The sequence below is a fragment of the Sphingobacterium sp. JUb20 genome (assembly GCF_004342035.1).
GTDB classification, from domain to species: Bacteria; Bacteroidota; Bacteroidia; order Sphingobacteriales; family Sphingobacteriaceae; genus Sphingobacterium; species Sphingobacterium anhuiense.
In genome coordinates, this window is sequence record NZ_SLYV01000007.1 from 1 (window position 1) to 57,671 (window position 57,671).

The following is a 57,671-nucleotide window of genomic DNA, read 5'->3' on the forward strand; positions in this document are numbered from 1 at the left end:
TTAGTTAGTTAGTTAGTTAGTTAGTTAGTTAGTTAGTTAGTTAGTTAGTTAGTTAGTTAGTTAGTTAGTTAGTTAGTTAGTTAGTTAGTTAGTTAAAGAAGGTTTTCATAAAGGTTTTTTTAAAACCTTTATGAAAACCTTTTTTGAATTTATAAATTTTGTTTTTGGATAGGCCAGTTGGATTGAAGGCCTAAATAAAAGGTGAAATTTTCTGCGGCGAGCTGATGTAATGAGGTTGGAATCATCCATTGTTCACCTAGTCGCTCAAAACGCTGACAGTCTTTTACAAATTTTTGGAGTCCAACTTGGTCTATATGACCAAAGACACCGCCAGTATGAATGGGATAGCCAATCCCTAAGGTAGCGCCGATATCGCCATCGATCGGCCTGTCGAGTATCCCTTCTATTAAGCATCGGTAACTATCCAATGCCATAACATGTAATAATCGATCCTGAATGTTGATGGTTTCGGGCAATGTAGTTAAGGTCGGTAAATTCGAATCTTGCCAAATTGTTTTTTTTCCAGATGCAATTTCATAGTCATAAAAACCTCGATTGGATTTTCGTCCATTTCGTCCACTATCCACAAGTTTTTTTAAGTAATCATAACATCGCCTCTGGCTTGGATGTAGATGGGGTAGCTGGTCGTATACATGCAGCATAAGCGATAGCGAAATTTCATCAAGAACTGCCAAAGGACCAACAGCAAACCCAGCATTTATTGCCTGTTCATCAATGAGAGATGCAGGAATACCTTCCAACAGCATCGTCACTGCTTCCAGTAGGTAGTTGAAAAAAATACGGGAAGTAAAGAATGCAGGGCCATCATGAACAACAATTGGAATCTTTCCCAGTTGACGGACTACTTTTAGAGCTTTAGACAGGGTTTGTTCACTTGTCTGTTTCCCGCGTATGATTTCTACTAAAGCCATTCGATCTACAGGTGAAAAAAAATGCATTCCAATAAAGTTTTCTGGTTTCGGACTTACTAAAGCCAATTCACTGATGGGTAATGATGTGGTATTGGAAGCAAAAAAACCATTATTATTTAGGAAAGGAAGTGTTTCATTACTGACAGCCGCCTTAAGATTTTTGTCTTCAAACACAGCTTCGATAATGAGATCAACTTCTCCAAAATCTTTTGTCTGATCTGTAGGGGAGATTCGGGAGAGGAGAGCCTGTCTTTTTTCTTCATTCATTTTTCCCAGTTCCACCCATTTTGCTGATACTTTTTCTGCATATTTTTTTCCTTGCTCTGCTTGTTGTAAAGTCACATCTTTCAAGATAACATCAATTCCTGAGCGAGCAGCTTCGAATGCAATTCCAGACCCCATCATACCAGCTCCTAATATTGCCATCCTTTTTAATTCATATGAGCTATTGGCTAATGGACCTGTAGCTTTTGTAGCTTCATTTATACCGAAGTACTGAGTCCGGATGATACTGCAGGTAATAGGATCGCGCAGGGTCTGGATAAAATACGCTATTTCAATACGGAGTGCTTCTTGTTTTGGAAGATTGTGTTTTTGATAAATAACTGCCATACAGTTGTCTATGTTTGGCTTAATTCCTAGGTTACGTTTTTTGATGGGTACGGTAAGATTATCCCATTGTGCTCCATCCCATGGTGGAGTTGGTTTCCGAGCCTGTTCATGCACATGTTCTAAGATCCATGTTTTGGCTTGAAAGATTGCATGATCTATATTTGAAGAAATGAGATCGATTAAACCTATTTCTTTAGCTTTTTGTGCTGTGATTATTTTAGCCTGTAGCACCAATGGAAGAGCATCTTGTGCATCAAGTATCTCTGTTATTTGTATGGTGGCACCAAACCCTGGAAATAATCCATAGTTGACTTCTGGAAATCCTATTTTTATCTGCTCAAGGGCAATCCGGCAGTGTGCCCATAGTTGTGTCGAAAGCTGTAAACTCAGACAATCACTGTCCATTAGACCGACAATGGGTTTCTTTTGTTGGTTAAGCTCATTAAAATTTGAAAGGAGTGATTTCAAACGTAGCTTAAATGAATTTTCATCTGATGCTTGTTGAAGTAAAATATCATAGTTAATAGCTTGGCCTATAAGTGGATTTTTGAATATTATTCCTTTTACTTCAGTGAGATCAATCTGATCACGGATGATGGTCACAAATTCTTCTAATCGCTCTAAGTCATTTCCATGGATAGTTTCTGTAGAAATTAAGGGGCTAATCAATACGACTCCCTGTTCATCTCTTTCACTTAAGAAATAAGTAAAATATGTAGGATTAATTTTCTGCATTTTTTTAGGTGTTATATTCCCTTATGGGGAGTTGCAGTATAGAGTTTAATTAATTTGAAGAAATTGTTTTATCGGATTTGGATTGATAATTGACTTTATCAATTGTCATTTTAGCAATAATTTCCAACATGATTTCAGATGTTCCCCCGATAATGGTACCGACTCTTATATCACGGTAGATACGGGCTATTTTGAAATCTTCTGTAAAGGCATAACCACCAAAAAGTTGAAAACATTGGCTTACAATACGGACCGCAAGCTCACTCGCCTGTAATTTCGCAATCGAACATTCTTTAACTGCATATTTTCCAAGTTGTTGCAAATCGCAACAAGCATATATAAATGCTTTTGTTGTAGCGATATCTGCAACCATTTGTGCGACTCGATGTCTCACTACTTGGAAATCTTGCAGTTTATGCTTAAATACTTCACGTTTGTTAATATATTCTAGGGTATACTGTAAGGCAGAATCTGCTGTAGCAATGCTTTGGATTGCTGCGGTCAGGCGTTCCAGTTGTAGTCCGTCCATCAGGTAACTAAAACCCGCACCTTCTTCACCTATTAAATGTGAAATGGGGACTTTTACCTGATCAAAACCTAATTCTGCTGTATCAGAAGCATGCCAGCCCATTTTATTGATTTTGGTTGCTGTTACTCCTAAAGCATGACGGTCGATCAAGAGCAAACTGATACCTTTGCTACCTTTGGTCGGATCGGTTTTAACAGCAGTAATAAAAAAATCGCCATAGTAACCATTGGTGATAAAAGTTTTCGAACCGTTAACAATATAATGATCACCTTCCCGGATAGCAGTTGTTTGGATTTTTTGTACATCAGATCCGGCACCTGGTTCCGTAATAGCTACTGCACTGACCAAATCTCCAGCAATAACACCTTTTAAATATTTTTCTTTTAATTCTTCAGAGGCATACTTGAGTAAGTATGGCGCTGACATATATTGAATGACTAATGCTGTTATCGTAAATCCTCCCGAAAAGCACTGAGAGAGCTCTTCGCACAGAATCATGGAATAATAAAAATCAAGGTCGAGCCCACCATAAACTTCTGGATAATTAAGACCTATAAAGCCCATGTCGCCCATTTTTTTCCAAATGGCACGATCTATTTTACCTTCTTCTTCCCACTGATCAATATGAGGCAGGATCTCTTTACGGATAAATGCTTTTAAACTTTCGCGAAATACGTGGTGCTCAACTGTCAATTGTGTTGCTTGCATATGCTATCAAGTTTTATTGGTTATATTTTCTCTTTTGGATTTGGTGATCCAAATAAGTTGAAGCTAATTTAAATTAAAAAGCTGACGTTTCCATTTATTTGAAAGTTAATTTTTATGATAACTTATTTTTATGGGAGAGTGTTCGCTTGATTTAAGTGTTTTAGGCTCATTTATAAGCTTATTAAAGATTTCTGTTTAACCGATTCATTTACTGTTTACTATTTTTTTGTACCTTTAAATATAACTTTATGATAACGCTCTACTGTTTGTTTTCTTTGTATGTCAATTGGGATTCGTAGTTCGGGGGAAACCGGATCTGACGTTTTGATTAAGCAAGGTAGTAGCATAGATAACCAAAATAATAAACGATGACTAAGAAAGTATTTATTGTCGCGGCGCAACGTACCGCAATAGGAAGCTTTGGAGGAGGATTATCCACTTTTAGCGCGACAGAATTAGGTGCTCAGGCTGTTAATGCAGTTTTGAAACAAGTTGCTATTGATGGAAGCGAAGTGGATGAATTATTGATGGGATGTGTTCTGCAAGCCGATTTGGGACAAGCTCCCGCTCGCCAAGTTTTAAAATATGCAAGTTTACCTGATGATATTCCTGCGACCACTATTAATAAGGTTTGTGCAAGTGGAATGAAAGCGGTAGCACTAGGTGCACAGGCTATTTTACTAGGTGATGCTCATGTCGTACTTGTTGGCGGTATGGAAAGTATGAGCCGTGTGCCTTATTATGCACCTACAGTACGTTGGGGAGCGAAGTATGGTCATCAAAGTTTAGTAGATGGAGTACAGAAAGATGGACTGAGTGACGCTTATTCGCAAGACGCAATGGGTGTTTTTGGAGAATTATGTGCGATTAAATATGACATTAACCGGGAGGAGCAGGATGCTTATGCGGTATCGTCCTATACCAGAAGCCGTGATGCTTGGCAACAGGGGAAATTTGATAAGGAAGTGGCTCCGATAGCAGTTTCTACCCGAAAAGGAGAAGTTGTTGTCAAGCAAGATGAAGAATTTACGCAGGTCAATTTTGAGAAAATTTATACTTTGAAACCAGCTTTTCAAAAAGACGGAACGATTACTGCAGCAAATGCTTCTACTTTAAGTGATGGAGCTGCGGCATTATTACTGATGTCCGGTGAGAAAATGGAAGCATTGGGTTTAGAACCTTTAGCTGAAATCATAGCATATGCTGATGCGGAACAGGAACCGGAATGGTTTACAACGACGCCTAGTCTCGCCGTGAAAAAAGTATTAGCAAAAGCAGATCTAGAATTGTCTGATATTGACTTTTTTGAATTTAATGAAGCTTTTTCTGTTGTAGCATTAGTAAATGCCCGTTTGTTGGATATTTCATTGGAAAGGATGAATGTTTATGGGGGGGCAGTATCTTTAGGTCACCCTCTGGGGTGTTCGGGTGCCAGAATTTTAGTAACCTTAACAAGTGTGCTGGAGCAGGAGAGAGGACAGTATGGGTTAGCAGCAATTTGCAATGGTGGCGGTGGTGCTTCTGCAATGATTATTAAAAGATGTAATGTATAGTAGCGATCAGGTTAGATATATTATCATACATACATATGGGCAGAAGGTTATACAACTGAGTTTAGAGAATATTGTTAAGTGACAGTACTCATTTACATGAAAGGTTTCTGTCTTTAACACAAACTTCTCCATCGAAGGTAAAAGACCGTTTTTCTTATATAGAGAAACGGTCTTTTGTTTGCACCTAATTTGTTCGGCATAATTACTTCTTATAACGATCGCTAATCTTTTCAATATAATGTTAGAAATCAAAAGGGTAGGCTTCTTATTTCTGATATTATATTTAAAATTGTTTGCGTTTTCTTTTATTTCTTTAATAAAAAGTACAAAATAATTTGCATTCTTATTTTTCCTTTCTATATTAGTGTATTAATTAAATAATACAGTAGTATGATAACTATTAAAAACCTAAATTTCAGCTACAGCAAATCGCGACCATTATTTAAAAATATGGATCTTCATTTACAGGAAGGGCATATTTATGGTCTTTTGGGGAAAAATGGTGCCGGCAAGTCGACGTTACTGAAGAATATGGCCGGTTTGGTCTATCCTGTAAGTGGTACGATTGAAGTGTTACAGCATGATCCTTGTAAACGCGAACCTGCTCTGCTTCAGGAAATCAGTTTTATTCCTGAGGAATTTCACTTACCAGCAGTGAAATCCGCAACTTTTGTAAAAGCGAATGCCGTTTTTTATCCAAAGTTTGATCATGCATATTTTCAAGAACTGATCAGAGAGTTTGAAATTCCGATCGAACAGAAGCTTGCAGATATGAGTTATGGGCAAAAGAAGAAATATATCATATCATTTGGTTTGGCTTCCAATACCAAAATCATGATTATGGATGAACCTACTAATGGTCTAGATATTCCTTCTAAAGTGCAGTTTCGTAAAATTATGGCCTCTGCTATTGCCGACGACCGCTGTGTTATTATCTCGACACATCAAGTACGTGATCTCGACAACCTGATCGATGCGGTTATTCTATTGGATGAACATCGGGTGGTATTAAATGCTAATGTTAATCGTATTACGGATCATATCAGCTTTAAAAAAGTACGTGAGTTGAACGATGATGTGCTATATTCAGAACCTGCGTTAGGAGGTTTTAATACCATACAGTTGAATACGATGGGCGAAGACTCTAAATTAGATCTGGAACTGTTGTTTAATGCTGTTTTACAGAAAAAAGAATTGATTACAAACCTTTTAAATGTTACTGAAGATGTCGAACGTATTTAATGTTAATCGCTTGTGTGCATTGATTCGCCGGCAGTGGATTTCTGTCGGACGCATTTATTTGATGTCACTAATTATTATTGCTGGAGTTTTTATAGCTTTTTATGGGGTTGCAATCTTTAAAAATTTTGAAGATATAAAGACAAGCTCTAATATAGGCCAAGATGTTCTTAATTTTAGAATACCGTTATTTTTTATTTTGGGATTATTTTTTATCACAGTTGTATCAAGCAGTTATTTTTCTGATTTAGGTCAAAAAACAAAGGCGATTTTTGAGTTGATGACTCCAGCTTCTTCCTTAGAGAAATTTTTAACTTCTATTTTTTATACTATTATTGTAAGCTTGTGTGCCTATTTCTTATTATTCCTTTTAGTTGATCTTGCTTTCGTATCCTATTTAAGAAGTATAGGATCTTCTATTACAACTTTTGAAACCGAACAAGGAGGAAAAGTAGTGATTGATAATTGGATGTATTTCTTCAAGCTGGAAAAATCTGAATTCTTGCCCTATTTCTATTTTTTACCCTTCATATTGAATGCCCTATTTTTATTAGGTTCTATCGCCTATAAGAATTATCAATATATTAAAACAGCTATAACCATGATTATATATGTAGCCATATGGATAATCACATTTATCTATGTCATGAAATTACGAACAGATAATACAATTGGCCTTGATAATGGTAATTATTTCGATGATAAGGTTCATGGACTTCAACTTGCTCTAGCAATTGGTATATTTTTAACATTAATTTTTTGGGGATTAGCATTCTTGAGATTAAAAGAAAAGGAGGTTTAGTATGGATTTTAATGCTAACAAAGCCATTTATCTTCAGATAGCAGCATACGTATGCGATCATATTCTATTGGGGACTTGGAAAGTGGAGGATAAGCTACCTTCGGTCCGTGAACTTGCTGTACAATTGGAAGTGAATCCAAATACCGTGATGCGTACCTATGATTTGTTGCAACAAAAAGAAATTGTTGTCAATAAACGAGGAGTTGGATTTTTTGTGACTGATACGTCAGTAGGAAATGTAAAGGAATATCGCAAAGCTGTCTTTTTGGAAGAGGATCTTAATCCTTTTTTTAGAAATATCTATCTTTTGGAAATTAGTTTAGATGAACTAAAGCAACGGTATCAATCTTTTATCGAACAAAATTTTAAAAATAACGAATTATGAAACTGAGTAGTAAAATATTGATAGGCTTGGGGATAGCATTATTTATTATTCCTATAGTCACCACTTCTTATATTGTAGGAAATAATCGGGTTGATACAAAAGTGTATGAGGAGATGCTTCGTAAGGAAGGTAGTGAACCAGATAGTAAGGATACTTATTTGAAAACATATAAAACTAAAAGTTTTACAAATTTGAATATTATCGGAAATGATAAAGGATCCATAGGACTTTTTATTGTGAAAAGTGATAAATATGCTGTGAAAGTGGATAAAAATAGTGAAGGTGAAATTTCAATTGATGTTGATGGAAACGGTCAATTGAATATTGAGCTGAAGGATAATGCAAAATCCTACTATAAACGGATATATATATTTACTCCCGATATCAAGCAGATTGAATTTTCAGCAATTCATGTGAATAGTTTTTCAGGTCAATATGATCAACTGGAGATCGTAGGAGATAAGGTTGAAGATTTTACGTTCAATTCAGATGTGGTTGTTAATGATTTGTCATTACGATTAAAAAGCTCCCATATTAGTGGCGATCGTCAGGAGTCTTTTAAACTTAATCAGCTGACATTGGATTTGGATAGCAGTGATGTGAATTTTGCAAAACAAGATTATGAACATGTTTTTATTCAAGCGAAGGATTCTAAAGTAAATTTTAAAGGAGATAACCCTGATTTGAAATTGAAGCTTCTGAATCTAAAAACAGTTGGACACACATCAATTGATTTAAATGATTTTCAAGTAGAAAATGCCCAAGGAGAGTTGTCTGAAGAAACCAAAACAGATTTTCCAGTTTCTTTATTAAGGAAGATTTTAAAATAAAATTTAAGATTTTAGATCCTTAACAAAAAACGCTCTTCAAATTTAATTGAAGAGCGTTTTATTAATTTTTATATTGCGTTTAACTATTTCGTTTTTTTTAGAGGAACCTCAGCGGCTTGGTAAGTTTCAGGCTCAGCTTTGTAAATTTTGAATTTTACTTCATAGCCCTCTGGTGCGTAAATAACGATTGGCATTCTTCCATTGTAATCGGTTATAACAGATTTCGCCTGTACAAAGCTGTTCTTTTTTTCACCCTGGCAAAGCATTTGAGTCGAAGCTACATTTCCATTTGTTTTGAAAACATAGTAATTATATCCCCATCCCTGCAGATCTTTTTTCTCAAAATCACCGGATAAGAAGTAACTGTTACACGCGTCGGTCTCCATATATTTGCCAGCAAAAAACTCAATCTTTTTATTATTATCACCATCGATTCCTGCGTGAGGGACTTCAATTACATATTTTACCATTCCTTTTTCTGGTGCTGGAAATACATTTACGTCTTGTTTAAGTAATGTCTGTGCCATAGCGGATATCGAAATTAATAAAGTAGCAACGATCATACCTGTTTTTAACATTAACTTTTTCATATATATTATTTTTACATGTGTATTATTATCAGGTTAGAGTGATCTGTAGACGATAAGTTTAATCTGTTGACGATTTTTTTTATCATGAAAAGTTTTGGAAGTCGTTCTAAATTATGCTATTTTCTTGATAGACAATTTATTGTGTCGTGTTTTTCTTGTGAATTTTTCTCTTGATTTTAAGACTAAAAGGCTTTAAAAATATCATTTTATACTTTATAATGGTAAATAGCTCGCTTTTACAGTAATGTTTGCAGTCTTTTTTCGAGATGTTGTATTGAATGCACCACCATAAGAAAATTCTTCGTTATCATTTTGACCAGTTATCTGAAAAACGCCCAAATCAGCTTTTACCAATTGACCTAAAGTGGAGGAAGATTCGGTAGCAATATTCTGTGCACGTTGGTGTGCATTTTTAGAAGCCTGAGAAATGAGTTCTAATTTTAAATCTTCCAATTTAGAATAATAGTAATTCGGTGTGCTCGAACTTAATTCAAGCCCTTGAGATATTAACGTTGATATTTCGCGAGATGCATTATCGACTTTGTTAAGATCTTTTGATTCCACTCCAACAGTTTGCGATAAGGTATATCCAGAAAAAGTATTATAGCTACTGCCTTTACCATCTGTGTGGTATTCAAATTCTTTATTAATATTAACAGCTTCAAATCTTATCTCTTCAGCTTTTAGACCCTGTGCGATCAAGAAATTGCGAACCAGCTCACGATCCTCAGCTAATTGATCTGATGCGCCTTTTAAATCGAAATTTTTACGACTGTAACTGGCATTCCATTTTACTAAATCAGATTCAAAATCTTTTTTAGCATTTCCATTAACGGTAATCGTTTGTGAAGATTTGAATTTGTAACGGTATGCATTGCTAAAAAGGCATGCACTTGCAATAATAACAATACCTGCAATAAGTGCAATTATAATTGGATTGTATTTCATAATCATTATTCTAATCAGGTTATTTAACGTTTTATCGACTTACTATGTAGCAATCATGATACCAAAAAAAACTGTTATTTTTGAATTTAAATAGATAATTTGCAGTTTTTGAATCAATTTGTTGATATAAGTAATAAATAATGAATAAAAAAATCATTCTTATAGGGTTGTTAGCAATGCATGGAGCCGTTTTATTCGCTCAAAAGCAACCGCTTAACCATACGGTTTATGATGGATGGCAAAGTTTGAATGCTAGTGAAATAAGTGGTAGTGGAAAATACATCACATTTCAAGTACTGCCACAGGAGGGAGATGGAGCCTTATATGTCAAGGATAATTTAAACAAATCCATACTTGAATTACCAAGGGGATATAATGCCCGTTTGACCAATAATGAAACGCATGTCATTTCATTGATAAAGCCTAAGTTTGCCGATACACGCCAAGCGAAAATTAAGAAAAAGAAACCGGAAGAAATGCCGAAAGACTCCCTTGCTATTTTTACGGTAGCAACTGGAAAGCTTTTAAAGTATGCAGAAGTTAAATCCTATAAATTGGCTGAGGAAGCTAATGGTTACTTTGGATTCTTAACGGATGATAAAGGGATAGCTCCTACAGACACCGCGACGTCAAAGACTAAAAAAGCAACTAAAATCAGCACATTGCATGTATATGATCTAGCTACAGGTGATACGGTTAATTTTCAGCAGGTAGATCAATATGACTTTAATAAAGCGGGAAACAAGCTGGTTTTTACCAAAAAAACTGAAGCGAAAGATTCTACATCAAATATTGCCGGTGTTTATTTATATGATTTAACCAATAAAACATTAAAAAAGATTACAAATGGCCGCGGAACGTATAAAAACTTCACTTTTGACGATCTTGGCAATCAATTGGTCTATTTAGGAGATAAAACTGCTGAAAAATCTTTATTAAAAGAGTTTAATCTTTATTATTATACTGCACAGCTTGATTCAGCACGCATTGCTGTTCAAAAAAATACTTCAGGAGTACCTGCAAATTGGGCTGTAAGTGGAGATGGAGAGTTAAAATTCAGTAAAAATGGACAGAAATTATTTTTAGGATTGGCACCTATACCTAGAGTTAAGGATACGACATTAGTGGATTTTGAGCATGCGAAAGTAGACGTTTGGCATTGGCAGGATGATTACTTACAGCCACAGCAATTAGTCAATCTTAAAAAAGATCTTGCTCAAAGCTATCTGAGTATATTTTATCCGCAACAGAATAATCGTGTGATTCCTCTAGTTGATGAGAAATTTAATCCAGTACGTACAACTATTGAAGCCGACCAAGAATATGTTTTGGCAACCACTGATTATGGGCGTAGAGTATCTACGCAGTGGGATTATCGGAGCAAACAGGATGTATATGTCATCTCTACCGTTTCTGGTACTCGTCAGTTGGTAGTTGAAAATTTATCAGGACAAGCTGTTTTGTCTCCAGATGGTCAGTATGTGCTGTATTTTAATCAGGACAATGGCAATTGGTATTCGTATCAAATTGCCTCTAAAAAAGTGTCGATATTAAATGATGGTCTTCCTGTATCCTTTGTCGATGAGGATAATGATATGCCGGCAAAACCAGAAGGCTACGGTATGGCCGCTTGGGGAGCCGACAATAAAGGAGTATATGTTTATGATAAATATGATATCTGGTATTTCGCTTTAGATGGATCGGATAAATATTTAGCCACAAATGGATATGGAAGAGTATCCAGTACCGTATTGCGTTATAAGAACTTAACACATCCGCGAAATAGCAAGTGGAAATCTAATACACTTGATGAGCGTCAACGTATTTTGCTAACTGCTTTTAATGAAAAGACCAAAGAGAATGGTTTTTATGAATTGAGAGGTAAGCGCAAAGATCCGAAAGAGATATTGATGGCACCAAAGGTTTTTAGAAATTTACAAGCTTCCGAAGATCAGAAATATCTGATTTATTCAAAAGAAGATTATGTCAATAGTCCTGATTTATATGTAAACATCAATACGTTTAAAAAGGAAGAAAAATTGAGTGAGTTGAATCTGCAGCAAGCGAATTACAATTGGGGAACCGCGGAATTGGTACAGTGGACTACACCTGCTGGTCATGCTGCAGAAGGTATTCTGTACAAACCGGAAGATTTTGATCCGAATAAGAAATATCCAATTATTGCTTATTTCTATGAAAAATTATCAGATGGACTATATAGTTACCAAGCACCGGCGCCCACACCGTCTCGTTTGAACATACCTTATTTTGTGAGCAATGGTTATTTGGTTTTTGCACCGGATATTTCGTATGTCACAGGTGAGCCTGGTAAATCTGCGGAAGAATATATTAATTCAGGAATGAAGCATCTGGCGCAGAATAATTGGGTAGATTCATCTAAAATGGGTATCCAGGGACAAAGCTGGGGAGGCTACCAAGTAGCGCATTTAATAACAGCTACCAATATGTATGCGGCTGCGTGGGCAGGGGCACCGGTTGTAAATATGACTTCAGCTTATGGAGGTATTCGTTGGCAGACAGGTATGTCAAGACAGTTTCAGTATGAAAATACACAAAGTAGAATCGGTAAGACTCTATGGGAGGGACAGGATGCTTATTTAGCTAATTCACCTTTGTTCCATCTGAATAAAGTAACAACTCCGGTAGTGATCATGGCTAACGATAATGATGGAGCGGTGCCATGGTATCAAGGTATCGAAATGTTTACGGCATTAAGACGTTTGCAAAAACCTGTCTGGATGCTTAATTACAATGGTGACGAACATAATTTGTTGCTCAGACAGAATAGAAAAGATATTCAAATACGAGAGCAGCAGTTTTTTGATCATTATTTAAAAGGAGCACCAGCACCTAAATGGTTAAAATCTGGAGTTTCAGCAAAAGAAAAAGGAATCGACTGGGGTTTTTCGGTGGAATAGTTTTTAAAAAGAGCTTATTTGTTACAAATAAGCTCTTTTTTTTACACCTAATTATAATTGTTTTGGCTTTTTTATAAAAAAAATAAAAAAAATTTCAATTTTTATTGAAAACAACATACTTTTACAAAGTAATTTGATGGAAAGATCAAAAACAGGGTATAAAAAACTTAAAATCTCAATCACATAATGTCTAACTTAAGATTTAAATCTGTCGAAGCAGCTGTATCTCGCAAAAATGCTTCTTTAAAAGTAGAAACTAAAAAAGCTACCGATATTTACGGTAAGAATGTTTTTTCAATTGCGAAGATGAAAGATTATCTTCCTAAAAACTCTTACAAGGAGTTAGCACAGGCAATCGAAGATGGGAGTGCTATTTCTCGTGATTTAGCGGAACATATTTCACAGGCGATGAAGAGTTGGTCACTATCTAATGGTGCTACGCATTATACGCACTGGTTCCAACCCTTGACAGGATCTACTGCTGAAAAGCATGATGCTTTCTTCGAGCCGGATGATAACGGCGAAGCTATTGAGAAGTTTACAGCTGATGCCTTGGTACAGCAAGAGCCTGATGCATCAAGTTTTCCGAATGGGGGTATCCGTAATACATTCGAAGCACGTGGTTACACAGCTTGGGATACTTCATCACCAGCTTTCCTTTATGAAACAGGTTCAGGTAAAACATTGTGTATCCCAACAGTTTTTGTTTCGTATACAGGAGAGGCATTAGATTATAAAGCACCTCTGTTAAAAGCTGTTAGTGCTATTGACAAAGCTTCTACTGAGGTGGCACAATACTTTGATAAACAAATTACTAAAGTAAATGCTTCTTTGGGTATTGAGCAAGAGTATTTTTTAGTTGATCTTTCTTTATATAATGCACGTCCAGATTTACAATTAACAGGACGTACTTTATTCGGTCATATGTCCGCAAAAGGGCAACAATTGGATGATCATTATTTCGGAGCGATTCCAGAACGTGTTTTAGCGTACATGGTCGACTTGGAAAATGAAGCTTTGAAATTAGGTATTCCATTAAAAACTCGTCACAACGAGGTTGCTCCTTCTCAATTTGAGTGTGCGCCTATGTACGAGGAAATAAACTTAGCAATTGATCATAACCAATTGTTACAGAATTTAATGGACCAAGTGGCAATGCGTCACCATTTCAAAGTATTATTACATGAGAAACCTTACAGCGGTGTCAACGGTTCTGGTAAACATAATAACTGGTCATTAATTACCAATACAGGTGTCAACTTATTGTCTCCTGGTAAGACTCCTAAAAATAACCTCATGTTCTTGACATTTTTTGTTAATACCATTAAGGCTGTTTATGAGCATGCGGATTTATTACGCGCATCGATTGCCAGTGCAAGTAACGATCACCGTTTAGGTGCAAATGAGGCTCCTCCTGCTATTATTTCAATTTTCTTAGGTTCTCAGTTAGATGATCTTTTAGAGGAAGTTGAATCGGCACGTGTTGCTAAAAAGGTGAAATCTGAAGCGAACTTATGGCACGGTATTCCGAAAGTTCCTGAATTGAGATTGGATAATACTGATCGTAACCGTACTTCTCCATTTGCTTTTACAGGTAATAAGTTTGAATTTAGAGCTGTAGGTTCTTCTGCAAACTCTGCTTTACCAATGACTGTGTTAAATGTAATTGTTGCTAATCAGTTGATTGAATTTAAGATCGAAGTTGATAAACAAATTAAAAAAGGCATCAAGAAAGATTTAGCTCTATTGAATGTTGTTCGTAAATATATCAAAGATTCTAAATCAATCCGTTTTGAAGGTAATGGCTACAGCGATGAGTGGGAGAAAGAAGCAGAAGCTAGAGGCTTGTCTAATATCAAATCTACGCCTAAAGCTTTAGATGTTTATGTAAAAGAGGAGTCTATCGAATTATTTGAGAGATTAGGCATCTATACAAAACGTGAAAGTGAAGCCCGTCATGAAATTTTGTTGGAGAACTTCTACAAAAAACTTCAAATTGAGGCACGTGTTATTGAAGATATCGTAAATAATCAGATTGCTCCTGCATGTTTGATCTATCAAAACGAATTGATCAAGAATGTCCAAGGCTTGAAAGATCTTGGATTTGGAAAAGAAGCATATAGTTCTCAGTTTAACTTCTTAGAGCGTATTTCATCACATGTTAATACTGTTCTTGAGAAAACAGAAGCTATGCGTAAAGAGCGTAAAAAAGCAAATCAAATTGAAGATATGCGCGAAAAATCAATCGCTTATGATGAGGTTGTTAAACCTTATTTTGATGAGATTCGTTACCATGTCAACAAATTGGAGAAAATTGTTGATGATCAAAAATGGCCATTACCAAAACTTCGCGAACTGTTATTCATTAGCTAAGAATAGGTAAAATAGGTATCCCTTCAAGTTGGTACATCATGAAAGCGCTCGATATTTTATCGAGCGCTTTCTTTTTACATCTAATCGGGCTAGAGAAGAAAGCTTAAATTGTAACAATCTACTGTATTGTCATATTAATTTCATTTTATCATAGGTTATTCGTTGTTCTTTTTTTACATTTAGTTATTAAAAGAAGAAGAAGAAAAATGAAGAAGTTTAATTTTAAATACAGGAAAATATCCTTAGTTACTGCAGTGATTGCAACTGCGATGACTTTAAGTGCTTTTATTCCGAGTCAGGAAAAACCAAAGGAAGAAAAGTTTAGCAATCTTAAAGTACTCCCTAAAAATACAACTCCGGAGCAATTGAAAGAGGTAATGCATGATTTCAATGCTTCTTTGGGTGTGAAATGCGGGTTTTGTCATGCTCCTTCGAAAGATGATCCTAAAAAAATGGATTTTGCAAGCGATGAGAATAACCATAAAAATATAGCGCGTGATATGATGAAAATGACTGCCAAGATCAATAAAAAATATTTCCATAAAGGAAGTAAAGAAGGGGAGATCAAAGCTATTTCATGTAAAACCTGTCATAATGGACAGAAGCATCCAGAGATGAAAATTGCGAGTTTATAAAATTGAAAAAGGAAGTGTACACTTCCTTTTTCAATTTTATAACTTTTGTAGCTCTTCCGTTTATCACAAGGGCTTAAAAAATAAAAAGGGTCTGAAGAATTAACTTCAGACCCTTTTTCGGTACCCGGAGCCGGGATCGAACCGGCACGGTTTCCCACTAGTGTTTGAGACTAGCGCGTCTACCAATTCCGCCATCCGGGCGGTCCGTTCAAACAAGTATTTCGTTGTTTGGAGTGATGCAAAGGTAGATATTCTTTTGATATATGCAAAATAAAAATACATTCAATATAGGAAATGTCTGATTATGAATGAATTTATTTTTGTGCAATAAAAACATAAGATCAAAAACCCAATCCTCGTATTAATAAAGGCTCAGGAATTTATTAATTATTTAGATTGAGTTTCAAATTTCTACGTTTGCCATCAATTGTCAATACCAGATCAAGCTCACCCTCTGCATAGTTATTTCCTTTATTTTCTTTAAGTGTAATTTTGGGCGCTTTTCCTCCAGTAAACGGATACATCACACTTACAAAAGAAGCATCTTTCTTATTATCCTTATTTTTTTCAAATACTAGCGCAGGTCGTGTTGTTTCTGTGCCGTATTGGTACGAAACTTTTCCCTCTTCCTTTTTTAATTCAGTTTTTATAGGAGACAGACACTGAACAAGTAAATTGTTTCCATCAGAATAGCTTGTCCAAACCCTATTTTTAGTCTTATCAAATTGAGGTTTGCTATCTTCTTTTAACTGATAATGAACGCCTAATATTCCTGTTTTAGCGCCTATAGCCTGGTCTATAATAATAAAGTATGTTTTATCAACAAAAAGGACTGTTCTTCGGTGATTTAAGTCTAGATAGCTGGGATTAGTATACGTCAGCACGTCTAAATCGGTACTTGTTGTCCATTTGTTCTGCTGTGCTTTCGTAATGACCATGTCTTGATTGTTTAAAGTCATTGTACTGTGTACACGGGTTTGGCGAAACCAGTTTCTTTTTTTCATGATCTCAGCATCGCCACTGTATACAAAACAGCCAGCATCTGGTGTGAAATTCCTACCGTTTACCCAAAGTTCGAAAGTACCATTGTCAGGTTGTGCATGAAACTCTCCCGGAGGACTCGCCTTGAGTATCAAAATGGTAGATGCTCTGTCCCAACCGTTACGAAATGTATATAAACCAGCATTGTTTAAAGCATTGGAAAGCCAATTAGGCTTTTGACCTTTTTTTCCATCGCTCGCAAAGTAGGAGATAAATGGATTTTCAGGGAAGAGTTCTGACCAGGCTGTAAATTGTCTTATTCTTAGCTCTTTTTTTGTCCACCAAGAATCACCAAACATAGGCTGATTATAATTTGGAAAGGTAATGTTAATGAAGGCCATAGCCATTTTTTCTACCGTCAATTTATAACTTGCTGGAAATTCATCTTCTACACCTGCTTTTTGTGCCCCTTTATATGCCTTTGCAAAGATGTCGATAGCGGCCGCATGATAAACTGGAGATAGCTCATATTGAACACCATCGGCATAAACTTGTTTTATTATTTCAGAATTAAGGACATCAATTCCACTTTTTCGCCAATTTACAGCATCGGAGAACTCTGGAAAGGAAGCACCTGCAAATAATGTACGTTGTGCTTCAAAGAGGCGATGGTTTCCCTCCTTAGCATAATGGTTACGAAGGTATTCCGTTTGTTGGTGATAGCTGTTTAGAACAGTGATCAGAAATTGGGAAGTAAAATGTGGCGAATTAATAAAAATACTTATCGTAGGCACTAAACTCTGTATACGGTCAGAAACCTCTAATGCACGCCAGGCAAAACGGTCATTATCTGCAGATAATCCTAAAGGATTTTTTTTTACCCAGTCATCAAACTGGAGAACCCACTCTTGAGCGTATTTTTCATCTTTCGTACTGCGGTATGCTAAAGCCATCGGGAGCCACCATTTTAACCGGTGCAGCTGCCAACGAACTTCATTATCTTTAACAGGCCACAATTGCCAATTGATGTCTTTTCCAAAATCAAAAAAGCCATAACTTTCCTGTGTTTTAAATTGATGTTGTAAAGCCTTTTCGGCTGTTTCAAAGGTTTTATTATCAAGGGATCCAGTAGTATCAACAGGAATTTCTAAGTTACTGAAGTCGGGTTTTCTAGAGCCGAGTTTGATTCTGTAGTATTTTAGCAGGGCTGAAGCGGCATCATTATATTTGCCTGACTCCACTGCATTTTTTACATTTTCAAGCCCCTGAAAGTTTAGATTTATATGTTTAAAACTCTCTTTCGTGATCGGGCTCTGTGCTTTTGTACTGCCTATCTGTATAAATAGTGTACATATAATAAATATAGATCTTAAATTCATCGCTTTTAATTGCTGTGCGGTAAATACTATTTTGAATATAATTGTTCTTTAATCCTTTTCGTTTTTCCATCTATTGTGAGAGTGATATCCAATTTTCCGCTTGCATACTCGTTATCAGGATTTTCAATTAGACTAATGGCAGGAACTTTGTCATTACTGTATGGATATAGGATGCTGATAAAAGTTTGCTGTTTGCCGTCCGGTTTTTCCTTTTCAAAACCGAGAGCTGGTCTTTCTAATTCTTTACGATATTGGTATGAAACCTTACTCTTTTCCTCCAGTAGATTTATTTTATCTAAGTTAAGGGACTGTATCAACAAATTATTACCATCGGTATAACTCGTGTATACCGTGTTTTTTGATCTGTTGTAATGAGGATTACTATCTTCTTTAAGATGAAAACGGATCGCCAATTTACCATTTGCAATGCCGATCGCTCTGTCAATAATCAAAAAATAGTGTTGATCAATAAATAAAATACTACGTTGATGACTCATATCACTATAGCTAGGATTGGAGTAGGTCAAGATATCGAGATCCGTGTTGCTTTCCCATTTTTCCAATTTAGCTTTAGTAATCACCATACTTTTATCATTAAGAGTGAGTGTATTATGCACTTTCGTTTGGCGGTATTCTTCACGTAGCTTATTAATCTCTGCGTCACCACTATAGACGAAACAACCTGCATCAGGCATAAAATTTCTGCCTTTTATCCATAATTCAAAAGTGCCGTTGTCTGGCTGTGCATGAAATTCTCCCGGAGGACTTGCCTTTAATACCATAACTGTTGATTTTCTATCCCATCCATTTCTAAAGGTATAGAATCCAGCATCTGTCAACCCTGTGGATAGATATGAGGGAAGTGTGCCTTTTTTACCGTCGCTGGAAAAATATCGGATCACTTGATTATCTGGAAATGCTATTGCCCAATCCTTGTATTGTTTCAACATGGCACTTTTATCGGTGAGCCAAGCATCACCAAACATGGGGAATGTATAGTCAGGAAAGGAAAAATTAATGGTTGCGAGTACCATCTTTTCGATAGTACTCTTATAAGATGCTGGAAATTCTTTTTCCAAGCCTGCTTGCTGTGCCGCACGTAGACCAGCTAAAAAAGTACTGATCATTGCATTGTGGTAACCCGGAGCTAGCTCCCACTGCATACCATCATCAAAAACCTGTTTTTTAATTTCAGTATTAAGAATCTCCACACCACTTTTTCGCCATGCTGCAGCAGCTTTTAGTTCAGGGAAAAATGCACCTGCAGCCAATTCGCGTTGCGCTTCAAAAAGCCTGTGATTTCCTTCTTCGGCATATCGAGTAGGCAAAACTTCTGCTTGTTGATTGTAAGATTGTAGAAAATCCATTAAAAAAGTAGGGGTAAAGTTGGGGGAGGAGAGAAAAAGACCAAAAGTATTTGGTAAGCTTTTTAGGCGCTCTGAAATTTCCAACGCTCGCCAAGCGTATCGATCATTATCTGCAGATAATCCGAGTGGATTTTTTTTTACCCAATCTCTAAATTGAAATACCCATTCTCTAGCATACTCCTCATTACTGCTTTTGCGATAAGCAAGACCCATAGACTCCCACCATGTTACACGGTGCAGCTGCCAGCGTACTTCATTATCTTTTACAGGCCACAATTGCCAGTTGATGTCTTTCCCATAATCGAAAAAACCATAACCTTTGTGTGGTTGGAATTTATGTAAAAGGCTATTATCTGCCTTTTGCTGATTGGCAGCACTAATGGACTTCGTCGAATTCACAAAATTGTTATCCTTTAAGTCGGTACGGGCGCGATAATAATCAAGTAAAGCTTTGGCTGCAACATCATATTTTTTTGCGTTAAAGTTTATTTTTGCTGTTTCAAGACCTGGATAGTCCAAATTTACAATACTAAAGCTTGCAGCGTTAATAGGCGCTTCTTGGGCCTTGATGAGCAAAGTAAATGTGAGATACATACAAAGTAGAATGAGTTTTTTCATAACCTATTGTGTTAAGTCTTTTTTTAATGTCGTTTTTAAGCCATTTATTACTAAGCTAATATCTAAAAACCCTTTATCTAGATCGTGATCTTTGTTTTCAATTAAATCAATTTTGGGTGCTTGTTTGGCAAATGGGTAAATGATCGTGATAAAAGATTTTGTTCTATTATCCGGTTTTAGTTGTTCAAAAGCAAATGCTGTTCTAGCTGTTTCTTTTTGATATTCATAGGACACAAAGCTTTTCTCTAACTTTAATGAAACTGAAGTATTTAAGGATTGTATCAACAAGTTATTGTCATCTGTATAGGTTGTATAAACCCGATTTTTTGCACTATCAACAACAGGCTGGTTGTCTTCTTTTAAATTAAAATGGATATCAAGCTCACCTGTACCTTCACCAATAGCTCTGTCAATAATAATAAAATAGTTTTTGTCGACGAATAAAAAGGTGCGTTGATGTTCAAGATCGTTATAGCTTGAATTGATATAATTCAGCATATCGATCTTATCGCTGGTTTCCCAGTTGATTAATCTGGCATTATTCTCCATGTTTTTATTGTTCAACGTTAATGTTTGATGTGCTTTGGTACTGCGGTACCAATCTCGTTTTTCATTTTCATGATGACCAATATTAGCATAAATAAAGCTACCGGCGTCAGGGGTAAAGTTGCGTCCTTTTATCCAGAGAACAAAGTTTCCATTGTCAGGATGAGAGTGAAATGACGCAGGTGGACCTGCCTTGATCTGCATGACAGTTGCATTCATGTCCCATCCGTCACGAAAGGCATAAAATCCGGCATTGGGTAAAGCACTTGATAGATAGTTTGGTTTCTGACCCGAAGCACCATCACTAGCGTAATATTCGATTGTCTTATTATCCGGAAATACAGTCGTCCATTCTTTATAGTTCTTTAGCATTTGCGCCTTACTAGTCATAAATGAGTTGCCAAATAGCGGGTATTCATAATTTGGAAATGAATATTTGCCGACAGCTAATACCATTTTTTCTACCTTCCTACTGTATGTTTCGGGAAACTCACTCGCAATATCGGCCAATTGGGCAATGCGTAAGGCATCTAAGAATATTTTAATCGTACCGATATGATATCCTGGGGAAAGCTCAAATTGTATACCATCCGGAAGTACCTGTTTTTCAATTTCCGCATTTAATACCTCAATTCCACTTCCGCGCCATGATTTTGCATTTTTTAATTCAGGAAAAGTGCTTCCCGCATACATGAGGTGTAATGCTTCATACAAACGATGGTTGCCAATATCAGTATAGTTTGCCATCACATAATCTGCTTGTTCATTGTACGAATTGAGAAATTCCATTAAAAAAGCGGGTGTAAAATTGGGCGAACGAAGAAAGAGATTAAAAAGACCGCTCCAATGATTTAGTCTAAACGATACTACAAATGCTTTCCAACCATAATCTTTTTCATCTGAATAGGTGCCTTGCTTGTTTTTTTTTATATAGTCACTTACCTGAAAAAACCACTCAAGAGCATATCGCTCATCACTTGTATTACTGTAAACAACACCCAGATTTTCCCAAAATGCTGTTCTATGTAAGAAAGTACTTAATAACTGATCCTTTACAGGACGGTATTGCCAGTTGATCTCTTTTCCATAATCATAGGTTGGATAGCCTTTATGGGGTTTAAATTTATGGAGTAATATATCCTCTGCGAGTTGTTTTGTTGTCTCATCAATTTTTTTACGTTTGAGCTGGATATAGTCATCACTGTTAAAATTAAGATGGCGTACAGATGTACGATCACGATAATAGTGTAACAGTTCAGCTGCAGCAAGGTCATATGATGCCGCAGCTACTGATTTTTTAACTTTTTCCAATCCCGGTTGATCTAAATTGATGTTTTTAAAACTTTCTTTAGTCATCAATGGTTCTTGTGCTACTGCAATGGCTGTTAGCATTGCAAAGGCGATGCTCATGAAAAGTTCTTTAAACGACATCATAATGTGGTGAAATTAGAATTAATTCTATTTATTTATATTTTTATTACCTGTAATAGCAACATATCGTTTTAGAGCTTCTAGATAATAATAGTCAGCGTAATCCAATGGAGTATCTATTTCTGAGTTATATAGAAAAGCGCCAACACTGTGTTTCAAAATAAAGAAATTATTTTCACCTGCTTTCGCAAGGTATTCATCCGAAGATAGAGACTCTAAAATATCTTCAGCATAATCGAAATACTTTTGACCATCTTTTACTTGCGTACTCAAATTTAGGAGTGCCGATGCAATTACTGCTGCTGCAGAAGCATCTCGTGGTGCTTTTTCTTCTATATCCTGAGCATTATGAACATCAAAATCCCATACAGGTACTTTGTCTTTAGGCATTGTGGGGTGATTCATGATAAACTTTGCAATATTTTCCGCTTGAGCTAAAAACTTTTCATTTTTAGCGTTTTCATTGCACATGGCATAACCATAAAGAGCCCATGCCTGTCCACGTGCCCACGCAGATTCATCTGTAACTCCTTGATGGGTCCTTTTCGCAATAACTTTACCTGTTTTAGGATCATAGTCGATTACATGATAGGAACTGTAATCTTTTCTGAAATGATTTTTTAGCGTTGTTGATGCATGAGTACTTGCTGCACCTGCATATTCTGGTTTTTTAAATTGTTCAGATGCCCAATACAAATATTCCAGATTCATCATGTTGTCAATGATAACAGGAAATTTCCACCACGAGAAATCCCAAGAGCGGATAGCGCCAACTTTAGAATCGAAACGGTTATACAAGTTTTGTGCACCATCGGCTAGTGCCGGTAAATAAGATTTGTCGCCCGTAATGCGATAGGCATTTCCATAGGAGCTGTATAACATAAAACCAACATCATGGGTATTTGTGATGTATCTTGCAGAATCTAAGGCAAGTGTAAATCGTTTCGCTTGATTGGCTAGTTCCTGATCTCCCGTAAGCTCATAGCCATACCAAAGTGAGCCTGGAAAGAAACCAGTCGTCCAATCTTTATAGTCTGCCAATCTTACCGATCCGTCTGGATTTGTAGAACGAGGATTGTGTCCAGGTCTATAGGTAGCGCCTGCTTGCTTCAATTGATAGTCGATCACAGCAGTTGCTTTCTTTAGCCAAGGCTCCGCTGTTTTATTATTTTGTGCATATCCATTAAAAGCAATAGCCGCAGTAAATAGTAGAGTACTTAAGGTCTTCTTCATCAAAGGTAATTAAATCGGTTAATAATGTTTTAGTTTGTTAACGAGATGTGAAATTAAGAGTTATGCCGACCATAGGCTTTTGATTTTTGCTAGAATGATTTTGAATTTGTTGAATTCCTGTAAAGCCACATCTTTGTGACAATGGGGACTTAATGCAAAAAAAACTAAAAGAAGAAGATCTGATTAGAAGGAATATTTTGTTTTGTTTATCATTTGGATTTCAGTCCGATGTTGTATTTGTTTTTTTTAAGAAAACCAATCGAATCAAATAAGACAATGACGAGCAAACATTCTTATTGTTTTGATGTCAATAAAACACGTTATATTTTTTTCAGTTCGCTATTATAAATTAGTCGTTATAAAAACCGCAAATAGATCCTAAATAGGCTTATTTAACTTTTTGAAGATAGCATTGGTTAATTTTGATAGTATTTTAGACAAATTTAAAACATCAAAAGCAATGATGTTGCTATTTTCGCTTCTACCAAATATAGCCGAGTACTGTTCAACCAATTTGCACAGATGATAAAGGAAGATCCTTTGCATTTGTGCTATAAATGATTTAGAATTATGAAACTCGCTCAGGCTATTACTTGGTATTATAGCAACTAATTAAACAAACTACCTAACATGAAACAAATCTTATTATTCTTTTCACTCCTCTTCTGTATTTTGCAGACGTCTGGACAAGATCTGTCTTTAATAAAAGGAGTGGTCAGAGATCAGGACAATCAACCGGTTGCTGGGGCTACCATAACTGAAAAAGGCACTTCTAATGTAGCGCTTTCAGGAAAGAATGGCAATTATCAGCTTAAAGTGAAATCCGGAGCAACACTATTATTTACTTACTTAGGTTATAAAACACAGCAGCAGCAAGTAAATGGCAAAACAACTCTAGATGTGCAGTTGCAGGCTGAGCAAAATAACCTCAACGAAGTAGTTGTCGTTGGTTATGGTCAAACTGTACAGCGGAAGGACCTGACTGGTGCTATATCTTCCGTATCGGGCACTGAATTGGCTAAAGTTCCCGTTCAGAATGTTGCGCAGGCATTGCAAGGTCGTATCGCTGGAGCACAGGTAACGATGTCCGATGGGACACCGGGTTCAGAGCCTAAGATCACTTTACGTGGAGGGATGTCCATCACGCAGAGCAATGAACCCTTATATGTCGTTGACGGAGTACCGCAAACTGATGGATTGGCATTTTTAGATCCTATGGATATCGAATCTGTTGATGTGATGAAAGATGCATCTTCAACTTCTATTTATGGAGCCCGAGGTGCAAACGGGGTCATCCTTATCACGACCAAAAAAAGCAAGTCAGGAAAGGTTCGAATTAATTACGATGGTTATTTCGGAGCAAAAAAAATCAATAAAGAGCTTCCTTTATTATCCGGATACGAGTATGTTTTAGCCCAATATGAATATGCCGCAAACTCTTCACCTGCTATAGCACAAAAATTTCTTGGTGCTTACGGCTCTTTCGAAGATTTGAAGAAGAATTACGAACATAGGCCAGGAAATAATTATCAAGAAGTACTTTTTGGTAATACTGCGAGTAGTCAGTACCATAAATTTAGTGTTAATGGTGGCGGAAAAGAAACTCAGTTTAATGCATTCTATTCTCATAACCAGGATGATGGTATCATGATTTCGAGCGGTTCTGTTAAAGATATCGCTAAACTGACCATAAACCATAGTCCAAGTAAGAAGTTTTCTGTTAATGCTATCGTTAATTACGCTAACCAACAGATTACAGGTATAGGTACAAGTGAAGGCGGTAATACACGCTTGAGTTTCTTGCAAAATATTTTACAATATAGGCCGATTATTGGTCTTACGGGTACCGATGAAGATTTATTGACACAGGATTTAGATCCTTTAGATCCCTCACCTTCATTACCAACATTCCAGAACCCACAAACTGCAGCCGAATCTAATCAACGGGACAACCGCATAAAATCATTAAACTTAAGTGCAACGTTACAGTACAATATTTTCAAGGATCTGACCTACCGTGGTCTTGTAAGTTATTCTGACATCAATACTAAAAACAAAGCATTTACAGACGCTAAATCCACTATTGCCATTCGAAGTGGAGGTCCTTTTGGCAGTATCGCTCAAAATGAATCTTCGCGTTTCAATTATAGCAATATCTTAACCTATGCCAATACATTTAATGACAAACATAAGTTTGATGTTTCACTTGGTCAGGAGTATATCTATAATTATAATGAAGGGTTTTCCACTTCGGCATCTGCATTTCCAGCAGAAAATTTAGGATGGGACAATTTGGGCTTCGGAACTCTTACCGTTGTTCCAAATTCATTTGCACAGGATGAGAAAATGCTATCATTTTTCGGTAGATCCAATTATGGCTATAAAGGAAAATACCTATTAACAGCTAGTTTACGTGTTGATGGATCATCCAAATTCGGAGAAGACCATCGCTGGGGAATTTTTCCTGCAGCAGCCGTAGCATGGAAGATTAATCAGGAGGATTTTATGAAATCCTTACCCTCCGTGTCAGATTTGAAGTTACGGTTTAGTTACGGTACTTCAGGAAACAATAGAATTAATAATTATTTAGCATTCGGTACTTTTGGAAATATCAGTTATCCACTAAATAACCAGCCTGTTACTGGGACAGTGTTGAATACCCTACCAAATCCAAAATTGAAATGGGAGGCTTTGCAAAGTGCTAATATTGGTTTGGATCTTGGTTTATTTAATCAAAGAATCACCTTGACAACAGAGGTATATAGTAATCGTTCTAAAGATTTACTTTTCAGTTCGCGTATACCAGCGAGTTCAGGATTTGCTACGCAGCTGAGAAATATAGGAACAACCTCCAGTAAAGGAGTTGAAGTAACCTTAAACACCGTAAATGTGCGTAAAGCAGATTTTACTTGGAACAGTACATTGAATTTTGCTTTCAATAAAACCAAAGTGTTGAGTTTAACTCAAAATGAGACATCTATGGTTGTACCTAGTTATACCACTACCAACGATTATATTTTGCAAGTTGGACAACCTGTCGGTGCGATGTATGGCTATATTCAAGATGGTCTCTATGAAGTAAACGATTTTGATTACAACGCGACGACCAATATCTATACCCTAAAAAGCGGTGTCACAACTGATGCAATTAGTGTAAGACCTGGTTATATCAAATTTAAAGATATCAATGGTGATAATAAGATTGATGAGAAAGATCGTACAGTCCTGGGTAATGGAAATCCTAAGTTTACCGGGGGTTTTAATAATACATTTAGCTATAAGGGCGTCGATCTTAGCGTATTTATCAACTGGGTGATCGGGAATAAAATCTACAATGCGAATAAATTAAATATGCAGCTTTTAGATGAGTACAGCAATGACTTTGCTTATATGGCTGATCGTTGGACTACGATCAATGCTAACGGTCAAATTGCTACACCAGAAGAACTGACTGCGTTAAACCAAGGTAAAACCATTCCTAACACCATCGGTGCACAAGACAGACGATTGTATGATAAAATGATTGAAGACGGTTCTTTTCTCCGGATCAATAATATTAGTCTGGGCTACACTTTACCAAAGAAATGGTTAAATGCGGTGAAAATTGCAAATGCACGTATTTATGTAACTGCTTATAACCTGCACGTATTCTCGAAATATTCAGGTTATGATCCAGAAGTAAGTGTTATCAAAAACCCATTAACTCCAGGAGTTGACTTTAGTGCTTATCCAAGAGCAAAATCTGTAGTAGCGGGTGTTAATCTATCCTTTTAATTATAAATCGAGATGAACATGAAATTCATGAATAATAGACTCATAGTAAGCGCGATTTGTTTGTCACTAACGGCTACATCTTGTAAGAAAACATTAGAAGTAGAACCATATTCTTCTTTTACCAGTGCCAATTTTTTCGAAAATGAAAATCAGGCTTTTATGGCAACTTTAGGCGTATATCAGTCACTTGGCCAACAGGCAACTTATGGCTGGTACATTAATTTAATTTACGATAATGATACCGATGTTTCACAAATTGATGGAAATGTAGATGCTAATCAATGGCGTGCCATACCTCATTATGCGGCGACTAAGGAAAGCTCTTTTCTCGATCAGACTTGGATTGCTCTTTTCCAAGGAGTAGGTCGAGCGAATGTTGTTTTAGCTCAAATCCCCAAAATGGATGCTTATACTAATGGATCGGACACTCAAAAGGCACTGCTCAACAGATTGATCGGGGAAGCTAAATTTTTGCGTAGCTATTTTTACTTTGACCTGGTACGGCTTTTTGGTGATGTACCTTTAAAACTTACCCCATCGCAAACAGGTGAAAAGTTTGATGTTCCGTCCACTGACCGTTATGTTATATACGATCAGATTATCAAAGATATGAAAGAGGCTGCAGATTTATTACCTGAAACTCTTCCTACAGATGAGCGGATTAATAAATGGGGGGCTAAGGCTGTTTTAGCTAAGGTGGCCTTATATGCAGGTGGATATTCTCTTCGCAACAATGGTGGCATAGGAAGTGTGGAAAGACCAGCAAACTATAAGGAATATTATACTTTGGCCAAGCAACAGATTGATGAAGTGATTGGTAGCAAGCTCTACAGTCTCAATGACGATTATACTAAAGTATTTAAAAACCAGAGTCAGCATATTCTGGAACCTAAAGAGAGTTTATTTGAAGTGGCCTTTTTTAATCAGGCTAATTCTACTATCGGCGGTAATTCAATTGGTCAATTCAATGCACCAACTACCGTGAACGGTGTTTATAGACAGGCTAATTCAAGAGTTTTGGTTCTCAAACCATTTTTTGATTCGTTTGATACGAAAGATGTACGTCGAGATTTTGCTGTTGCCGCATTTTCCATTGATGCAAAAGGACGCCGAGTTCCTTACTTAGCAGCTAGAGGTGATGAGAACTGGAAGGTCGGAAAATGGAGCAGAGAGTATCAAACAGGAACTTTGCAAGAACTACAAAGCACCAATATCAACACCGTTATTATGCGTTATTCAGACGTACTGTTGATGCGTGCTGAGGTAGAAAACGAATTAAACAATGGACCTAACACATTAGCTTACGATGCTATTAACGAGGTAAGACGGAGAGGTTATGGGGTCAATACAGCGGGTAGAAGTATTTCAATCGATGTCTTAACACCAGGAAGCGGTTATTCAGCTGTTCCTACTTTTACGATTGTTGATGGTGGAGGGACAGGAGCTATAGGAGGGGCCAATCTCATCGCTACTTCTGGCACATTAGGCCCAATGACCATCGTGACCACCGGTTATCCCAACACTGTTAATGCAGGTTACGGATACACCTCTGTTCCTACGGTTACTGTTTCAAATCCTTGGCCTGATAACGTGTCAAATTGGGTATCTTCCAAATCCTATTCTGTTGGAACTTATGTAAAGCAGGGTAGTAATTATTATCGGGTAGCAACCGCAGGAACTTCCACTAGTACAGCTCCATCACACACTTCTGGAAACTCTTCAGCAGTCAGTACTGGGGTGGAGTTCACTTATGCAAGCCCCGCTGTTGTAAAAGCGACACTATTAGTCAAGCCAACAGCTAATGATGCCGATTTGATGTCGGGTAAATCTAAGGAACAATTTTTCGATGTGATCGTTAGTGAAAGAGCACGTGAATTATGTTTTGAAGGTGGACGTAGAGGAGATTTGATTCGTTGGAACTTACTAGGAGCGAAAATTGCATTGACAAAATCATTAATTCGTCCAAATTATACGTACTTGTCATTTGCTAATTTCAGAGCCAATCAACATGAACTTTATCCAATCCCATTGAGTGAAACAGATGTAAATACATCAATTAATCAAAATCCTGGGTATTAGTTTAATGTAACCATTATTAAAAAAGGTATGAAAAAATCGATAGCAGTAGTTTTATTATTGTTCTTACCATCAATAATATTTGGAAAGGAAAAGCAGGATTCTTTAACAATGCAGTCTAGGCCTAATATTTTAATTATTATGACCGATCAGCAAACTGCCGCAGCGATGAGCAATGCTGGAAATAATTATTTGCATACGCCAGCCATGGACCGGCTGGCGGCAAATGGAGTCAAATTTACGAAAGCCTATTGTGCACAACCCCTCTGTACGCCATCACGTACGGCTATTTTTAGCGGAAAAATGCCTTTTGAGACTGCAGTTGTGGGCAATGTACCAGAGAAAGATGGAAATTGGACAGATAGTATTCTGGTTATGGGTAAAATCTTGCAGGATGGAGGTTATAAAACTGGTTATGTTGGTAAGTGGCATTTGCCTTTACCCACCGCAAAGATTAGTCAGCATGGATTTGAATACATAAAAAACACAGATTTTTTAGATTACAATGATGCGGCAACTCCGTCCTATTGTGCCCGTTTTTTAAAAGAAAATCAAGAAAATCGCTTTTTATTGGTAGCGTCATTTCTGAATCCGCATGATATCTGCGAGTGGGCGCGGGGAGATGCTCTTAAGATGGATATTTTAGAAGATGCACCTGCGCCACATTTATGCCCTCCATTGCCCGTTAACGCAGGTATTCAGCCCAATGAACCTATGATTGTTAGAGAGCAACAGAAAGTCAATCCTGGAACTTATCCTACTGTTGAATGGACGGATGATCAATGGCGTCAATATCGATGGGCATACAATCGTCTAGTAGAAAAGGTAGACACTTATATTGGTATGGTTTTAGGGTCTTTAAAAAAGTATAACTTGGAGAAAAATACGATCGTAATCTTTACATCAGACCATGGTGATGGTTATGCGGCGCATCGTTGGAATCAAAAGCAGATTCTTTATGAAGAGTCTGTCAGAGTTCCTTTTATCATTTCCAAAATAGGCGTATGGAGGCCGACTACTGACGATATGTTGGTTTGTAATGGAATTGATATTATTCCAACAATTGGTGGTTTTACAGGTGTAAAACTTCCCTCTTATCTAAAGGGAGTTGATCTTAGTAAAAGAATTGTAAATCCCAGTTACCAATTGCGTGATACGTTGGTTATTGAGACCGATTTTGCAGACAATGAAAGATTGCTTGGTATCAATGGAAGAGCAGTTATAACGAAGGATTATAAGTATATTGTATATAACGAAGGTGAAATTAAAGAACAATTATTTGATCTCAAAAAAGATCCAGGAGAGATGAGAAACTTATCTGTTGACAAGGTTTTTGGAAAAAAGCTGATCACTATGCGTAATTATCTCAAAAAGTGGTGTAAAGAAAACGGAGATTCTTTTGAGTATCAACTTTAAGTTTAATATCAAAGATTCTTTCTGCTGGTTTTAAACTTTTAATGATTGCAATTTTTATTTCCGCTATAAAATAATTCTTGATGCTAGAGGAGATATCGATAAATTTATTTTATATATGCTGTTATTATGTGTAAAATAAATTTATCTTAGTTTGATATAAATTAATGATGAGAGTTTGGTATTTGTGTTTTAGCCTGATCTTTGTTCAATGGATAACAAATTGTGTTTTTGGTCAGCAAGACGAGAGGCATTTTCGCAATATTTCAGTAGAAAAGGGCCTATCTCAAAGTACTGTTTTCTCAATTACACAAGATACCGTTGGCTTCATGTGGATCGGGACCAAAGATGGATTAAACCGGTACGATGGGAAGCGTTTTACCATTTATAGATCCTCAAATACAAATTCAAAAAGTATTGTTTCCAGTTATATCAGTTACTTGTATGTTGATAAAAGTGGTCAGCTTTGGGTAGGTGGCGATCGGGGTATCAGTAAATATAATTATGATACGGATGATTTTGAAAATTATCCATTAGCACGCACTGCAGGCGAATGGAGTGTCTCTAGTATTGTTGAAGATGAAAATAAAAATCTATGGGCTAGTTCAACTGGCGGAGACATCTTTATCTTTTCTAAAACTCAAAAAAAGTTTAATTCCCTTACTATTGATGTCAGTGCTTATGGTATTAAACGTATTTCTTTTATCAGTTCCTGGCAAAAAACAATTGTAGTAGGAACAGAAGTCGGGCTTTTTAAAATTGATGCTCATAAACAAAAACTTGACAAAATAGATATTGGTATCAGCAAACCTGTGATTAACTGTGCTTATATAGATGGCGATCTTTTGCTTATCGGAACAGAAGGATCGGGCCTAGTCACTTTGCATAAGAGCAAAGGAGTTACTCAAATTGAGCGTCATCGACCTAATAAAAATTCCATCGCAGACAATAATGTTCGTACTATTTATAAAGATCAGTTGGGTAATATCTGGTTAGGAACATTTCGGGGGCTTTCTATTTATAATCCTAATACCAAGATATTCCAAAATTATTTCCATGAAGTCTCTCAGCCTTTCGCGCTGAGCCAAAATTCAGTTCGTTGTATTTTTCAAGATCGACAAAAGGGCATGTGGTTAGGAACTTATTATGGGGGTGTCAACTATTACCATCAAAAACATATCAAGTTTAACCTATTAAGCAGAAAAACTGGAAATCTTTCTCTCAATGATGAAGTCGTTAGTATCATCAAGGAAGATTCTGATGGGAATGTATGGATTGGGACTAATGATCGGGGCTTAAATTTTTGGAATCGAAAGAAAAACCAAATCAGTTATTATTCTGCTTCAGAAGGGAATGCAATGGGATTAAATAGCAATAACATAAAATCTCTTGTGTTTAGTTCCAATAACGATGTTCTTATTGGGACACATAATGGAGGACTCAACGTCTTAAATAAAGCTACGGGGATGGTAAAACACTATGTTCATAACGATCTCGATCAGCAGAGTATAGCTGGAGATCTTGTGTATAGCTTGCTTAAAGATGATAAAGGACGTATTTGGGTAGGGACATATTCAGGACTCGATCAGTTTGATCCACAGAAAGGAACCTTCAAGCATATTCTTTTGGACAATGCCAGAAGACGATTGCGTTCGGACGAGATTACTTATCTGTTTCAAGACAGCAAGAAAAGAATCTGGATCGGCACAACAAGCGGTGTCACACAATTTTATCCAGATAACCTTTTGTTTGCATTTTTGCCCAATTCAAAATTGGCAGACGATGTGATTAACTGCATCACTGAAGATAAAAAGGGACGTATATGGATCGGTACACGTCGAGGAATCAGTTTATACGATGAATCGAGTCGCGCATTTGTCACCCATGATACGAGAAAAGATTTTTTTAAGGGAAACATTTATGGTATCGTACCCGATGAGGAGGGCAATCTTTGGATATCGACCAACCAAGGGTTGATACAATTTAATCCAGACAAGGGTACTTCACATAGTTACGATGAAAAAGATGGACTGCAAAGCAATCAATTTAACGAATATGCATTTTGCCGTACATCTGATGGGATGTTACTGTTCGGTGGTATTAAAGGCATTTCATATTTCTATCCTTCGTGGGTAAAACAGGAGCCTATAAAACTACAACTTCGGTTTACAGGTTTGGAAGTTTTTGGTAAAAATATAGTAGCACACGATCAAACTAATATATTAGATCTACCCATAGATCAGACTGTTGAAATTACCTTAGGGCCGGAAAATAAGCAGTTTAGCATTTATTTTAATAGCTTCAATTATCTTTCAGCTAATCGTACTGCCTATCTTTACAAGTTAGATGGCTTCGATACCCAATGGCAGCAAAGTGAGGATCCAAAGGTAAGTTATAACAATGTTCCCGCTGGAAATTATACGTTGCTAGTTAAGGCTAAAGGACCTAATGGAGAAGAAAGTAGTGTCAAAAAGCTTGAGATTAGAATTCAACCTTTGTGGTATAAATCTACTTGGTTTTATCTCTTGTTGCTGTGCTTAGTTGGTGGTTTAGCTTATTTGGCTTATCGTATCGTTTCCGAGCGCATAAGAACTTTGCAACAATTGAAAATGGAGCGGCTTGATAAGGAAAAGGTACGTTATATTAACCAGGTTAAAATGGATTTTTTCACCAATGTTTCCCATGAATTAAGAACTCCATTGACTTTATTGCTCGGACCTCTGGAAGAGATGGTGAGCAGAGCTGGGGCAGATAAGTGGCTTAAAAAACAACATGAACTTATGTTGGTAAATGCAAGACGCTTATACCATTTGGTGGATCAGCTGTTTGAATTTAAAAAAACAGAGCGCGGTACTCGGAAATTGCGTGTTCATAAAAGTGATCTGGTTAGCTTTTTAAAAGAAATTTACGAATCCTTCAGCTCTTTAGCTGAGAAAAATGGTGTTCAGTACGTGTTTAAGTCTGAAATTACTACCTTATCATTCTTTTTTGATAAGGATGCAGTAGAGAGGATACTTTTTAATTTACTTTCAAATGCATTCAAATATACTTCAAGTCATCATCGTATTGCCGTTTCGTTTTCTGTTCAGGACGATTTTGCCAGAATAGAAGTGAGTGATACAGGGACAGGTATAGCGCATGATCAACTGGATAAAGTATTTGATCGTTTCTATCAGATTGAAGGAGAGGAAGCTAATTTGGGATCTGGTGTAGGTCTTGCATTTACCAAACGTTTAGTTGAGTTGCATCACGGCCGTATATATGTAGAAAGTGAACTAGGTAAAGGAAGTCGATTTTTCATCGAACTCCCGATCTCTGATCAGTACTACGTTGATGCAGAGCAGAAAAATGATGAACATGAACTTGTATCAATTCCTGAAAATAATGAATTGAATGTAGCAGATTCTGATGGGAATGCGGATATTATCGAGTCAAAAGAGAAGCAATTGTTTAAACACACCAAAATTTTGGTTGTAGATGACAATGAAGAAATACTCAACTATCTTAAAAGATTTTTGGAAGATAGTTTTGACATCTCTACAGCAGCGGACGGACAAATGGCTTTAAAATATTTAGAAACTGAACAGTTTGACCTCGTATTAAGTGATGTCATGATGCCCGAGCTTGACGGATTACACTTATGTAAACGTATAAAACAAAACATCAATACATCCCATATTCCGGTTATTTTACTGACAGCAAAATCTGAAACCTCACAGCAATTAAAGGGATTGGAAATGGGAGCGGATGATTATATTACTAAACCCTTTTCGCCTGCATTGCTCAAAGCAAAACTATTCAATCTGTTGAAATCTCGTAAAAGGCTTAAAGAATACTATGCAGAAAATAAGGAGATTGTTCCTGAGAATATTGCATTCAATACACTCGATGAAGAGTTTCTGAAAGAGGCCGTTGCAATTATCGAAAAACATTTATCAAATTCAGATTTCTCGGTCGAGAAATTTAGCCGGGAGATCGGTATGAGCAGATCTAATTTGTATCTTAAATTTAAAGCTATAACAGGTGAATCTGCAACAGATTTTATTAAAAGAATTCGTTTTACAAAGGCCGTCGAGCTCATGCAGTCGCAACGTTATACCATAGCACAAATTGCTTACATGTGCGGTTTCAACTCACCATCTTATTTTTCAACGGCATTTAAACAGTATTATGGCTATATGCCATCGGAATATGCTAGTAGAAGAGATGCTTAAAAATTAATATATTTACCTGTATATTAGTCTCTTTTGTATTAATTTTCACTATATTTAGTGCTACATAAAGTAAACCTAAATACTAATAAATGAAAAAATACTTGCTAGCCAGTATCCTTTTTTTGTTCACAGCGACATCCTATGCAAAAATTCGGCTTCCTAATATTTTAGGGAGTAATATGGTGTTGCAGCAAAAATCAACCACCAAGTTATGGGGATGGGCAGAGCCGGGTGAAAAGATTAAAATCACTACTTCGTGGGATAATAAACTTATTGAAAGTGTAACGGACGGTAATGCAAGATGGCAGATCGATATCCAGACGCCACAGGCTGGCGGACCTTACAACATTACACTTCAAGGTGGCAACAAAATAGTCCTTGACAATATATTGATCGGAGAAGTGTGGGTATGTAGCGGTCAATCTAATATGGAATGGTCGTATAACCAAGGTATCACAAGTATAAAAGATGAGTTTTCAGAACTTAATAAACGCAACATTAGACTCTTTAATATCCCAAAAACAACTTCAAATACACCACAGGACAATAATGAAGGAAATTGGTCTATATGTGATAGCAACACCATTAAGAATTTTAGTGCGGTTGGATATTATTTTGGTAAACATCTCAACGAAGATTTAGATGTTCCAATTGGATTGATCGGTAGTAATTGGGGCGGTACACCTGCTGAAGTGTGGACTCCCGAAGAGTTGGTGGATAATAATACGGTTCTGAAAGAAGCGGCAACTAACAATAAACCTACAGCATGGTGGCCTGTATTGCCAGGATATGCTTACAATGCCATGATTGCTCCACTTGTCAATTATAAAATAGCAGGTACCATCTGGTATCAGGGTGAAAGTAATAAAGAGACAGCATCTACGTATACGGAATTGATCAATACGATGGTTGGATCATGGCGTAAGGCATGGAATAAAGAATTTCCATTTTATTATGTACAGATTGCACCATTTCGTTATGAAAGACATGGTGTCGGAGCTTTATTGAGAGAAGCGCAGGCTAAAAACCTTACTACAAAAAATACAGGAATGGTGGTAATTTCAGATTTAGTCACAGATACGTTGAATATTCACCCTACAAATAAAAAAGATGTAGGTCTAAGATTGGCAAACCTCGCTTTAGTAGAAACCTATGGTCTTAAGAAAGATGCGCACAAAAGCCCGATGTTTAAATCATTAACAATAAAAGATAAAGAAGCTATCCTCGACTTTGATTATGCTACATCAGGATTAGTTTTAAAAGGAGATCAACCAAAGGAGCTTTTTATTGCTGGAGCGGATAAAGTATTCTATCCTGCAACAGTTAAAATAAAAGGAAATCAACTCCTTGTCTCCAATAAACAAGTGAAGGCTCCTGTAGCGGTACGCTATCAGTTTAGTAACACTGGAATCGGAAATATTTTTACTAAAAATAATCTTCCAATGGCGCCATTTAGAACAGATAATTGGGAAATTGATACAAGCCCCTTGAAATAATGAAATAGATTTCTGATGGTTGCTTGTTAGCATCAGAAATCTATTTGCACCGCTACTTCTTTAGATTAGAATTTCATTAGATATTCATATTTCTGTTTAATTTCCTCTAACCTTTCTTTAAATTTGTGAATTAAAGTAAATTACTATGCAGATATTAGTTGTGGAGGATGATAAACGGATCAGTGATTTTCTAATTAAAGGATTAGAAGAAAACGGCTATTTGGTTACGTTATGTCGGTCTGCAGAAGAAGTCATTGCTAATTACCTCAATATAGCATGGGATCTCTTGATTATTGATATTATGCTTCCGGGAATGGATGGTAGACAACTGGTCAGTACTTTGCGCTATAAAGATTGCCGTGCACCTGTCTTAATGTTGAGTGCATTAAACACGGTACAAGATAAGGTCGATTCTTTAGATATTGGGGCTGATGATTACCTGACCAAACCATTTCACTTTGATGAATTATTATCTCGGATTAAAGCACTGACCCGTCGGAGTCAGATTGGCTTTGACGTTAAAAAAAGCCAATGTATACAGATCGGATCACTCATGATCGACAAAGATCAATATAAGGTGTTTGATGGGGGACAGGAGGTGGAATTATCACCTCGAGAATTTAAACTCTTGATGTACTTGGTGGAAAATCAGAATAAAGCGGTTAGCCGAATTCAGATCCTCAATGCAGTATGGGGAATTAACTTTGACAATCAGACCAATGTTGTTGATGTATATATTTCCTATGTCCGCAATAAGGTAGAAAAAAATCAAAAATATATTTTTACTGTAAAAGGAGTAGGGTATCTATTTAAGTTAGAACAATGAATTTAAAGAACCGACTTTCTATATATGCAGCTATCATCTTTGGAGTGATTATTTTGATTGCCTCGACGATCATCTATGTGTCTTTTTATACTAAGATGGAAAGCCAGGAATTTCGGAATCTGGAGAGTAAGACCCTCTTATCTGCTCTATTTTATCTGGAGAAAGACGAGGTATCATTTATCGAACATGAATCGATTAAAAATCAACTTCAGAAGAATATTTCTAAACGCAATATACTGGTTGTGGACTCCCTTAATAGACGCTATGATGGACTGATGGAGGACGATGCTCCAGTTTCTTCAGATTTTTTCGATTTGGTACGTAAACAGGATGAAGCACAACTTAAAACAGATGCTTTTTTTTATAATGGACTTTTTTATCATGATAATGAAGGTGATTTTGTTATTGTAACTCGGGCATCAACAGTCGAATTTCAAGATCAGATGAAACTATTGCTACATATCTTGCTGGCTGTTTCATTAATCGGATTGATTTTGATCCTGATTTTCTCGCAGTTTCTTGGAAATATTGCTTATGATCCAATCCTCAAGATGATCAGTCAGATTAAGAAAAAAGACAATCAAAATTTCAATGAACCCATTGTATTAAATAAATCCTATCAAGAGGTACAGGAATTGGTTGATACCTACAATCACTTTGTTGAAAAGCTAAGCCAAACCTTTTCCATTCAAAAAAATTTTATCGATTATGTTTCTCATGAATTGCGAACACCCCTTGCCGCGATTTTAGGGACATTGGAAGTGAGTAAACAAAAGCCTAGAACTGTCGAAGAGCATGAGCTCGTCAATTTACAGCTGAAACGTTATACCGAAGATCTCCGTGATACGATCGATCATATGATGATTCTATCGGGCGCAAAGACTAATTTTGAGACTAAGATCATACGTATTGATGAAGTACTTTGGGAAATTATTGAGCAACTTACCTTAGTACATGGTGCCCAGATCAGTGTTGATATCCAGGTTGCAGATACCGATATATTAAAAATCGATGCGAATGATAAGCTGTTACAGCTTGCTGTTCAAAATATAATTTTAAATGCTGTCAAGTATTCCAATAATCAACCTATCGTTGTTCATCTCAAATCCCATAGTGGTAAATTGCTTGTTGAAATCATCGACCAAGGAATAGGTATTCTGCCAGAGGAACTTATTCGCGTGACCGAAAATTTTTATAGAGGTGAAAATGCACATGGTTATACGGGTAAAGGGATTGGTCTATCGTTAGCGAATGTTATTTTTAAACTCCATCACATTCGTATGGATATCAGTTCTAGTACAAAAGGGACAATCGTCTCGTTGTATTTCTAATCAAATTCTAATCTACTTCGAAATTCCTGTTAATCTTCTAAGCCTAGCTTTGCTAAAAATAATAAATAGTGAAGATATATTGGTTTATAGGTGTTTTTCTATTGACAGTTGGTCAATCGCGGGCACAGACGTATTCGTTACAGGCATTGAAGGATATGCTTCTGCAGAACAATGGACAACTTATTGCTCAAAAGTATCAGATAGCTGCTTCAGATGCATTGGTCGTACAGGAAAAATTATGGTCTAATCCTACTCTAAGTATTAGTGAAGTCAATCTTTGGAAAAATGGTACCTCAGAGACTTTACCTTATCTGTTTGGAAAATACGGGCAACAACAGCAAGTCGCGGTAGAATTAGAACAGCTGATTGAAACTGCCGGAAAACGTAAAAAAAGAATCAGTCTTAAATCCTTAGAAAGGAAAGATGCTTTACTTGATTATGAAGAATTACTTCGTGAATTACAATTTGAGTTAGATGAAGCATATTGGAGCTATATGGCTGTCTCCCGAAAAGAGTCGCTCGTGGATTCCATTGTAAATCTCTATCAGAATTTGGAAAATCAATATAAACGTCAATCCGACCTCAATAATATTCCTAAATCTGATTACCTCCGTATTCAAGCTGCGCTTATCAATTTTGAAAAAGATCGTGTGGAACTTTATGCCGACAAAAATAATTGGTTGACAAAGATTAAAGTTTTGACTCAGAATGAAACGATTGAAAATCTGCAAATTGAACAATCTGAGGTGCCGTTAAATTTATCTCAAAAAATACCCCTTGATATTGAGCATCAGTTATTAGATCAAAATATTGGTTATCAAAAACAAATCAACGAACGTGATAAGGCAAAGCAACAGCTTTTGATCGAAAAAGCTGAAAGAACGCCCAATCTAACATTTCAATTAAGTTATGATCGTGGTGGAAATATTATGCGTGATTTTGTAGGTGCTGGAGTTAGCATGGACTTACCTATTTGGAACCGAAATAAGGGAAATATAAAAGCCGCCGAAAGTATGGCAAAACATGCTGAATCGCAACAAAATGTGTTACTCAGTCAATTGAAAGGACAGCTCAAAGATTTACAGTATCAAGTTGCGCTATATGAAGTTACTTTATTAAAATCAAAAAATATTGCTTCGGAAGAACGCAAAGCTATGATTGCTAACTACCAAAAACATTTACAGAAGAAACAGATCACTTTATTGGAGTTTATTGATTTTATAGAAGCTTATCAGGAAACCGAAACGGGTATTGTTGATATGACTTTAGCTTATCAAATGGCACATGCGCAATTACAATATTTAACCGGACAAAAATTTTAGAAAGATGACGATGAAAACCAAACTTATATATTTACCGATGGTCATTTTTATGAAATTGCTATCGGGATGCAGTGCCGATGCCACTTCAAATACAACTGAAGGTATAGCCGATACCACCAAATTCTGTCTCAGTGAACAGATGAAAAAAACAACGACCATAAGCCCGATCGCTTTATTACCCATTACGGAACAATTATCGCTTTCTGGTAAAATTGATTATAATGAAAATGATCTAGTTGCCTTTAGAAGTTTATTGGAAGGTACAGTTGAAAGTGTTGGATTTGAATTGGGAGATTATGTTAAAGCTGGCCAAATATTGGCGACGATTAAATCGACACATGTTCAGGAACTCTTTCAGGAACAGCGTAATTTACAAAATCAAATTGTAATGGCGACTAAGCAGTTGCAGACCAAAAAAGAACTGTTGCAGGACGGTATGGTAGCAGGATCGGAGGTTCTGACCAGCGAACATGAATTAGCCAGTTTAAAAATTGAATTGGATAAAGTTCAGCAGATATTAAAAATGTATCGCGCAAAAGGACAGGGATCATTTGAAATTGTAGCGCCTAAGAATGGTTATATTATTCAAAAAGCGGTAAGTGTTGGACAAAGTATTTCAACAGACCAGGATCCGCTTTTTTCGATTTCTAATCTGAAGCAAGTTTGGGTGATGGTTAATATTTATGCAAACAATTTAAAATACATCAAAGAAGGTGATGCGGTAAAGGTAAAAACTATCGCACAGCCCGATATTTTTTATGCTGGAAAAATTGATAAAATATATCATGTGTTTGATGACAATGAGCATGTATTAAAAGCTCGTGTGGTACTGGAGAATCAAAATCTACAATTGATGCCAGGTTTAGCGGCCGATATCATTATTGATAAATCCAATGGAGGTGCACAAGCTTATGCTGTTCCTAATGGCGCCATTGTCTTTCACAACAATAAAGAATATGTCGTTATTTATAAAAATGACTGTGCTATTTCTACAAAACGTATCACGACAATTTCTTCCAATGAGCAGTATACATTTGTTCAAGAAAAATTTGATGAAGGCGAACAGATCATCAGTAAAAACGCTTTGTTATTATTTGAACAGTTAAATCCCTAAGGTATGCAAAAGTTAGTTCAAAATATCGTGACCTTCTCGTTGCGAAATACAACCTTTATTCTTTTTGCAACCTTAGCATTGCTGTTTGGAGGTGTCTATGCGCTACGAGATACAGCTATTGAAGCATTTCCCGACGTAACGAGTACTCGTGGCCGTATTATTACACAATGGCCTGGAAGAAGTGCAGAGGAGATGGAAAAGCTGGTTACTTTGCCTATATCAAAGGTGATGAATAGTATCCCGCATAAATCCAACATTCGTTCCATATCTTTATTTGGATTATCAGTTGTTACGGTGCAATTTGAAGACGGAGTTGATGATTTTTATGCACAGCAATATGTTTCCAACAAATTAAGCGGGGTCAATTTACCCGAAGGAGCAAGTGCTGAGATTGAACCTCCTTCGGGTGCAACAGGAGAGATTTTTAGGTATGTGATTAAAAGTGATCTTCCATTGAAAGAAGTAACCGCTATTCAGGACTGGGTTATTGAACGTGAGTTGCTTTCTGTACCTGGAGTTGCCGATGTTGTGAGTTTTGGTGGTGAAGAGAAGACTTATGAAATCAAAATTAATCCGACAGAACTCAAAAATTTCGACCTTTCTCCATTAGATGTCTATGAGGCTGTATCGAAATCAAATGTGAATGTCGGTGGTGATGTCATCGAACAGGGAAGTCAGGCTTATGTAGTACGTGGAGTAGGTCTATTGGATAAAATTGAAGATATTGGGAATATCACAATCAAATTAAACGGTTCTACGCCAATATTGATTAAAAATGTTGCTGAAGTCGTTGTTTCGCATAAACCTCGTCTGGGGCAGGTAGGATATAACGAGAACAATGATATGGTTGAAGGAATTGTGGTTATGTTGCGTGGAGAAAACCCGTCAGCTGTTATTGAAAATCTGAGAGCAAAAATTACAGAACTTAATGAGCGGACATTACCTGATAATGTAAAGATTGAAACCGTTATCGACAGAACCAAATTGGTGGACAATACGGTGAAAACAGTATCTAAAAATCTGGTTGAAGGTATTCTGTTGGTTTCACTGATTGTATTTATCTTTCTTTACAATTGGAAGTCAACCTTTATTGTTGCTTCGGTCATTCCGCTTGCATTCCTGTTTGCTATTATCATGCTGAAAATTCAAGGACTGCCGGCCAACCTAATATCTATGGGTTCTTTAGATTTTGGTTTATTGCTTGAAGGGACGCTTGTTATTGTAGAGACTGTATTTGTAGCCATGGCTACGTTATCACACAAAGTAGGACCCGAGCGTTTTGCTAAAATGAGTAAGCTAGGGGTGATCAAGAAAAGTGCTGGTAGTGTAGCTTCTTACATCTTCTTTGCATTGATTATTCTGATTGTTGCACTACTGCCTATTTTTTCTTTTCAAAAAGTGGAAGGAAAAATGTTTACTCCTTTAGCATTTACGTTGGGTTATGCTTTACTTGGTTCTCTGATATTAAGTTTGACCTATGTTCCAGCGATGTGTAAATTGTTGTTTACCAAAAATATCGACGAGAAAGAAAATGTGATCACCCGATTTTTTCAGAAAACAATTTTCGGGATGTATGCCGTAGCATTCCGCTATAAAAGAACAACTATAGGTCTATTTTTAGGTATTTTAGCTTTATGTCTTTTCAAATTTATGCATTATGGATCCGAATTTTTACCCAAACTCAATGAGGGAGCGATTTACATCCGTGCAACACTGCCCAATAGTGTCAATTTGAAAGAATCTACCCGTTTGACCGCAGAAATGAAAGATTTAATGCAAAAAGATTGCGAAGAAATCGATTTTATTTTGACGCAAACAGGTCGGCCAAATGATGGGACAGATCCGACGGGGTTCTTCAATATTGAGTTCAATGTTCAACTGAAAGATGCCGGCGAATGGAAAAGAAAAGTATCTAAAGAAGATATTATTCAAGAAATGCGTACCAAATTGCATCATTATCCCGGTATTACATTTGGATTCAGTCAACCGATTCAAGACAATGTGGAGGAATATGTCGCAGGTGTGAAGAGCTCTTTGGTTATCAAAATTTTTGGTGATGATCTCTATGATTTAGAAAAATATGCCAATAAAGTAGCCACATCTATTGCAAAAGTTAAGGGTATAGCCGATATCAATGTGTATAAGAATATCGGACTGCCAGAACTCAAAATACAGTTGCACGATTCCAAGATGGCAAAATATGGGATTCAGACTCGAGATGTTCAGGCTGTTATTGAAATGACGATCGGAGGACAGGCTGCGACAACTTTTTATGAAGGTGATCGACAGTTTGATGTCATCCTTCGTTTTCAAGAAGCTTATCGTGATACCCCAACTAAAATTGGTCAAATTTTAATACCGACCAGTAACGGACAGAATATCCCATTGCAGGAGATTGCGAGTATCAATTATCAAACGGGGCCTGCATTTATATATCGTGAAGGCAATAGCCGCTATATCGGTGTCGGATTTAGTATCGATGGCCGTGACTTAGGAAGTACGATTGCAGAAGCGAAGCAGGTAGTAGCCGCAGAAGTAAGTCTACCAAAAGAAAATCATATGGAGTGGGCAGGAGAATTTGAAAGTAAAGAGCGTGCCGCTAAACAGTTAGCTTTAGTAGTTCCTATCTCTTTAGTGCTGATTTTATTGTTACTATATGCCAATTTTGGAAATATAAAAGATACAGCCATTGCTTCTCTCACATTACCTTTTGCCTTTATTGGAGGATTTATTTCTCTTTGGGCCACAGGCACCATCTTTGGGATATCAGCAGGTATCGGTTTCATCATTTTATTTGGAGTGGCTACGATTGATGGTATTGTACTTATTGGTGTTATCAGAGATAACCTCAGACATAAAATGAAGTTGAAAGATTCCATTATACATGGTGTCCGAAGCCGGATCAGGCCTGTTGTTATGATCGCCTTAATGGGGTCAATGGGTTTATTGCCCGCAGCTTTATCAACAGGTATGGGTTCTGAAATCCAGAAACCACTTGCCATTATGATCGTAGGTGGACTGCTGATTTGTCTTGTACTGTCATTTACTATTTTACCAGTTGTTTTTTATCTGGCTTATCGCAAAGAGAAGGTCTAAGGGCAATTAGCTTTTTAACTAAAAGATCTCCAATAGTTTCGTGCTTTTGGAGATCTTTTTATGTAGAATAAGGTGATGCCGATCAATCTGAAGAGCTTACCTTAAAACCTATCTTTTTTCTTTCTTTTGGAAGAGGTTCTTCTAGTGAATGTTGACATCAAACAATTGCTATTTCCGTTTATGATTTTGTGTTTGGTCTTAGTGACATCTTATTACCAAACGCATCCATTTACCTGATATCGCCAATACCCGAGCTGAATCTGGTGAAAAACGAGAAAGGAGCATTCGGTCATTTCGACATTTTGCCTTAGGGGTAGTGGCTATCTTTTTTTATGTTGGGACAGAAGTTGCTATTGGAGCTAATAGTAATCTTCATGCTTTTGAATGGGAAGAATATAGACAACGGATACTTAACGATCTCAACAAGTACTTCGGAATAGAAGAGAACTTAGAAAGATAAACAATCGTAAAAGGTAGTCGCAAAGTATTGAACATAGTAGGTAAATCTTTCGACTTGATTTTTAACGAACAGCGGATGATGATCATGAAAGCTAAAGTTGTCGTTGAAGAAAACTAAGCATTAATCTTAGAAATAATATTAAAATAGAATTTCTACCTGTGAACTCCGGATGCCCCCGAGGTATTATTGACACATTAAACGTGTCAATAATACCTCGAGATGAAAAGGGGCGGCTTTTTGCCTAAAAAATCAAAATAATAAACAAAACTATACACGATATAATCAAGTTCTGGGGATATCTCCGTAAGCTATTGAAATCTGATAGGAAAGGATTTCTGTTGAGTAGAAAGCAGGAGGAATTACCTGAATATCCTGTAACTAAAATGTAGTAAATAATAATATTGCAGAAGCAACTAACGTAATTTTTAGCAGTAAATGTACCTTCGGTGAAGGTTCGCTTATGGTTGGAGATAAGGTTATAGCCGACTCAGGACTGGATTACCATTTCTCTGGCTATTTATTGCTAAATAAGCAAAGAATAAGCAACAAAACAGCAGAGAATAAGCAAGTAAGGTGTAACGCAGGTCATATGCAGAAGCCTAGAATTATCAAAGAAACGGCCTATAAATGGCAACGATTCGGTAATCAAATACCAAACAAACGGTAATGGATTAGCAATAAATAAGCGGACAAAGACCATCGCAAAGAGATCAAGCAGAATAAATTCTGATTTTTTCTTAACCAATTTAACACCAACTTCTAAGTTTCTTCGACTGAGCTTCGAGTCGGCATCGGTATTTCATCGGCTACAGTGCATGAAAAGTCGAAGCACGGTCGAACAAAAGTCAAGTGGAAGTATAAAAAGAGGTGAAGAAAAGGAAAAAAAAGTTAGTAGAAGTTTGCTGGATGTGGCAAACAGCAAATCAACGCATTGTCCGGGAGGTACACGCTATATACCTGCTTTTAACCTGTTTCGGACATTGTTTTATTTCCGGCTGTCGATGCACAAGGGAAAGGACGGTGTAGCTACATTGAAAGTGTTATGCAGTTACTGGGAAACTTAGTACGAGGTTAAAAGAAGGCTAAAACAAATGCTGATCAAAACAGTCGTTTTCCGCATCATGGTCGATCTATTTGTAAGATCTCGCTCAAGAGGGTTTGGTGTGTAGCTCAAGCGTCCGTAATGCGTATGCTAAGTACTGGTAAAGCATGGATAGTGCGTAAAACGGTACCCGTTTACGCACTACTAACGCACTATCAACGCTTTATCTATGCTTCATCCATACTTAATCCCTACATTGAAAGCACTTTATTTAAAATAAGAAGTTTTAAGCGATTGATTTCATTTAGTCAGGTCTATGGCTGGTTTTGCTTTAATAACCTGTCTAATCGCTTAAAAAGCTTTTCAAATCAAATGCATGGGGGTGTAAGAGATGTTGTGAATGAGCGTTTTGGAAAGCGGTTGCTAAAATAAGGGTTTTCAGCAGTGTTGCTTTTATTGCAGTTGATGACTTTCGGATCGGTATCCACACAATTCCTGAGTAAGCAGAATTATGTGTTGCAGGGAAAGGTTATTTCTGCTGTAGATAAAAAGCCGTTACAAGCTCTATGCGGGCGTGTTGAATCGGATAATATGAAGACATCGACCAATAAAGATGGCATGTTCAGTATGACCGTATCCCAACGCAATGGTAAAGTGAAGTTGACTTCTGTCGGCTATAAAACCCAAGAGTTGAATTATAATTAAAGTATATTATTGCACATGCAACTAAACCATTTGTAAGATCAGATTGAAGAGGTGGAAGTGGTGTCTGTCGGGTGCCAAAAATACCTAAAGAAAGAATGACAGGGAAGTTGGTTCTATATTCGTACAATCTTAAGAAGAGTGAGGCGCTGAATTTACCAGGTGATATGGGGGTGTTGCTGGTAGGAAGATTGTATAGTTTTTGTTTTCAGGTATATATACTTTTTATCGGCCCTAATATGGATATTGAAATTGATAAAATATAGACTCGTAAAGTGCGGATCTATAAAAATATTCCCTTAGTAGCTTTTGTAGAAGAAATGAGCCGTTTGGAAGGGTTTACGATAAAGCGATGGGATTGTGTACCCAATTAGTTAGTCACGGTAGCCGTATATTATCAGAGCCCTAAAGAAGAGGTTTATAGTGCTATTAATAATTTTGGGGTGCTTTTGTACGAGGAGAAAGGAATATTTAGTTTTTGCCCTGAAGATCAGAAAAATAAGATCGCAATGATTGAAAGCAGAAAACATGATAAGCAGTTTTAAACAGTTTTTAGACACGGTGATTTACAGGCTTGAAATTAATGAAGTAGTCGAGAGACGAAAATGCCGAGCAACCGGTAAGGTACGGTTTAGCAGTAAAGCGGAATCGACTTTCTTTATTCATTGGCTTAAATAGAGGATTCTCAAATGGTTGGAAAAATCTGCGTGGCGGAAGCTCCGTAATAAGGGATTTGGAACGAAAAGTTCAACTCCACGATATGTATACTTCTGTGAAGGATACCACAGCACAAAAGAGCATCCATATGATTATCAAAAGAAAAATAAAATAGACAATAGGAAATATTTTGATAAATTAGTGTATACTGAGAGTACGGGGGGATTTGAATGAGTGGTAGCTCATTTTTTGGAAATAAGAAATTGGAATGATCGATAAAAAAAATAAAATAGCCTGTTTCGGCGAAGTACTGTGGGACATATTCCCTGGAGGAGATAGAAGAGCTGGGGGAGCCCCCTTTAATGTCGCTTATCACTTGTCTAAAATGGGGGTTGAGGTCAATATGATAAGCAGCGTAGGAGATGACGAATTAGGTCGTGAATTGCTGCAGAAAATCGAAGATTGGAAAATACATTCTACTGGCATACAGGTGAATAGTGCTTATCCTACGAGCACAGTTGTTGCGACTATCGATGAACATAATGATGCACATTATGATATTGTCCGGGAGGTTGCATGGGATTATATTGAAGTGAATGCTATTAATCAAGCAATGGTTAATGAATCGGATGCATTGGTTTTTGGTACACTGGCCACTCGTAATACCCAGTCTAAGAATACATTATTTGAGTTGCTTGAAAATAGTTCTTACAATGTATTTGATATCAATCTGCGAGCACCACACTATGATGTACATGTGATAAAAGATCTGTTGCATAAAACACAGTTAGCAAAATTTAATAAAGCCGAGTTACGTATGATGATTGACTTTATGGGTAAGTCCTATACGACAGAAGAGGATTGTGTAAGTTTCCTACAGGACACTTTCAGGATGAACGAAGTTATTGTATCCAAAGGAAGTAAAGGAGCACTCTATGCTGATCATCATGATTTTTATTCCATATCGACGATCCCTATTGAAGTAAAAGATACTGTTGGTAGTGGAGACTCCTTTTTGGCGGGATTTTTATCAAAAAGGTTTGAAAAAGGAAGTTCAGCAATTGAAATTATGAATCAAGCTGTTTCACTGGGAGCATTTGTTACTGCTCGAGAGGGAGCATGCCCAGATTATTCTAAGGCAGATTTTATTGCTTTTCAAAAAGAATCAGCACATAAAGATTAGAGGTTAAGCTATTATTTTCATGCAGGCCTGTGTTTATTTGGTTCATCAATACAGGCCTGCATGTTTAGTTTATTCTGACCAAACGGCCAGCTCATTGCCATCTGGATCTATAAATTGAAATCGTCTCCCACCAGGGAAGCTGAAGATTTCTTTTGTTATTATACCACCAGCTTTAATTACTTTTTCAAGAGTTGTTTCAAGAGCTTTAGAGTAAAGGATAATTAATATACTTCCCTTTACAGGAGTTCCTAAAGTAAAACCACCATCAATATATTCACCTTCAAATGCAGTGTAGTGAGGTCCATAATCGGTAAAAGTCCAACTGAAACATGCTGTATAAAAATTTTTGATCTGTTGAAGATCTTGAGATAAAAATTCAATATATTGGATCTGTTCGTGCTTGAGTTTTTGTGTAGGTGTATCTTTCATAATTTTTTGATTATAGATACAAATATAATGTACTATACTTATTTAATTCTGAAAAAACGACGATGATTGCACCTCTTCTTAAGTGATCAATAATTCTATGTAATTTACGCGATGATTTTAGAATAAAGAATATTTATAGATCAAGTTAATCTGATTAAGCTTTTATAGAAAGGGACACTTATAAGTTCATTTTAAGAATTCTTTTCGACAGTTTAATATTCTTCAAGATGTCTGTTTAGTATAACTTTTTTTTATTTTAATGGAAACGCCACGAATTGTAAGTGATGGTTTACAAATTGTAAATGCTTCGTGTTTTAGTCTTGTCGATTTTTATTTTTGGCCAATAAATTGTTATCAGTGAAATAGTAATTTGAATACTAGAAATACAACCAAAAATAAGATGGATCGAACCAATTCTAACTCAAGTCAATTTCAGAGCTCGGATAATTTGCCGGAACCGAAACCTAAATCAAATAAAAAAACTATTTTTTGGGTAGTTCTCATCATTGCCTTACTCGCGATAGTATGTTTTATTGCTTTTCAATTTGGAGTTTATAAACAGCGTCAGGAAGTTTATACAGAAGAGATCGCATATCCCGCTGATAGTGTTTTTGTAAATGGATGGGCTAGTCAAGAAGATTATGCATATTGGAAAAATGCGGTTTTTACAATACCTGAATATAACGATATTCCTGTTCCATTTCAAAGAGCTATCATAAAGATTTTTATGGACAATAAGTTCATGCAAAATGAAGATAACAATCAATATTTTTTCACAAAAATTAAAGATCGAGCACCTAAAGTAATTGCATATGGCAATTTTACTGGTCAAGGGGATAAAGAAATGGCTTTTCTACTTGAAAAACAAGATTTTGCCAGTAGTGCCATTTTCATTATAACTGATCAAGGTAATCTCCTGTACTGGAAAGAATTAAGTTCCGAGTTGCCGACCATCAAACGATTTGCAAAAGGCGCACTAATATATTTGAATGATATGAAGCTTGTTCCTGCACCAACTGATGGTATAATAAAGCAAAACAAAAACTCAAAATATGTGCTGATTTATAATCGTGAGACGAAAACCTTTGATGAACATTATCAATATACAGATGAGGATGTTAAAAATTCAAAACACGAAATGGAAGGTGATGAGGAAACAGTAGAAGAGGTCGATACCGCTGTTGTCGAATAGCCACAGTGTTTTAATGTATTTTTATAAAAAGCCATTGTTTGTAAAATGATACTTAACTATATATACTCATCAGTGCACCGAATGAATAAGGTCACAACTGAATCTAGCAATGAATTAAAATCATGTAATAAAGACTCGCAGATCGATTCGATAAAGGCTCATCATAAAGAGGGTCTATTAGATGGTAAATGAAGATGCCTCCAAAATATAGCTTCAGCATATCTTGAAATTAACACGTACTCTATTGAACTTTTATAAAAAATATACAATGAAATTACTTCACTATTATTTTATTGCTACTGTGCTATTGATATGCATTTCTCAAAGTGGAAGTGCGCAAAGCAAAAAAACGAAAAAAACAATAAAAAAGGAGATCCTTAAACCGATTAAGAAACAAATTGAACCACCGGTTGTGGTGGGAAAAATAACTGATTCTATTTTTGCAGAAGTGCCTCCTATGATTGCATCTCCGATAAAAAATAATGATCTAGAAAATGATATCGCTGACAATGCTAAAGCCGCCCGTGAGAAAAAGTCTTATGATAAACCCTTTCAATTTTGGCCATCTATAGATACGGTGATACATGAAGATTATCAGACATATTTGAAAAAGAAAAGATCGGCATTGAAAAACTATAGTACAGGTAAATTTTCGAATATGAATAAACCTATACTGAAGTCAGTAAATGAACTTTGCTACGTCTTAGAGAATAATAAAATGGACACGGTTCGTTATTATGGCGATGGATGGAACGAACGTAAAGTATATGATAGCAATGGCAATCTGACTCATCTTTATGTTATTTTTGAAGATGAGAAGACTAAGCAAGATAGTGCTTATCTCACTACAGAGTACTTTTACAGTGGAGCACAATTAAAACTAAAATTATATTTTTGGTGGGAGACAGGTCAAAAAGAAGCTGAAGAAGAACTGGAATATAATGACGAAGGGGAACTTTGGAAAGTATACTATACTTCTTTAGATAAAAACGGTGATGAAGTGATCGAGGAGGGCAGAGGCTTTCGGACGCTCTATAAGTACGAGGATCATAGACAGATTGAAGAAAATTATGAACGTGTCGAGGATGCTATGAATGAATTTGTCTTAAGTGAAACAATTTATAAAACACTTGGTAATGGCGGAGTGCTTATTGAAAGTAAAAAAGTAGAGTGGCCACAGAAAACTCCATCTATAATTACCAGTTATAAATACGATGCCAAAGGGAACAAAATTTTTTCAGGAGATCAAAACTCTTCTTACACCTATCAATATAATGAACAGGGGGATGTTGTCTCTTCCATTTACAAAACCGCAGATCCTAATTATGGTAGTACAACTACCTATTCTTATACATATGATCAGAACAAGAACTGGGTGATGAGAGAAGAGGTTGTTATTGATAAAGATCAAGAAACGACAACAGAAAAAGTGTTTTTATGGAAGCGCGAGATTTCTTATCATGATTAGAACTAGCTATTAGCCGAGTTCTTTCTGAAGATTTAAAAATTCTTTCTCAAATTTTTTCGCATAGTTATATCCGAATTCATATATCTGATTCACTCTACTTGTGTCAAATGTTTTAAACTGATTGATTTCCTCAGGCTGTATAAATATATCGCAATCGCCAGGAGCTTCAGCCTTAATGTTTGAGGTTGTAATTCGGATAATACGTTCCACAATCTGCTTGTAGTTCAGTCGTCCTTCGGAACGATTGACCGGATTCACATTGATGCCGATACTTTTATTGCATGTTGCTTTAATCTGCTCCACCGGAAAGTTATTTAATATTCCGCCATCACATAAGTAACGGTTATTTTTATAAGCTACCGGCTGAAATACCAGTGGAAAACAGCATGAAGATTTAATAGCAAAAGATAGTGAGCCTTGGTTGAAGATAAGAGACTCCGCATTGGTTAAATCTGTAACAGCAACATATAGGGGCATTTTCAAGCTTTCGAAGCTGTCGTGCGGAATATATTTTTTAATGATTTTTTCAAAAATATCTGCACTGAACAGGCCATCAGTTCTAATGGAGAAGTCGGAATAGGTGAAGAATTTTTCCTGTTTTACCAACTCCAATATCTCTAGCGGAGCGTATCCTTCAGCTATAAACGCACCGACCAAAGCTCCTGCACTCGCTCCTGAAATAGCATGAAGCTGTATGTTCAGTTCCTGAAGATATTGGAGTATGCCCAAATGGGCGATTCCTCTAAAGCCACCACCGGAAAGCGTAATTCCTATTTTGTTATTTACAATCATTTAAATTTTATTGTAAGAATTCCTAATACTAATAAAAAAAGCAACGATCCATATTCACTAACTATTGAATGTAGTCTGTTGTTAGATTTTAAGTAGGTTTTTCCAGGCTGTATTTAATTATTAAATTTCTCTTATCATTGATTTCCACATTTGCCAAGGATATCTTGACATATAAAACTAGCAAATAAAATCATACGATCAAAAAGCTGTTATCATAATGCTTGCTGTTCTACAATAAGACAAGTCTATTTTTTACTTTGCATTGATGTCTGTTATATAAGCCTACGGTTAGTCCGTGATCTTCATTGTACAACGACAAAGATGATGAGCTAAGCGCTATATATTCTATATAAATGGCTATAAAGATTATTATTAAACTGTTATAAGGAGATCACTAAATATTGATAATTATAAATGTGAAGACATGTGATTTGATTTTATTTATCAATGAATCAGTTATTTATATATTTATTTTATGATTTTCCTTAATGAGTATTTGTTAATTACGAATATTTCGTAAGTTTACAAATAAATCGTAAAATTATGAAGAAAATCTTATTAACCACATTCATTTCATTCAGCCTGCTCACTCTTCATGCACAAGAAAAGGCAATTGCTAAAATACATTACATCTTTAAGCATGTTAATGATACCACACAAAAAGACAAACATATACGTGATGAAGTTGCTACTTACCTTGGTAAACAAGCTAGTTATTACACCAGTTATTCTAGTACTAGAATGCAAGAACAGACTTCAAAAATACTATCAGCTCCGGATTTTGATGGTAATTTAGTGATTTCCAGATCGACTAGTGGTATCAAGGAATCTTATCTTTTAGAACCTTCGAAGTCCAAGATGGTAGAAGTAAAACGTGTTGCATCTGATGAGTTTTTATTAGAGACTACTTATCCTAAGCAGGATTGGGATATAGAAGATGAAACCAAAGTAATTGGTGGATATACTTGTCAAAAAGCAACTACAACTTTTGCTGGTCGTCATTACACCGCTTGGTTTACAACAGATATTCCTTTTTCTTTTGGACCTTGGAAATTGCATGGCTTACCAGGACTGATCTTGGCGGTAAGGGATGACAAGAGTGAGGTGGAATTTGAATATTCTGGCTTTGATAAATTAACTGATGATGTACAAGTGAAAATTGGAACTCCTGCAAATGCAATTTTGTCTAAAAAAGATGAAGTAGAGAAATTAGAGCAGGCTTTTAAGGCAAATCCCAGTGCCTATATGCAAACCAGATCTAGCCGCAGATCTACAGGCGCTGGTGTTTTTGTTAGCATTAGTGGCGCGAGTTCATCAGCTCCAGCTATGGATGCTTCAAAAATTAAATCGATGACTATTAAGAATGATGATGATTATAAGCCCTCTTCTGTGATCAATAATCCACTCGAGTTAAAATCGTATTAAAAACCCTAAAATTATTCGAATCGGAATATAATACTTTGGCTTCGTTACGCCTTATTCTTAATTCAACTGCTTTAGACCAAAAAAATGAAAAGAAATCTATTCATCGTATTGATGTTATTAACTGGGATCACTGTTAAGGCTCAAGAAAAGGCAATTGCGAAAGTTCACTACCTCTTTAAACACGTTAATGATACAACACAACGAGATAAATATCGGAGAGATGAAGTCGTAACTTATTTAAGTCCCCAAACAAGCTATTACACAAGTTATTCATCTACTAGAACACAAGAACAATCTGCGCAACAGATGGATGCTCTAAATTTTGATGGTCATGTTATTGTTTCGAAATCCACTAGCGGAATAAGAGAATCTTATCTTTTAGAATCCTCTAAATCCAATATGATTGAAGTGAAACGTGTAGCATCCGATGAGTTCTTGTTGGATGCAGTATATCCTAAACAAGACTGGGATATTCATGATGATACTAAAGTAATAGGCGGATATACTTGTCAAAAAGCGACAACGACTTTTGGCGGTCGACATTACACAACTTGGTTTACAACAGATCTTCCTTTTTCTTTTGGACCATGGAAATTACACGGCTTACCAGGATTAATTTTGGAAGCCAGGGATGATAAAAGTGAAGTTGAGTTCGAGTATTCTGGTTTTGATAAACTTGCTGATAGTGTTCAGATTACGATTGGTGCTCCGGTTGATGTTATTTTATCAGCACCTGAAGAGGTAGAAAAATTGTACAAGGCTTTTAAAACCAATCCAAAGGCGTATATGCAAACAAAATCGGGTGGTTCTTCCTCTGTAAAAAAGAGTGGAGTTTTTGTAACGAGCGACGTGCCATTTTCAACTATCGACCCTAATAAAATTAAATCGATATCTATTAAAAATGATGATAATTATAAACCTTCTTCGGTCACTAATAATCCTTTAGAATTAAAACCATAATATGTTATTAAGATCTCTTACTGTAATATGCTATATACTTTGTAGTGCATGGGTTTTTGGGCAGCAGGTTGCCATTGAAGGGGTATTAGTAGATAAGGCGTCGGGAAAACCGTTAAATTATATCCATGTGGTACTGAAGTCAAGTAACCATAAATTGTTAACCTTTAAAGAAACAAATGAGAATGGGGCTTTTTCTTTAACTACATTGAAAGGTGTGGATGGAGCATATCTCGAGATCAACCACTTAGGGTATCATAAAAAAATAATTCCATTGACAGATCTTCGTACTAAAAAAACGATTGAACTTGAACAGAAAGCTGTTTTATTGGATGATGTTGAAGTCAAAAGTAGACCGAAGATCCGTCGAATCGGGGATACATTATCTTATGATGTTTCGACGTTTGCAAAGGATGAGGATCGTAGCATTGGTGAGGTTTTAAAACGCATGCCGGGTATTGAAGTTGGAGAAAACGGTGCTATCAAGTACCAAGGTAAATCTATTTCTAAGTTTTATATCGATGGAGACGATCTGCTGGATGATCGCTACTCTATCGGCACGAAAACTATTCCACATAAGATGGTAAAGGATATACAGGTACTGACCAACCACGAACATATGAAAGTGTTGAAAAATAAGCGTTTTACAGATAATGTGGCGATAAATCTGGTTATTAAAGACGATGCTAAGCTCAAGTTAACCGGTCAGGCTAAACTGGGAGCGGGAATGCCCAAGCAATATGATGCAGAAGTCAATACGATCTTGTTCAATAAAAAATATAAGGTATTGAATGTGCTGCAGGGAAATAATATAGGTAATGACTTGACTGGTGATTTTACTGGATTTAATCAAAGTTCCGTGTTTGCACAAATGGGGTATTCACCTATAAATAATTTGCTTGCTGTAGGGACTGTTGGTGGTCCTCCTGTAGCAAAATCAAATTATTTTATGAATAATACAGTGGCTTTAAATGCAAATAATCTATTGAATATAAAAAATGGTTTGCAACTGAAGTCGAATGTACAGCTCTTGTATGATAAGAATAATACCACTTTTCAAGGAAAAACAAGCTATTTTTCGGAAGAAGGAGATTTTGTATTTGATGAAAACCAATATACAGAAACAGCGGAATGGCTAGCAGCATTTCGGTTGTCATTGAACAAGAACATGGAAAAGCGTTATATCAATAATACGTTCTCGTTCGAATATGAAAAAGAAGATCGGCGCGCCACAATAGGGAGTAATGGAAATACTATTTTCGGGAATTTGAACCATAAAATTAGAGGCTTTTCTAATCAATTGGAATGGGTTCCTCAACTTAAAAATGGAGATATTGTGCAGATCAATTGGTATATGAATTACGCCAATAAACCACAGACCTTAGCTTTTTCTCCTGGTCTTTTTCCGGATATCTTTGCTTCAGGAATATCATATGAACAAACACTGCAACATGTTGAAGTTCCCACAATTTTTACGAATGGTAGTATCGGATATAGGCTTCCCAAAGGAAAGATCAAACAATACTATACGCTGGGGGCAATGATGGAAGACCAAAAACTCAAATCGGGTATTGATCTCAATAAAGAAGGAATTGTAAAGGCTACAGATGTTGATTCTACGGAGAATAATATGCACTGGAATCGTTCATCGTTTTCTGTCAATGCAGACTATGAATGGAGTATTAATAGACTAGCCACAAAGTTGAGTTTGCCTTTATCATGGCAACACACCAGTTATATTGATGACGGTTTTAGTATCGATAATAGCCAGAATAATCTTTTATTTAATCCTTCATTTTCAGCTCGTTTGCAAGTACACCAAGAGGATGAACTTAGTTTTTCTTATCAGAGAGGCAATACTTTTGGAACTATCGAAAATGTGTATCGAGGTTTACTGATTAGAAATTACCGGACTTTATCGACTAATAGTGGTGGGATCAATGAAAATAGGAGCAATAATTTTGGATTAAACTATAAGTTAGGTAAAACAATAAAACTGCTATTTTTTAATTTTGGATTGGGCTACAACCAATCCATATCAAGTACAATGCTTTCTAATGTAATCAATGAGGAGTCGACTCAAACACAGCTGATCGCCCAAGAAAATGAAGTGAAGTCCTATAGTGCTTCTGCTGGGATTGATAAATACATTTTTGCTTTATCGAGTACGGTGAAAATTGCTGCATCGTGGTCTTTGTCGGACTATAATCAGTTATTTAATGAGGAGATACTTCCATTTCAGAATACAAGTTATACGTTGAGGCCAAATATGGAATTTAAAATATGGAAGCAGTTGAACCTTTCTTATACTGGACAATTATCTTGGGTAAGTACGAAACAAAAGGGTGGATCTGATGAATTAAATAGAAATACATTTAATGCTTCACATCAAATGAGTTTACCGGTAAATCTATTTTCAAGCGTTCATTTGCGTTTAAGTGCTAGAAATACGTATTCCCATCAACCGGGATTGAAAGATTTTAATTATGTTTTCTTTGATACATTTTTACGCTATCGTCACAAGAAGTTGAAAACGGATTTTGAACTAAATTTGACGAATTTGGCAAATGTGAAGAAATTTGAAACCTATTACATATCGGCGAATATGCAGACTCATAATCAGTATGAACTACGAGGCAGGATGGCTGTTTTAAAAGTGGTGTTTAATTTTAAATAATAGTTGATCTAAAGGAAGTTTTACCCTTGACGGTTATTTTTACCCAACCTCGACCGCAGTAAGGTTAAAAGCTGTTGTTCTGAGATCGCTAAGACATCAACATCGATCCAAAGTAAATCTGGTTTTGACCTAAAAAGGTGACCTATTGTATTTAAAGCAGTTAAGTATGTCGTACGTTTAACTTGGTCATATTTTTTTTCGTTCCTAACTTTGATAAAGATTTGATTTTGGGTACGAAAAAAGCCAGATTCAAAACTTTGAATTTCTTCCCAAGGAATAAAAATGGATGTATCAGCGGTGTTATTTAATATACCTTGTTCCTCAATGCTTAATCCTGGTCGGCCATTTTTATGATCGATCCAGAATTTTATCTTGTGAAAATATAAAATATGTAAAGTTATGCATATTAAAAATATTAGTATGGGGGCATAGCTATTGGACGAGGTATAAAAGATGAAAAGTAATAGTACAATAAATGCAATACAAAGGAAAATGCCTGTCATAATATTGCTCTTCTTAAATTGTATATCTACCATAAGGACCTCTTTTAAATATTAAAATTATCTTTTTTATTTGATGCCCAATAAGGTGAAAAACTCCTCCTTTTTGTTTACAGCGATCGCTATTGATTTGCCATTGGTTAATTCGATCATATTTCCG

40 protein-coding genes and 1 tRNA gene (1 of these 41 running past the window's edge) are annotated in these 57,671 nt (G+C 36.3%); 28 read left to right on the top strand and 13 right to left on the bottom strand.

What is annotated here, in order from left to right; all coding sequences use genetic code 11:
* Positions 1-149: 149 nt before the first annotated feature.
* Together EDF66_RS12775 and EDF66_RS12780 are read right to left on the bottom strand one after the other, a co-directional pair.
* On the bottom strand, positions 150-2,279 hold the full coding sequence (locus EDF66_RS12775) for a 3-hydroxyacyl-CoA dehydrogenase NAD-binding domain-containing protein (protein ID WP_132843066.1): 2,130 nt from the start codon (positions 2,277-2,279) through the stop codon (positions 150-152).
* A 49-nt stretch (positions 2,280-2,328) separates the two neighbouring features.
* A complete protein-coding gene (locus EDF66_RS12780; RefSeq protein ID WP_132843068.1) occupies positions 2,329-3,516 on the bottom strand; it encodes an acyl-CoA dehydrogenase family protein in 1,188 nt (395 codons plus the stop codon).
* A 368-nt stretch (positions 3,517-3,884) separates the two neighbouring features.
* Between EDF66_RS12780 and EDF66_RS12785 the strand changes: the two genes are divergently transcribed.
* From EDF66_RS12785 to EDF66_RS12805, 5 genes are all read left to right on the top strand, one after another.
* Positions 3,885-5,069 carry a thiolase family protein gene (locus tag EDF66_RS12785; protein ID WP_132843070.1) on the top strand — a complete coding sequence of 395 codons (1,185 nt, stop codon included), beginning with the start codon at positions 3,885-3,887 and terminating at the stop codon, positions 5,067-5,069.
* A gap of 390 nt (positions 5,070-5,459) precedes the next feature.
* Positions 5,460-6,311: an ATP-binding cassette domain-containing protein gene (locus tag EDF66_RS12790; protein WP_031289419.1), complete on the top strand. Its 852-nt coding sequence runs from the start codon at positions 5,460-5,462 to the stop codon at positions 6,309-6,311.
* 61 nt (positions 6,312-6,372) lie between these two features.
* Complete coding sequence (locus EDF66_RS12795) at positions 6,373-7,110, top strand: hypothetical protein (protein ID WP_132843072.1); 738 nt, start codon at positions 6,373-6,375, stop codon at positions 7,108-7,110.
* Position 7,111: 1 nt separating this feature from the next.
* A complete protein-coding gene (locus EDF66_RS12800) occupies positions 7,112-7,495 on the top strand; it encodes a GntR family transcriptional regulator (protein WP_132843073.1) in 384 nt (127 codons plus the stop codon).
* A complete protein-coding gene (locus tag EDF66_RS12805) occupies positions 7,492-8,325 on the top strand; it encodes a hypothetical protein (protein WP_132843075.1) in 834 nt (277 codons plus the stop codon). Before EDF66_RS12800 ends, EDF66_RS12805 begins: the two co-directional genes overlap by 4 nt.
* Before the next feature lie 83 nt (positions 8,326-8,408).
* Here the strand turns inward: EDF66_RS12805 and EDF66_RS12810 are convergent, their stop codons facing one another.
* The gene (locus EDF66_RS12810; RefSeq protein WP_132843077.1) at positions 8,409-8,915 is read right to left on the bottom strand and encodes an ecotin family protein; all 507 of its coding nucleotides are present in this window, start codon (positions 8,913-8,915) and stop codon (positions 8,409-8,411) included.
* Between the two features lie 213 nt (positions 8,916-9,128).
* Positions 9,129-9,863: an SIMPL domain-containing protein gene (locus EDF66_RS12815; RefSeq protein WP_132843079.1), complete on the bottom strand. Its 735-nt coding sequence runs from the start codon at positions 9,861-9,863 to the stop codon at positions 9,129-9,131.
* Between the two features lie 140 nt (positions 9,864-10,003).
* Here EDF66_RS12815 and EDF66_RS12820 point away from each other — a divergent pair, with 140 nt between their 5' ends.
* The 3 genes from EDF66_RS12820 to EDF66_RS12830 all read left to right on the top strand — a co-directional run bounded on the left by EDF66_RS12820 (position 10,004) and on the right by EDF66_RS12830 (position 15,810).
* Entirely contained in the window at positions 10,004-12,802 is a 2,799-nt protein-coding gene (locus tag EDF66_RS12820) for a prolyl oligopeptidase family serine peptidase (protein ID WP_132843080.1), read from the top strand.
* Between the two features lie 186 nt (positions 12,803-12,988).
* Positions 12,989-15,175 carry a glutamine synthetase III gene (locus EDF66_RS12825; protein ID WP_132843082.1) on the top strand — a complete coding sequence of 729 codons (2,187 nt, stop codon included), beginning with the start codon at positions 12,989-12,991 and terminating at the stop codon, positions 15,173-15,175.
* 206 nt (positions 15,176-15,381) lie between these two features.
* Positions 15,382-15,810 carry a c-type cytochrome gene (locus EDF66_RS12830; RefSeq protein WP_132843084.1) on the top strand — a complete coding sequence of 143 codons (429 nt, stop codon included), beginning with the start codon at positions 15,382-15,384 and terminating at the stop codon, positions 15,808-15,810.
* 121 nt (positions 15,811-15,931) lie between these two features.
* On the opposite strand, the gene EDF66_RS12835 is transcribed toward EDF66_RS12830, so the two are convergent.
* From EDF66_RS12835 to EDF66_RS12855, 5 genes are all read right to left on the bottom strand, one after another.
* Positions 15,932-16,011, bottom strand: a tRNA-Leu gene (locus EDF66_RS12835).
* A 182-nt stretch (positions 16,012-16,193) separates the two neighbouring features.
* Positions 16,194-18,170 (bottom strand): heparin-sulfate lyase HepC, encoded by a 1,977-nt coding sequence (hepC, locus tag EDF66_RS12840; RefSeq protein WP_132843086.1) that lies wholly within the window; start codon positions 18,168-18,170, stop codon positions 16,194-16,196.
* Between the two features lie 26 nt (positions 18,171-18,196).
* Positions 18,197-20,155 carry a heparin-sulfate lyase HepC gene (gene hepC / locus EDF66_RS12845; protein ID WP_132843088.1) on the bottom strand — a complete coding sequence of 653 codons (1,959 nt, stop codon included), beginning with the start codon at positions 20,153-20,155 and terminating at the stop codon, positions 18,197-18,199.
* 3 nt (positions 20,156-20,158) lie between these two features.
* A complete protein-coding gene (gene hepC / locus EDF66_RS12850) occupies positions 20,159-22,111 on the bottom strand; it encodes a heparin-sulfate lyase HepC (protein WP_132843089.1) in 1,953 nt (650 codons plus the stop codon).
* Between the two features lie 48 nt (positions 22,112-22,159).
* The gene (locus tag EDF66_RS12855) at positions 22,160-23,365 is read right to left on the bottom strand and encodes a glycoside hydrolase family 88 protein (RefSeq protein WP_132843091.1); all 1,206 of its coding nucleotides are present in this window, start codon (positions 23,363-23,365) and stop codon (positions 22,160-22,162) included.
* 630 nt (positions 23,366-23,995) lie between these two features.
* Between EDF66_RS12855 and EDF66_RS12860 the strand changes: the two genes are divergently transcribed.
* From EDF66_RS12860 to EDF66_RS12930, 15 genes are all read left to right on the top strand, one after another.
* Positions 23,996-27,139 carry a SusC/RagA family TonB-linked outer membrane protein gene (locus tag EDF66_RS12860; protein WP_132843093.1) on the top strand — a complete coding sequence of 1,048 codons (3,144 nt, stop codon included), beginning with the start codon at positions 23,996-23,998 and terminating at the stop codon, positions 27,137-27,139.
* Between the two features lie 27 nt (positions 27,140-27,166).
* Positions 27,167-29,218 carry a RagB/SusD family nutrient uptake outer membrane protein gene (locus EDF66_RS12865; RefSeq protein ID WP_165902436.1) on the top strand — a complete coding sequence of 684 codons (2,052 nt, stop codon included), beginning with the start codon at positions 27,167-27,169 and terminating at the stop codon, positions 29,216-29,218.
* A 27-nt stretch (positions 29,219-29,245) separates the two neighbouring features.
* The gene (locus tag EDF66_RS12870; protein WP_132843097.1) at positions 29,246-30,631 is read left to right on the top strand and encodes a sulfatase; all 1,386 of its coding nucleotides are present in this window, start codon (positions 29,246-29,248) and stop codon (positions 30,629-30,631) included.
* 164 nt (positions 30,632-30,795) lie between these two features.
* Complete coding sequence (locus EDF66_RS12875) at positions 30,796-34,842, top strand: hybrid sensor histidine kinase/response regulator transcription factor (protein WP_243656042.1); 4,047 nt, start codon at positions 30,796-30,798, stop codon at positions 34,840-34,842.
* Between the two features lie 89 nt (positions 34,843-34,931).
* Positions 34,932-36,338, top strand: a complete 1,407-nt coding sequence (locus EDF66_RS12880; RefSeq protein ID WP_132843099.1) for a sialate O-acetylesterase — start codon at positions 34,932-34,934, stop codon at positions 36,336-36,338.
* 145 nt (positions 36,339-36,483) lie between these two features.
* On the top strand, positions 36,484-37,164 hold the full coding sequence (locus EDF66_RS12885) for a response regulator transcription factor (protein WP_021190960.1): 681 nt from the start codon (positions 36,484-36,486) through the stop codon (positions 37,162-37,164).
* Entirely contained in the window at positions 37,161-38,495 is a 1,335-nt protein-coding gene (locus EDF66_RS12890) for a sensor histidine kinase (RefSeq protein ID WP_132843100.1), read from the top strand. Before EDF66_RS12885 ends, EDF66_RS12890 begins: the two co-directional genes overlap by 4 nt.
* Before the next feature lie 68 nt (positions 38,496-38,563).
* Positions 38,564-39,817, top strand: a complete 1,254-nt coding sequence (locus tag EDF66_RS12895; RefSeq protein WP_132771862.1) for a TolC family protein — start codon at positions 38,564-38,566, stop codon at positions 39,815-39,817.
* A 10-nt stretch (positions 39,818-39,827) separates the two neighbouring features.
* Positions 39,828-40,931: an efflux RND transporter periplasmic adaptor subunit gene (locus tag EDF66_RS12900; protein WP_165902437.1), complete on the top strand. Its 1,104-nt coding sequence runs from the start codon at positions 39,828-39,830 to the stop codon at positions 40,929-40,931.
* A 3-nt stretch (positions 40,932-40,934) separates the two neighbouring features.
* Positions 40,935-44,027, top strand: a complete 3,093-nt coding sequence (locus EDF66_RS12905; RefSeq protein ID WP_132843104.1) for an efflux RND transporter permease subunit — start codon at positions 40,935-40,937, stop codon at positions 44,025-44,027.
* A gap of 316 nt (positions 44,028-44,343) precedes the next feature.
* Entirely contained in the window at positions 44,344-44,487 is a 144-nt protein-coding gene (locus tag EDF66_RS26345) for a hypothetical protein (protein ID WP_243656043.1), read from the top strand.
* A gap of 815 nt (positions 44,488-45,302) precedes the next feature.
* Entirely contained in the window at positions 45,303-45,551 is a 249-nt protein-coding gene (locus EDF66_RS12915) for a hypothetical protein (RefSeq protein WP_132843106.1), read from the top strand.
* A gap of 119 nt (positions 45,552-45,670) precedes the next feature.
* Entirely contained in the window at positions 45,671-45,961 is a 291-nt protein-coding gene (locus tag EDF66_RS12920; RefSeq protein WP_132843108.1) for a hypothetical protein, read from the top strand.
* A 12-nt stretch (positions 45,962-45,973) separates the two neighbouring features.
* A complete protein-coding gene (locus EDF66_RS12925) occupies positions 45,974-46,234 on the top strand; it encodes a carboxypeptidase-like regulatory domain-containing protein (RefSeq protein ID WP_132843110.1) in 261 nt (86 codons plus the stop codon).
* A 922-nt stretch (positions 46,235-47,156) separates the two neighbouring features.
* Positions 47,157-48,071 (top strand): carbohydrate kinase family protein, encoded by a 915-nt coding sequence (locus EDF66_RS12930; protein WP_132843111.1) that lies wholly within the window; start codon positions 47,157-47,159, stop codon positions 48,069-48,071.
* 69 nt (positions 48,072-48,140) lie between these two features.
* Here EDF66_RS12930 and EDF66_RS12935 read toward each other — a convergent pair whose 3' ends face one another.
* Positions 48,141-48,500: a VOC family protein gene (locus EDF66_RS12935; protein WP_021191545.1), complete on the bottom strand. Its 360-nt coding sequence runs from the start codon at positions 48,498-48,500 to the stop codon at positions 48,141-48,143.
* 400 nt (positions 48,501-48,900) lie between these two features.
* Between EDF66_RS12935 and EDF66_RS12940 the strand changes: the two genes are divergently transcribed.
* The gene (locus EDF66_RS12940; protein ID WP_132843113.1) at positions 48,901-49,692 is read left to right on the top strand and encodes a hypothetical protein; all 792 of its coding nucleotides are present in this window, start codon (positions 48,901-48,903) and stop codon (positions 49,690-49,692) included.
* A 268-nt stretch (positions 49,693-49,960) separates the two neighbouring features.
* Positions 49,961-51,160: a hypothetical protein gene (locus EDF66_RS12945; protein ID WP_132843114.1), complete on the top strand. Its 1,200-nt coding sequence runs from the start codon at positions 49,961-49,963 to the stop codon at positions 51,158-51,160.
* 9 nt (positions 51,161-51,169) lie between these two features.
* Here the strand turns inward: EDF66_RS12945 and EDF66_RS12950 are convergent, their stop codons facing one another.
* Positions 51,170-51,952 carry a patatin-like phospholipase family protein gene (locus tag EDF66_RS12950; protein ID WP_021191549.1) on the bottom strand — a complete coding sequence of 261 codons (783 nt, stop codon included), beginning with the start codon at positions 51,950-51,952 and terminating at the stop codon, positions 51,170-51,172.
* Between the two features lie 543 nt (positions 51,953-52,495).
* On the opposite strand from EDF66_RS12950, the gene EDF66_RS12955 reads away from it, so the two are divergent.
* The 3 genes from EDF66_RS12955 (at position 52,496) to EDF66_RS12965 (ending at position 57,011) form a co-directional block, all read left to right on the top strand.
* Positions 52,496-53,377 carry a GLPGLI family protein gene (locus EDF66_RS12955; protein WP_132843116.1) on the top strand — a complete coding sequence of 294 codons (882 nt, stop codon included), beginning with the start codon at positions 52,496-52,498 and terminating at the stop codon, positions 53,375-53,377.
* Between the two features lie 84 nt (positions 53,378-53,461).
* A complete protein-coding gene (locus tag EDF66_RS12960) occupies positions 53,462-54,337 on the top strand; it encodes a GLPGLI family protein (RefSeq protein WP_132843118.1) in 876 nt (291 codons plus the stop codon).
* A gap of 1 nt (position 54,338) precedes the next feature.
* Entirely contained in the window at positions 54,339-57,011 is a 2,673-nt protein-coding gene (locus EDF66_RS12965; RefSeq protein WP_132843120.1) for a carboxypeptidase-like regulatory domain-containing protein, read from the top strand.
* Between the two features lie 20 nt (positions 57,012-57,031).
* On the opposite strand, the gene EDF66_RS12970 is transcribed toward EDF66_RS12965, so the two are convergent.
* Positions 57,032-57,547, bottom strand: coding sequence for an STM3941 family protein (locus EDF66_RS12970; protein WP_132843122.1), 516 nt, complete (start codon positions 57,545-57,547; stop codon positions 57,032-57,034).
* A gap of 33 nt (positions 57,548-57,580) precedes the next feature.
* On the bottom strand, positions 57,581-57,671 hold the 3' portion of the coding sequence (locus tag EDF66_RS12975) for a LytR/AlgR family response regulator transcription factor (protein WP_132843123.1). Its footprint extends 617 nt past the window's final position; the window shows 91 of its 708 coding nt (coding positions 618-708); its start codon lies off the right edge, out of view; its stop codon occupies positions 57,581-57,583.

Bases quoted from the DNA above. Each gene is read 5' to 3' on its own strand.
- EDF66_RS12775 (WP_132843066.1), bottom strand. From the start codon at position 2,279: ATGCAGAAAATTAATCCTACATATTTTACTTATTTCTTAAGTGAAAGA.
- EDF66_RS12780 (WP_132843068.1), bottom strand. From the start codon at position 3,516: ATGCAAGCAACACAATTGACAGTTGAGCACCACGTATTTCGCGAAAGT.
- EDF66_RS12785 (WP_132843070.1), top strand. From the start codon at position 3,885: ATGACTAAGAAAGTATTTATTGTCGCGGCGCAACGTACCGCAATAGGA.
- EDF66_RS12790 (WP_031289419.1), top strand. From the start codon at position 5,460: ATGATAACTATTAAAAACCTAAATTTCAGCTACAGCAAATCGCGACCA.
- EDF66_RS12795 (WP_132843072.1), top strand. From the start codon at position 6,373: ATGTCACTAATTATTATTGCTGGAGTTTTTATAGCTTTTTATGGGGTT.
- EDF66_RS12800 (WP_132843073.1), top strand. From the start codon at position 7,112: ATGGATTTTAATGCTAACAAAGCCATTTATCTTCAGATAGCAGCATAC.
- EDF66_RS12805 (WP_132843075.1), top strand. From the start codon at position 7,492: ATGAAACTGAGTAGTAAAATATTGATAGGCTTGGGGATAGCATTATTT.
- EDF66_RS12810 (WP_132843077.1), bottom strand. From the start codon at position 8,915: ATGAAAAAGTTAATGTTAAAAACAGGTATGATCGTTGCTACTTTATTA.
- EDF66_RS12815 (WP_132843079.1), bottom strand. From the start codon at position 9,863: ATGAAATACAATCCAATTATAATTGCACTTATTGCAGGTATTGTTATT.
- EDF66_RS12820 (WP_132843080.1), top strand. From the start codon at position 10,004: ATGAATAAAAAAATCATTCTTATAGGGTTGTTAGCAATGCATGGAGCC.
- EDF66_RS12825 (WP_132843082.1), top strand. From the start codon at position 12,989: ATGTCTAACTTAAGATTTAAATCTGTCGAAGCAGCTGTATCTCGCAAA.
- EDF66_RS12830 (WP_132843084.1), top strand. From the start codon at position 15,382: ATGAAGAAGTTTAATTTTAAATACAGGAAAATATCCTTAGTTACTGCA.
- hepC (WP_132843086.1), bottom strand. From the start codon at position 18,170: ATGAATTTAAGATCTATATTTATTATATGTACACTATTTATACAGATA.
- hepC (WP_132843088.1), bottom strand. From the start codon at position 20,155: ATGAAAAAACTCATTCTACTTTGTATGTATCTCACATTTACTTTGCTC.
- hepC (WP_132843089.1), bottom strand. From the start codon at position 22,111: ATGAGCATCGCCTTTGCAATGCTAACAGCCATTGCAGTAGCACAAGAA.
- EDF66_RS12855 (WP_132843091.1), bottom strand. From the start codon at position 23,365: ATGAAGAAGACCTTAAGTACTCTACTATTTACTGCGGCTATTGCTTTT.
- EDF66_RS12860 (WP_132843093.1), top strand. From the start codon at position 23,996: ATGAAACAAATCTTATTATTCTTTTCACTCCTCTTCTGTATTTTGCAG.
- EDF66_RS12865 (WP_165902436.1), top strand. From the start codon at position 27,167: ATGAATAATAGACTCATAGTAAGCGCGATTTGTTTGTCACTAACGGCT.
- EDF66_RS12870 (WP_132843097.1), top strand. From the start codon at position 29,246: ATGAAAAAATCGATAGCAGTAGTTTTATTATTGTTCTTACCATCAATA.
- EDF66_RS12875 (WP_243656042.1), top strand. From the start codon at position 30,796: ATGATGAGAGTTTGGTATTTGTGTTTTAGCCTGATCTTTGTTCAATGG.
- EDF66_RS12880 (WP_132843099.1), top strand. From the start codon at position 34,932: ATGAAAAAATACTTGCTAGCCAGTATCCTTTTTTTGTTCACAGCGACA.
- EDF66_RS12885 (WP_021190960.1), top strand. From the start codon at position 36,484: ATGCAGATATTAGTTGTGGAGGATGATAAACGGATCAGTGATTTTCTA.
- EDF66_RS12890 (WP_132843100.1), top strand. From the start codon at position 37,161: ATGAATTTAAAGAACCGACTTTCTATATATGCAGCTATCATCTTTGGA.
- EDF66_RS12900 (WP_165902437.1), top strand. From the start codon at position 39,828: ATGAAAACCAAACTTATATATTTACCGATGGTCATTTTTATGAAATTG.
- EDF66_RS12905 (WP_132843104.1), top strand. From the start codon at position 40,935: ATGCAAAAGTTAGTTCAAAATATCGTGACCTTCTCGTTGCGAAATACA.
- EDF66_RS12915 (WP_132843106.1), top strand. From the start codon at position 45,303: ATGAAAAGTCGAAGCACGGTCGAACAAAAGTCAAGTGGAAGTATAAAA.
- EDF66_RS12920 (WP_132843108.1), top strand. From the start codon at position 45,671: ATGCGTATGCTAAGTACTGGTAAAGCATGGATAGTGCGTAAAACGGTA.
- EDF66_RS12930 (WP_132843111.1), top strand. From the start codon at position 47,157: ATGATCGATAAAAAAAATAAAATAGCCTGTTTCGGCGAAGTACTGTGG.
- EDF66_RS12935 (WP_021191545.1), bottom strand. From the start codon at position 48,500: ATGAAAGATACACCTACACAAAAACTCAAGCACGAACAGATCCAATAT.
- EDF66_RS12940 (WP_132843113.1), top strand. From the start codon at position 48,901: ATGGATCGAACCAATTCTAACTCAAGTCAATTTCAGAGCTCGGATAAT.
- EDF66_RS12945 (WP_132843114.1), top strand. From the start codon at position 49,961: ATGAAATTACTTCACTATTATTTTATTGCTACTGTGCTATTGATATGC.
- EDF66_RS12950 (WP_021191549.1), bottom strand. From the start codon at position 51,952: ATGATTGTAAATAACAAAATAGGAATTACGCTTTCCGGTGGTGGCTTT.
- EDF66_RS12955 (WP_132843116.1), top strand. From the start codon at position 52,496: ATGAAGAAAATCTTATTAACCACATTCATTTCATTCAGCCTGCTCACT.
- EDF66_RS12960 (WP_132843118.1), top strand. From the start codon at position 53,462: ATGAAAAGAAATCTATTCATCGTATTGATGTTATTAACTGGGATCACT.
- EDF66_RS12965 (WP_132843120.1), top strand. From the start codon at position 54,339: ATGTTATTAAGATCTCTTACTGTAATATGCTATATACTTTGTAGTGCA.
- EDF66_RS12970 (WP_132843122.1), bottom strand. From the start codon at position 57,547: ATGGTAGATATACAATTTAAGAAGAGCAATATTATGACAGGCATTTTC.